The sequence below is a fragment of the Neorhizobium tunisiense genome (genome assembly GCF_039631515.1).
Lineage (GTDB): Bacteria > Pseudomonadota > Alphaproteobacteria > Rhizobiales > Rhizobiaceae > Neorhizobium.
This window is the reverse complement of record NZ_JBDIUU010000008.1, coordinates 226202-283051: the sequence shown is the minus strand read 5'-3', so window position 1 is coordinate 283051 and position 56850 is coordinate 226202. Positions and strand designations below refer to the sequence as shown.

The window sequence follows — 56850 nt, the reverse complement described above, 5'->3', positions numbered from 1 at the left end:
ACGTCTCGGATGGCAGGCAGGGCTACGGCATTCTCTGCGACGGGCGGCTCGGCCGCGAGACGCTTTACAAGGCGACGGGCACGGGATTGTGGATCGGCCGGCCGGTGGAATGGCCGGGTTCGCGCCCGCTGACGCTGGAGCCCGAGCTTGGTCCCGATTTCGGCGGCATCACCGAATGGCCGGTCGAGAATGTCGCCAAGGTTCTCTGCTTCTACCATCCCGATGATCCGGCCGAGATGCGGGAGAAACAGGAAGAGGTGATCCAGCGCCTGTTCGCCGCCACCCGCCGCAACCGGCTGGAAATGCTGCTGGAGGTGATCCCCTCCAAGGTCGGACCGGTCAACGATCGAACCGTTGCCGATATCATCGAGCGCTTTTACGAGATCGGCGTCTATCCCGACTGGTGGAAGCTCGAGCCGATGAAGAGCGAGGCCGCCTGGGCGAATGCCTGCGCCGCGATCGAAAAGCACGATCCCTATGTGCGCGGCATCGTCGTGCTCGGGCTCGATGCGCCGATGGCGGAGCTGGAGGAAAGCTTTGCCACTGCGGCACGCTTCGACCTTGTGAAGGGTTTTGCCGTCGGTCGGACGATTTTTGGCGATGCCGCGCGGCGCTGGTTTGCCGGCGCGATCGGCGACGAAGAGGCGATCGCCGACATGGTGCGTAAATACCGCGAGCTCTGCACGGCCTGGGACACGGCGCGCGCAAGAGCCGGCAGCGGAGGAGGAAACGGCCGATGAAAACAGTGAGACTGACCGCCGCGCAGGCGATGGTGCGCTATCTTGCCAACCAGATGACGGAGGAGGGGGTACCCTTCATCGCTGGCGTCTGGGCTATCTTCGGCCATGGCAATGTCGCCGGCATGGGCGAGGCGCTGGCGGGCATCCGCCACGACCTGCCCACCTATCGCGGCCAGAACGAGCAGTCGATGGCCCACTCGGCAATCGCCTATTCGAAACAGCTGCGCCGCAGCCGAGCGATGGCGGTGACCTCCTCTATCGGACCGGGCGCTCTCAACATGGTGACGGCAGCGGCGTTGGCGCATGTCAATCGCCTGCCGGTGCTTTTCATTCCTGGCGACGTCTTCGCCAATCGCGGTCCGGATCCGGTCCTGCAGCAGATCGAGAATTTCGGCGACGGTCTTGCCAGCGTCAACGACTGCTTCCGGCCGGTCAGCCGCTATTTCGACCGCATCAGCCGGCCGGAACACCTTCTGACTGCGCTGCCGCGCGCCATGCGGACGTTGACGGACCCGGCCGATTGCGGCCCGGTGACATTGGCCTTCTGCCAGGACACGCAGGCCGAGGCCTATGATTATCCGGAGAGCTTCTTCGACAGGAAAATCTGGCATTGGCGCCGGCCGCGGCCGGATGAGAACGAGCTTGAACGTGCGGTCGAGGCGATCAGGGCCGCAAAAAACCCGGTCATCGTCGCCGGCGGCGGCGTGCATTTTTCCGCCGCGACCGGGACGCTCGCGGCGTTTGCGAGCCGGCACAATATCCCGGTCGTCGAGACGCAGGCCGGCAAGTCGGCGCTGTCCTGGGACCATGCATCGAATTTCGGTCCGGTCGGCGTGACCGGCGCTTCGAGCGCCAATGCCGTTTGCGAAAATGCCGACCTGGTGATTGGCGTCGGTACCCGGTTCCAGGATTTCACCACCGGCTCCTGGGCGCTCTTTAAAAACCCCACGCGCCGTATCCTGTCGCTCAATGTCCAGCCCTATGACAGCGCCAAACACGAGGCGATCCCGCTCGTCTCGGACGCCAAGGTCGGGCTGGAGCTGATCAGTGCGGCGCTCGGCGATCATCGTTTCCAGGCATTGGATGCGAGCCTGAAGGAAGACTGGTTCGCCAAGGCGGATGCGGTCACCGCTGCTCCCAAGGACGGCAATCTTCTGCCGACCGACATGCAGGTGATCGGCGCAGTGCAGCGCGCCTCGCGCGACAACACGGTCGTCATGTGTGCGGCCGGCACCATGCCGGGCGAGCTGCACCAGCTCTGGAAGGCGGGCAGGCCGCTCTCCTATCACATGGAATACGGTTTCTCCTGCATGGGCTACGAGATTGCCGGCGGGCTTGGCATCAAGATGGCGGAGCCGGATCGCGACGTGATCGTCATGGTCGGCGACGGCTCCTACATGATGATGAACTCGGAGCTTGCGACGGCCGTTGCCATGGGCGTCAAGATCACCGTCGTGATCACCGACAACCGCGGCTACGGCTGCATCAACCGGCTGCAGATGGCGACCGGCGGCGAAGAGTTCAACAATCTCTATGCACACACCAACCAGGCGAACCCGATGCAGATCGATTTCGCCGCCCATGCCGCCGCGATGGGCGCCGATGCCCGCAAGGTCTCCTCGATCGCGGATCTGGAAGCGGCATTGAACGGTGCGCGGGAAGCGAAGGTCGCAACCGTGATTGTCATCGACACCGATCCCTATCCGACGCCTGAAGGCGGGGGATACTGGTGGGACGTCGCGGTGCCGCAGGTCTCGACCCGCGCTGAAGTCACGCAAGCTCGCGCCGCCTATGAAGCGGCACTCAAGGAAAGACGCTGACATGATCCTCTACGGTACCAATCCCATCGCCTGGTCGAACGATGACGACCGTTCGCTCGGCGCCCATATCAGCCTCGACCAATGCCTCGACGAGACCGCGAAGATCGGGTTCGACGGCATCGAGAAGGGCCACAAGTTCCCGCAGGAGCCGGCCGCGCTCAAGGCCGTGCTGGAGCCGCGCGGGCTGCGCTATGTTTCCGGCTGGCATTCGCTGAACCTGCTCGTCAACTCGGTCGAGGACGAGAAACGAGCGATGCAGCCGGCGCTCGATCTCCTCAAGGCAATGGGTTCGAAGGTCATCATCGTTTGCGAGACGTCGAATGCCATCCACGGCGACAACGGCAAGGCCGTCAACGACCGTCCGAAACTCGCTGACGGCGAGTGGAAATCCTTCGGTGCCGGCGTCGAGGCGCTGGCGGAGTTTGCAGCCGGGCAGGGCATCACGCTCGTCTACCATCACCACATGGGCACGATCGTCGAAAGCGAAGACGAGATCGACAGGCTGATGGCCCATACCGGCCCGCACGCGAAGCTTCTGCTCGATACCGGCCATTGCCTGTTCGGCGGCGGCGACCCGGAGCGCGCCGCGAAAAACCACATGGCCCGCGTCGGGCATATCCATGCCAAGAACGTGCGGCCCGATATCGCCGCGCAGGTGCGGAGCGAAGGCCTTTCCTTTCTCGAAGGTGTGCGCCGCGGCGTCTTCACCGTCCCGGGCGACAAGGAAGGCGGCGTGAGTTTCCCGCCGGTGCTGAAAATCGCCGCCGACCATGGTTATGAGGGCTGGCTGGTGATCGAGGCGGAACAGGACCCGGACGTGCGCAATCCCTTCGAATACCAGAGCATGGGTCTTTCCTCGCTGAAGGCGATGGCCCAGGCCGTCGGCCTCGACAAGGGGAGGGGCAACGCATGACCAACCTGCTGCGCAAGCCGAAAGGCGCATCCGGCAAGGTGCATGACGTGACGCCGAGGGATGCCGGCTGGGGTTATGTCGGATTTGGCCTCTACCGCCTGAAGCCCGGCGAAAGCGCTGCGGAACCGACGGGAGATACGGAAGTCATCCTCGTGCTGGTCGAGGGCAAGGCGGATATCTCCGGAGGAGGCAAGGCTTTCGGCGAGCTCGGCGACCGGATGAACGTCTTCGAGCGCAAGCCGCCGCACTGCGTCTATGTGCCTGCCGGTTCCGACTGGAGCGCGAAGGCGACCACCGAATGCACGCTCGCTGTCTGCACCGCGCCGGCCAAGCCCGGACGCGAAGCGGCGGTGATCGGACCGGAAGGGCTTTCCCTCAACACCCGCGGCAGGCAAGCCAACACCCGTTACATCTACCCGATCGCCATGGAGGAAAGGGACGTCGCCGACAGCCTTCTGGTCACGGAGGTGTTCACGCCGGCCGGCAATTGGTCATCCTATCCGCCGCACCGGCATGACGAGGACAATTTCCCCGACATGACCTATCTGGAAGAGACCTATTACCACCGGCTGAACCCGGCGCAGGGGTTCGGCTTCCAGCGGGTCTTCACCGAAGACGGTTCGCTTGACGAGACCATGGCCGTCTCCGACCACGATCTCGTGCTGGTGCCGAAGGGCCATCACCCCTGCGGCGCGCCTTATGGCTACGAGATGTATTATCTGAACGTCATGGCCGGCCCTATCCGCAAATGGCGGTTCAAGAACCACCCGGACCATGACTGGATCTTCAGAAGGGACAATCCCTAAGCCGGTTCCCTAAATCAGTTCCTTGGGATGCTCGGCAATGTCGCCGATCTCGGCCATATAGGTGTCGAGCTTGTCGAGCATTTCGCGGAAAATTCCCGCATAGGCCGGATCGTCGGCGACGTTCCGCAGCTCGTGCGGATCTTCCAGGCAGTCGAATAACTCCCATTCCGGCGGCGCACCGTTCGGTCGAGCGCCTGGCTGTCCCAGGTCGTCGTTGTACCAGTAGATGAGCTTGTAGCGGGCGTCGCGCACCCCGTAATGCGCCCAGGCGCCGTGGATGGCATCGTTGTGCATCCAATAGCGATGGTACACCAATTGCTGCCAGTCGTCTGGGGTCCGCCCGTCAAGCACCGGTCGCATCGACCGCCCCTGCATGAAGGAAGGCGTCCGCACCCCCGCATAGTCCAGGAAGGTCGGCGCAAAATCGACGTTGCAGGCGAGATCACGACTGGTCGTGCCGGCCGGGATCGCCGCCGGGTAACGCGCCAGGAACGGCATCTGCAGACTTTCCTCGTACATGAAACGCTTGTCGAACCAGCCGTGCTCACCAAGGAAGAAGCCCTGGTCGGAGGTGTAGATCACCAGCGTGTTCTCGGTCAGGCCTTTTTCGTCGAGGTAGTCGAGCAGGCGGCCGACATTATCGTCGATCGATTGAACCGTCCGGAGGTAGCGCTTCATATAACGCTGGTATTTGAATTCCGCGAAAGCCTGTGGATCGGTGAAGGTGTAGTTCCGGCCGGTCGAGGCGCACACCACGGTGATGCTCTCCCCGCCTTTGAGTTCCGGCACGCGGCGAACCGGGATTTGATCCAGCATCAACTCTCCGGCGACGGTCGCCGGCCCCTCCGGCTGCACGAGCCCGAGATCCTCCCAGTTGAGGTCGGAACGAATGCGCATGCGGGCGGCGGCGGCCGCTGCCGCGCGGTCGGAATAATCGTCGTTGAACGTCGACGGCAGCGGAAGATCCTCTTCCGCCCAGAGATGATTGTATCTGGGGTCGGGAACGAACTGACGATGGGGGGCCTTGTGATGACACATCAGAAAGAACGGGCGACCATCGCCTTGCTCGATGAAATCGATCGACTTGTCGGTGATGATATCGGTGACATAGCCCGGAATTCGCCGCCGGCCTTCGCGATCGATGAAGGCCGGGTCCCAGTAATCCCCCTGCCCAGGAACGACGGCCCAGTCATCGAACCCCTTCGGCTCGTGGAGAGGACCTTCTCCGAGATGCCATTTGCCGAAGATGCCGGTGCGATAGCCTGCGGCTTTCAAAAACTTGGCGACGTTGGGAATACGATTGTTCATGTGCGTCACGAGCGTCGTGACGCCATTGACGTGGTTGTGCGTGCCGGTCAGGATCGCGGCCCTCGACGGCGTGCAGATCGAATTGGTCACATAGGTCGCATCATGCCTCACACCCTCCCTTGCGAGGCGGTCGAGATTGGGAGTGTGGTTGAGACCTGCGCCATAGGCCGAGATCGCCCGCGCGGCATGGTCGTCCGACATGATGAAAAGGATATTCGGTCGCAAGTCTTCCTCCCTCGCACGCGGCAGGAATACGTATGATCGCAATCATCGCACCCGTCCGCCTTGGGCAAGGATACAGCCTCAGGCCATGCGGAAATAATGCAATTTCAGATGCAAGCGATGCCGAAAACTGATCGCTGCTGATGGCTTGGCCCGGTCTCCGATGGGTTGTTGCAATCGCGCCTCCCAGGAGGAGCACTTCATCCGTCAGAACCGGCGGTGGAGCCTCGATGGCCGTGCAAGACGTCGCATACTTCTGCAGATCAGGGGCTGCATGCGACAGCGCGGTGGCCGCTGTATCAACGAGAATGGCGAAAAGGGCTTACCGGCGTTGCTGAGAGAGGAATTAAGCGGCAGATGCAGGCGGAACCGTTCCGTCCGGCGTAAGGCCGTCGACCGCGTTGGGGAGGTTCTCTGAGAGGCGTTTCAGGATTTCCTCTTCGGACATGCCGGTTCGCGTAGCGATATCTCGCAGGACGTCTGGTCCCAGCGCAGCAGCGAGTTCGCTGTTATTGATGGGATCGTTCGCCCCGGGCTTCACCCAAGACTCGGCTTTCTTCTCCTGTCCGGCCTGTCGGAATTGGTCGAGGAGGTCGCTCAGTCCGCCGTTAAGTATCGACCCGATGCTGCCACCGCTGACCAAGCTTCCAAGTCCGCCTCTCCGCAACCTGTCAAGAATGTCGTCGATTCCGCCATCCGATCCTGGGGGTGCATTCGCGGCGCTTCCCTGTGTCGCTCCACCCGACGACGTCCGTTGGCGCTCGGCAACGCCTTTCAGGATTTCGGCGATCCGGTCGCGGTTCTGATATCCTGCGACTGCGAGGACGGCGAGAAGTGCTTTGAGTGATCCGCTCGGCATGTCTGGTCTCCCTGATCTCGGCGATAAACGAGCTATCTTGCCTGTGGTTCCGCATGAGGCATCCTGATGAACCAGAAAACATCTCGCTGGAGCTTGAATATCGTTGCCGATCGCCTTGTAGTTGACGTCGAGCATGGTTGTCGCGTCCCTGATCTCCATGGAGCGTCTCTGTCGGGTGTCGGCCTTGGCAGCCTTAGCAGCCGCGCTACCTCTGTCGAAAAACGGGAGAAAGCGATGAAAGTCCAAAAATTCAATATCGCCGACGCGAACCTGGTGAGGTCTCCGGGACAGGATGCCGATATCTTCGTCGGAAACCTGGTCGACGAGAAGAACGGCGGGCCGATCACCATCGGCTACGGCCGGTACGCTCCGGGCCAGTCGCTCACAGAAACCATGGCGGTCGATGACGTCATGATCGTTCTGGAAGGACGGCTTGCAGTTTCGACGGGAGCTGGCACCGTCACGGCGGGTCCGGGCGAGATCGTCTATATGCCCAAGGGTGAGTCGGTGACGATTACGACGGAGGGGGAGGGAGCGATCACAGCTTACGTGACTTATCCCCACTGGGCGGAAGTTCACGACTAGCATCCGCGGGACGAGCCTTCCAGCGAACTCGTTTCGGTATCGGCGCGCCGATCGCCAAAAGCCTCGGCATTTCGCCGCATTGCAGGAAGCGCCTTCACGTTTTGAAATAAACGGTCACCGAAAATGAGTTCCCATTCTGTGCCAGTGCGGTCATGTCTTGTGAAAGCTCGTATGAGCATTGCTCGACGACACACGAATCAAAGAGCCGACAGCATGGAAAATCCGGTTGCACTGAATCGTCTTTCCGAGAACACGGTCTTCCGTAAAGGCGATGTTTTCGTCCTCTTCGGCGAACTGTTCGGCCGCGGATACGCCACCGGCTTGCTGGAGGAAGCCAGACGGGCCGGAATGGAGATTGTGGGGATCACCGTCGGGCGCCGCGACGAGAACAACGCGCTGCGGCCGCTCGACCCCGAGGAACTGTCTTCGGCGGAGGCCCGGCTGGGCGGCAGGATCATCAACATACCTCTTATGGCGGGTTTCGATCTCGATGCGCCCGCAGGCGGCCCAACTCCCACCGATCTCCTGGCAAAGATGACGCTTGAGAGCTGGGAACACGAAAAGCTCGACTGGGACTATGTCGGGCAATGCCGCGACATCGCCACTGCGCGCTTTACGGAGTCGCTTTCAAAAGTCATGACCGTTCTCGACGGAATGATCGCCGCTGGACGCAATGTTTTCTTCGCCCACACAATGGCCGGGGGCATCCCGAAGGCTAAGGTATTCTTGGTCGTCGCCAATCGAATCTACAAGGGGACCGGAACCCGTCACATGTCGTCGCAGACCTTGCTCGACAGTGACATGGGAAAACTCATCCTGCAGAATTTTGACGAAGTCTCAGCAAACACCTTTCGGCACCTCATTGATTTCAGCGCGGCGATCCGCGAGCGCGTGGAGGCTTCGGGCGGTCAAATACGATATACGGCCTATGGTTACCACGGATCGGCGGTCCTCATTGACGGAAGCTATCGTTGGCAGACCTACACCAACTACACCCAGGGTTATGCGAAGATGCGGCTCGAGGGCATTGCGAAGGACGCCTGGGCGACAGGGATCAAGGCAACGGTCTATAACTGTCCCGAAATCCGGACCAATTCGTCCGATGTGTTCACGGGTATCGAGCTGCCCCTGATACCGCTACTGCTTGCGTTGAAGAAAGAAAACGGTGGCCAATGGGCAGACGAACAGTGGCAGGCCTGCCAGCAGCTTCTGGCTGACGGCTTAACCATGAAGGATGTGTTCCGGAAGATCACCGACATGCAGGCCAGCGAGGTCATGCGTCCGTTCTATGACTTTTCCGCATGGCCCATGGCAAACAGTCAGGCACAGGCCGATTTGACCATCGGCACGTCCAACGCGATCACCCAGATGCATCGAGATAGCAAGTTGATGATCAGCGACCTCCTGAGCGGTCTCGTTGTGAAGGCAACCGGGCAGCTTATTTTTGGCGAATCTTCCGAACCCTCCGGTCCCGTCCTGTGGCTCAACCACGATATCGTGGCTCGGCGACTTAACGCTTCCCACCCGCATTCGAAGTCTCCCGCGCCGCTTATCGCGCAAGGAGTGGAATCCTCGCACATCGAGATAGCGTGACGGCTTCCCGGCTTAGCTCGGGAAGCTGGGTGTTTTGGCCATGAAGCGACGAATCTTGCGACAGTAACGCGCCTTCACCTCGGTCATGGAGGCAGTCGTTGCAGCTGCCCGAAAGCGGCCATGGCTGGTGACGATACCCGTGCGGCAATACGGGTCATCGACTTCAATTCGGGCAAAGCCGACGCGGAGCTGCGCCCGCCATTGATGACCTCAGAGCCGGCCCTGACACCGATGCTTACTTGAAGTCCGGACGGTCGGCATATAAATTATCCCAATGCTTGATCGTTCATCCCAGTCCCCGACGCAAGTTCCTACGGATGCACTAAGCGAAGTTCTACAGGACTTTCGCCTGAGTGGAGTCAACTACGGCCGCTGCGAGCTACGTCATCCATGGAGCATCGCCTTTGCGCAGCAACAGCTGCTTCGCTTTCATTTCGTCAGTGAGGGGCCATGCTGGATCCATACCGAAGCCCAAGGATGGCAGGAGTTGCAAGACGGCGATTTGGTGTTGTTGCCGCAAGGTGTCGAACACCGACTGGCCAGTAAGCCTGATGTTGTAGGGGACTCGCTTAAGAGCTGCCAGGTCACCAAGTTGGGGGGCAATGTCTGCGAAGTGGTGCAGGAAGGAACAGGAGCGACGAGCACCTTGTTCTGCGGTTCCATGGCTTTGGGTGCGAATGCCCTCAACCCGTTGATCGCTCTGATGCCACCGATCATCAAGGGTTGTGATGTTGCTGGCAATGATCCGATCGTCGGCCCCCTCCTCGCCGCCATGACGGCAGAGGCGTCGCAGCCCCAGATAGGCAGCGCCACGGTCTTGTCACGCATGGCGGACGTACTCGTCGCGCGGCTTATTCGCTGCTGGGTCAATTGCAGCGGAGCCTCGACCAGCGGCTGGCTCGCCGCGATCCGTGATCCTCATATCGGTCGTGCGCTGGCAGCCATGCACCGAGACCCCGGCCATGACTGGACGCTTGAGACCCTTGCCGGCGTGGCAGGTCAATCGCGCTCGATCTTCGCGGAACGCTTCAGCGCCATCCTAGGGGAGGGCGCGGCACGGTATCTCGCCCGTCTGCGCATGCAGCTTGCACGAGAGTTGCTCGGTCAAAACATGTCGGTTGCCGAGGTCGCTTCTCAATTGGGCTATGAATCTGAAGCTTCTTTTGCGCGCGCCTTCAAGCGCATCACCAGCGTTTCACCTGGCGTTGTGCGCCGCACTATTTCCGGACGAACGGACATGGAATTCGGACTTTAAGACACATATCATCCTGGAAGACTCCGCTATTAAGGCCTCCAAACCTTGGAGGTACTTTCAATGACGGACACAACATCACAGCTTGACGGCCCCGCGATTGGCCTCGATTCTACCGTCCCGAGTACATGGAGCCCCACGACCTGGTTTGCCGTTATTTCAATGGCAGCCACAAGCTTTGCGCTGGTATCCGCTGAATTCCTGCCGGCAGGTCTGTTGACACCAATGGCGCGTGACCTTGGCGTTAGCGAGGGAACCGCCGGTCAGGTTGTCACCGCCACCGCGTCTGTTGGCGCGGTGACGGCCTTGTTGAGCAATGTTCTCATCGGCAAACTGAACCGGAAGACTGTCCTGGTTGGCCTAAGTGCCTTGGCTATTGGTTCCAATCTCGTGGCCGCGCTCGCGACCGATTTTTGGTTATTGTTGTTGGGCCGAGCCGGGCTGGGGATCGCGCTCAGTGGTTTCTGGGCGCTTTCAGTTGCCGTCGTGGCCAGATTGGTTGGCACCAATGCGACAGGTCGAGGCATGGCTATAGTCACCCTCGGCGTCTCTCTTGCCACCATAGCTGCACCATCTATGGGTGCTTTGATCAGCGATTGGCTCGGCTGGCGTGCCGCCACGGCCATGACTGCAGGACTCGCAGCGATTGCGATGCTACTGCAGATACTCAGCTTGCCGACACTACCCGCAAGCACGAGCAATAGTCTTTCCGACGTCTTCCGGCTGACGAAACGGCGCACTGTTCAACTGGGAATGCTTGCCATCCTCTTGCTGATGACGGGACATTTTGCCGGCTCGGTCTACGTGCGACCCTTCCTCGAACAAGTGACGCTCCTTGGCACCGGGCCGATTGCCTTGGCGCTCCTCGGGTTTGGCATCGCCGCTGTGATCGGCAATGTCGCCGGCGGCCGACTGGCAGACGCAAATATCCGCATGGCGCTCGCTGTCACCGGCGTATTGATGGCGTTTTCGGCGCTTGCTCTCGTCCTCTGGGGTGCACATAGCGGCATCGCGTTTGCCCTGGTTACAGTTTGGGGTTTCGCTTTTGGGATGGCTCCGGTGGTACTGCCTACCAACTTGTCCCGGGGCGCAGCGGACGCCTTGGAGGCTGCTGGCAGCCTGATGGTCGTTTCGTTCCAAGTCGCCATCAGCATAGGTGCGCTGTTCGGCGGCTATGTGGTCGATCACTATGGTGCCTCAGCGCCATTGACATTTACAGCCGTCTTAGCGGCATCGACTATCGTTCTGGCGTTGCTTCAGCCCCGCAGCTGACTCTTGGAGCTCCGGCCAAGGTGAGCAGAAGAGGCGAGGTCTCAAGTGGCCGGAGTGCCGGGTGACGCTAAATCCGTGACATGGCGGTGCTTTCTCGCTCCGGCGAGGAAGCACCGCCCGATCGCCGATGACCGCGACAACAACAATCTCGATTAAGCGGCGCGTAAGATCGGTGCTCACGACTAGCACGGCAAGTCTGTGCCCCCATTGCGGTCATTCAACCCGATCTTCGATATCCTGAAAGCTGCCGGTCCGATTGGTCAATGAGCCCGATGAACCTCGAAGACGAAGCCGCCAAAGTTCATCACGAATTCTGGCGCCGAAGCATCTGGGCAAGGCATAGTCTCTTTTGTCCGAAATGCCGCTGGGGCGAGCATCGAGGTGGTGTGTCTGGACCAGTTCCGTTGCATCTTTTCAAATTGGGTCGTCACCCATTGCCCGCGCAGCAACGCACCTCCTGCAGAACGGCAGGAAACATGGTAGGATCGCGAACTCGCTTTCCGTACTGATGGAGACCGTGATGGACTTGCTTCGGCGGCTGAGGGATCTGTGCGATGCCTTCAACGCTCATGATCTCGATCTGATCATGACCTACTTTGCTGAAGATTGCATATTGGAGATGCCACGCGGGCGCGATCCATGGGGGTCTCGGTTGGAGGGTAAGACCAAGGTGCGAGAGGCTCTGGCGTCGCGCTTTCAGGGCCTGCCTGACGTTATCTACAACAACGCCGAGCACTTCGTTGATGAAGCATCCGGAACCGGGATATCGAGATGGACCCTCGTGGGTACGTCGGTCAACGGAACAAGGACGGAAGTCCAGGGTTGCGATCTTTATACGTTTCGGAATGGTCAGGTGATCCGCAAAGATTCCTATTGGAAGATCGTCGAGTAGCTATAGGACTGGATGTTGACGCTCTTGAAGTGCGTCAGCTTTGAGCCCTCGGTCAGCTTCCGGCCCCAAATCCACTTTCCATGCTTTGGATTATGCTGAGCTTGTGGGGCGTTGCAGGAACTTTCTGAGTATAAGGAGCGCCCGCACATACAGCGACGGACTTCACCTCGTCTCGGTCGCCATTGGCGTGTCGCGAGTCACCAACGCTAACGAAGGAACCCATCCCGTCCAAACTCATCCCATCCAGAGAGGTTTGAAGCCTCGTCGGAAACCGCCTGCGTAGGCGGCGAGGTTTTTGCGCGCTGCTTCAACGAACGCGTGAGTTTCACCTTGTACGCAGCCCGTCGCCTGTTGTCGGCTGCCGCTGTCGCGTCATGCTCCCGCCATTCCTCAACGACACCCCGGTCGAGAATGTCTTCGACTACCTTGGGATCAAAGACGTGGAACGTGATCTTTTTAGCCCGGCCACGCAACTTGACAGTTCGCGTTCCCGCACTGGGCAGCCGACCGTCTGCGAGCCAGCGGTGTCTCTCGCTCGTTTTAATCGTTAGGATGTCCTGTATCTCGCGCGGGATGACAGGCAACGTTTCGATGTCCTCCAGCGCTCTGGAGACAATGGTCGACGCGGCTTGAAACTCGGTCTTCGCGTTCGCGGACATCGACAGGATCAGCTCATTTCCTTCGAGTATGAGCGATTTCTTCGATGGAACCGGGAGCCGAGCTCGCATCTCGAGAAGTATCCCTTTCGCACGGACCGACGACCCCAGCGTCGCCGCGGGCGTCAGTGTCCATGTCCTGAGGAACTCGATCTCGTTCTTTTCGTGCTTCGGCATGAAGCTTAGATGGGTTTCACATCCGGCCACATCAACGTTCGTTACGTCAGCGAACCATTCGGGGAGCGCTGTAGGGGTCGTCGTAAGCGCGGGGATGTCAATGCGACGTTCAGCACCTCGACTTGGTGACCTGACACGCGCCATCACCTTCGACTTATGATTATTTTCGGACAAAACTAACCGAGCGAACGACCGCACCGACTGGACGGCGACCTGAAAAAGCAAGTGAAATCAGTGCATGGTAAGGTGCCCGGCGACGATTCAAGAGAGCGTAATCAGTTATCGAGATGAAACCGCTCCTTGCAGAGTGCGATCATCTGGCGCACCGGAGCCCAGTCGCCGAGTTCCTCGCGATAGATCACCCCCGTCCGCGTGTGCCTGTAATTGAGGTTGACCGGCACCGGGACGATGCGTGGGCAGGAGGTCGCCAGAACGGCCGCATCGGGCAGCAGGCAGAGGCAATCGCTCCGCTGAAGTATCGACAATGTCGAATGCAGGCTCTCGCAGCTCAGCCGGATGTCGGGCTCTCGCCCCAGCCGCTCGAAAAGACCGTGCTGCGTCGTGGCCTGATAGATCGGAAGCTCGGAATGGACGAGCCAGGGATAGTCGAGCAGGCGCTCTGGCGGAACCGCTCCTGCCGCATCGCGCGCGGCGAAGATCGGATGATCCTCACGTGCCATGACATTGTTGATCACTTTTGTCAGCGGAAGTGCGACGAGGCGGAAGTCTTGCGGATCATCGATCGTCATTCCCGTGAACAGCATGTCGAGGCGCCCCTCCAGGAGATCGGTGAGCGAGTTCGCATAACGGCTGTTCCTGAGCTCGAACACGATCTTGGGGAACCGTTGCTGCATGTCGACGAGTAGTTCCGGCAGGATTGCGGGACGCCACATCGGTCCGGCGCCGATCCGCAGATAGGCCTTGCCTATTGCCCTGTCGGACATCAGTTCCTGCTCGGCCACTTCCCAGTGACGCATCATCCGCAGCGATTCTGACAGGACTCTCTCCCCGAACAGCGTCGGACGGACGCCGCGTGCGTGCCGCTCCAGAAGCGGCCGCCCGAAATGGGCCTCCAACTGGGCGAGAGATCGAGACAGGGCGGGCTGCGTAAGGTTCAGCCGCTCGGCGGCACGACGCAGGCTGCCTTCCTCCACGATCGCCTGCAGTCGGAAGAGGTGGGTGATCTGATCCAGCATGGCAGTGATAAGCTTCGTTTATCGGTCGCGCCGTTAATTGCATTTTTCGTGCATTGCCTCAACTGGTATGACTTTAGAACGCCAAGAATGTGTATTTGGCAGAATCTTATTCGCTACATGCAGCCTGTCTGGCCGGGGAGCGGGCAAGTCAGGCTCTCGGGGAGGAGAGCATGCGAAACCGATTGATTTTGTCCGCCTTGACGGCGGCTTTTTTATCCGTGCCGCCGATTGCCCAGGCAGAGGTCGGGAACAGTCCTGAGACGCTTGCGCTCGCTGGCATTCTGGATAATGACACCTTCGACCGTGCCGGTCTGTCCATCGGCCATCGCGCCCAATACTGGATGCCGGTCTTCGATACGCTGCTCTACACGGCCCCCGACGGCAAGACGATGCCGAACCTGGCCACCGAATGGCGCTTCAACGGCGATGGCACGGAGCTGACGCTCAAGCTGCGCGAAGGCGTCAAGTTCACCGACGGAACACCCTTCAATGCGGAAGCGGTGAAGGCAAACATCGAATATCTGCGCGACGGCGTCGGGCAGAACACCTGGATGGCCGGCGCCGTCAAGAGTGTCGAAATCGTAGGTCCTGCCGAGCTGAAGCTGCACCTCAAGGAGCCAGATCCGGGGATGCTCTTCAATCTGGCGACCGTCGGCGGCGCGATGGCGAGCCCCGCGACGCTCGGCAAGGCCGATTCCAAAATGCTACCGGTCGGCTCCGGGCCTTACATCTACGACACGGCGCGCTCGGTGACCGGGCGCCAATACGTCTACAAGCGCAATCCGGATTATTGGAACGCCGGCGCCTTCCCGTTCGAAACCATGACGATCACGCCGATCAACGATCTCAGCGCGCGCATGAATGCGCTGAAATCCGGCCAGGTGGACGCTGGCGCGGGCGAAGGGCAGGTCGTCACCGAGGCCGAGGCGAGCAAGCTGACGGTCTCTCGATTGCCCGTGGACTGGCTGGGTCTGTTTCTCTCCGACCGCGACGGCAAAATGGTCAAGGCGCTGTCCGATGTCCGCGTCCGTCGCGCGCTCAATATGGCATTCGATGAGAAAGCGATCCTGAAATTCGTCGCCCGGGGTTATGGCGAAGTCACCGACCAGCCTTTCGTGCCGCCAAGCGAGGCATTTGATCCCTCGCTCGACGGGACCTATCAATATGCCCCGAAGGCGGCCCGTGCACTGCTTGCCGAAGCGGGTTATCCAAACGGCTTCAGCGTCACCATGCCGGATATCGGCACGCTTGCTCCCTACACCCCGATCATCACCCAGCAGCTCAAGGATATCGGCGTCACCGTCAACTGGGTGAAAGTTCCGCCGAATGTCACGATCGCCGAGTTGCTGTCCGGCAAATACCCGATGTTCCTCTTCCGTCTTGGCAGCCAGTCGCCCTGGGCCGACTTCAACAAATTCGCCTTTGCAAACTCCCCCTGGAATACTTCCAAGGCAAAGGACGAGAAGCTGGAGGCTCTCCTGAAGAAAGCCCAGTATACGCCTCCAGGCAAGGAGCAGAATGCCGCGATGCAGGCCGCCAATCGATACATGGTCGAGAACGCCTTTTTTGCGCCCTGGTTCCGCATCGACAGCATCTACATCTCCAACGCGCAGGTGAAGGTGCAGATGCAGGCCCAGAACATCGTGCCTTGGCCGCGCAATTATGCGCCTGCAAAGTGAGTTCGGACGCCGATGATACGGTATCTCCTGAAACGGGTCGCTTCCGGCATCGCGCTGCTTTGCCTGGTCTCGACCGTAACTTTCATGATGGTTTTCGGTGCCACAGGCAACGTCGCCCGCAACATCCTCGGTGAGAATGCGACGGCCGAGCAGGTGACGGCACTGAACAGCCGGCTGGGGCTCGACCGACCCCTGATGGTCCAGTTCGGCGATTGGGTGAGTCATGCCATCCGCGGCGACCTCGGCCCGTCATGGACGATGAGCGAGAGCGTGGCGTCTGCACTTGCGAGCCGACTGCCCGTTACCTTGTCGATGGTGACGATCGCCGTGGCAATGATGGCACTGCTGTCGGCGATGCTCGGCATTGCCGCGGCTGTCCGCGGCGGCTGGGCGGACCGTGCCATCCAGATCGTCAGCGTCGCGGGTTTTGCCATGCCGAACTTCTGGCTTGGCCTGCTGCTCGTTCTCACCTTCTCTGTTCAGCTCGGTTGGCTGCCTGCGACGGGCTACGTTTCCTTCGGTGCTTCACCGTCCGCATGGGCGGCCTCCCTGGTGCTTCCCGTAACCGCGCTGGTGCTGTCAGGAATAGCCTCGGCCTCCCAGCAAATCCGGGGCGCGGTCATCGACGCGCTCAAGCAGGATTACGTGCGCACACTCCGCGCCCGCGGCGTCAGCCCGCGTTCGGTGCTCTATCGCCATGCACTGCGCAATGCGATGCCGGCGGCGCTGACCGTCCTTTCGGTACAGTTCATTGCGCTTCTCGGCGGCGCCGCCGTCATCGAGCGCGTATTCGCCATTCCCGGCATGGGCTCGTTGACGGTCTCGGCTGCGCTGATCGGCGACGTGCCCGTGCTCATGGGCGTGGTCGTGACGCTCATCATCGTCGTCGTTCTGGTGAACATCCTGATCGACTTCCTCAACGCATGGGCAAATCCGAAGGTGAGGATGTCATGAGCGATATCAACACCGCCCAGGCGCCAATCCCCGCCGCTTCGCAGCGCCGTCATTTCGTCCGCTCGGTGCTCTCCAATCCGACAGGTCTTGTCGCCTCGCTGGCGCTGCTGGTCGTCATCGCTTCGGCTATCTTCGCGCCTCTGCTTGCACCCAACGATCCGTCCGCCGTCCAGATATTCAAGGTCAATGCTGTCGCCGGCGACGGTTATCTCCTCGGCGGCGACGGTTCGGGGCGCGACATATGGAGCCGTCTCGTCCATGGCGGCCGCAACACATTCCTGGGCGCGCTGATCACGGTGGTCATCGCCGCATCCATCGGGGTGACGGCGGGGCTCTTCGCCGGCTTTTACGGCAGGAAGCTCGATCTGGTGGCCCGCTGGATCTCCGACGGCATCATGGCACTGCCGGCACTGATCGTTTTGCTCGCCTTCTATCAGGCGCTCGGGGCCTCCATCTACCTGTCGATGGCGGTCTTCGGGGTGATGCTGTCGCCGGGCTTTTTCCGGCTGACGCGCAATCTCGTCAATGGTGTCAAGCACGAGCTCTATATCGACGCGGCACGGGTCTCGGGCCTCAGCGATCTCCGGATCATCACCCGGCATATCCTGCTTTCGGTGCGGGCGCCGGTGGTCATCCAGACCTCCATCGTCGCCGGCATTGCCATCGTCGTCCAGTCCGGTCTCGAGTTCCTGGGGTTGGGCGACCCCAGCACGCCGACCTGGGGCGGCATGCTGCAGGACGCCTTCTCCAACATCTATGTCTCGCCGCAGGCGATCCTCTGGCCAGGGCTGGCAATCACGGCAACGGTGGCGTCGCTGGTGCTGCTTGCGAATGCCATTCGCGACCGCATGCAGCAGGGCGGCGTTCAGGTCAGAGCGCCGAAGGTCCTTCCCCTGGCAGCGAGCCAACCGCTGCCGCAAGCAGCACCCGACGTGCTCCTCGACGTGCGGGATCTGGTCGTTGCCTATCCTGCGAACGACGGCTGGCGCGAAGTCGTCAAGGGCGTGAGCCTCAGCCTCAGGCGCGGTGAAGTTCTCGGGCTCGTCGGCGAAAGCGGATCGGGCAAGAGCCAGACGGCCTTTGCCATCCTCGGGCTTTTGTCGCCCGGGGGCCGGGTTGTCTCCGGCTCCATCCTGTTCGACGGTATCGATCTCGGAAAATCTTCCCAGGATGAGGTGCGGGCTCTTCGCGGCAAGCGCATAGCCTATGTTCCCCAGGAGCCGATGGCCAATCTCGACCCGGCGTTCCGGATCGGATACCAGCTCGTCGAGCCGATGATGACGGTGCTCGGGATCTCCCGGGCGGAAGCGACGCGGCGGGCGCTGAAACTGCTTGCCCGCGTGAAGCTGCCGGATCCAGAACGGGTATTTCGCGCCTATCCTCACCAGATCTCGGGGGGCATGGCCCAGCGCGTCCTCATCGCCGGTGCGGTCGCCTGCAGCCCGGACCTTCTGATCGCCGACGAACCAACCACCGCGCTCGACGTAACCGTGCAGGCGGAAGTGCTCGATCTTCTGCGCGACCTGCAAAAGGAGTTCAACATGGCGGTCATGCTGGTGACCCACAATTTCGGTGTCGTGGCGGATAGCTGCGACCGGGTGGCCGTCATGAAGGATGGCAGGATCGTGGAAATCAACTCCGTTGCCGACCTCTTCGCCGCGCCGGCGCACGACTACACTCGCATGCTTCTCGATTCAGTTCTCGAGGATGGCAAGACCCGCACATATCGACCGCCGATGACGGAGGAGATGCGGGCATGAACGATCAGATCCTTGTCGATTGCCGCAACGTCAACGTCCATTTCGGCGCCCACCATGTCCTGAAGCACGTTAATCTCACTATCCGCCCCGGTGAAACCGTAGGTCTCGTGGGCGAGAGCGGATCGGGCAAGACGACGCTCGGGCGGGCCATTCTCGGCATCGGTCCGGTCAGTTCCGGCGAGATATGGTTCGACGGAGAGAATATCGCCGGGGTGCCGCCCCGTGCGCGCAAAGGCCAGGCGGCCATCCAGGCGGTCTTCCAGGATCCCTACAGCTCGCTCAATCCGTCGATGACGATCGACGACATCCTGACGGAGCCGATTGTCGCACGTCGGCTTGCCTCCCGTGCCGATGCCTCCCGCCAGGTCCGCAAGCTGCTCGATCAGGTCGCCCTGCCAAGCGACGCGGCGGAACGGTTTGCCCGCGAGTTTTCCGGCGGCCAGCGCCAGCGGATCGCCATTGCCCGCGCGCTGGCGCTGTCTCCGCGCCTCATCGTCTGTGACGAACCGGTCTCGGCACTCGATCTTTCCACCCAGTCCCGGGTCATGGATCTGTTCATCGAAATCCAGGAACGGACGGGCGTCGCCTATCTCTTCGTTTCCCATGACCTGGCGGCGGTGCGTCACATCTCGCACCGTGTCGCGGTGATGCGTTTCGGCGAGATCGTCGAATTCGGGGAATGCGATCAGGTGACGGCTCGCCCCGCTCACGACTACACGAAGCGCCTGCTTCTCGCCGCGCCCGTCGCCGATCCCGCAAGGCAGGCGGAACGGCGCGCGGCGTTCCGCGCCCTCGCAATGACGGCCTAGATCCATGCGCGCCATCGTCCTGATGTTCGACAGCCTCAACCGCCGCCTTCTGCCGCCCTATGGCGACAGGACTGCCCATGCGCCGAATTTCGGGCGGCTTGCGGAAAAGACGGCCACGTTCGACCGCTGTTATGCCGGTTCCATGCCCTGCATGCCGGCGCGGCGCGAAATGCATACCGGCCGGTACAATTTTCTCCACCGATCCTGGTCGCCGATCGAGCCGTTCGATGACAGCGTGCCGGAATTGCTGAGAAACGCCGGCATCTACACGCATCTGGTCACCGATCATCAGCACTATTGGGAGGATGGCGGAGCCACCTATCACACGCGCTTTTCCTCGCACGAGTTTTTTCGCGGCCAGGAAGGTGACCTTTGGAAAGGCGTCGTCGAAGGTGTCGATCGCAGGCGTCTCGTCGACTTCCTCTACCAGATGAAGCGGCAGGACCCCATCAACAGGACCTATCTCAAGGACGAGCGTGACCATCCGCAAACCCGAACCTTCGATGCCGGGCTTCAATTCATAAAGGACAATGCCGGTCAGGACGACTGGATGCTGCAGATCGAGACATTCGATCCGCACGAGCCGTTTTTCAGTTATGCCGAATATCACGCGCTCTACCCCGATACCGGCGAGGATTTCGACTGGCCGCCCTATGACCGCGTCACCGAGGCAGAAGAAAGGGTCCTCCAGGCGCGGCACCGCTATCTGGCGCTGCTTTCGATGTGCGACCGCAATCTCGGCCAGCTGCTCGACATGATGGACGAGAAAAACATGTGGGACGATACGATGCTGATCGTCTGCACGGATCATGGCTACATGCTCGGTGAAAAGGGCTGGTGGGGCAAGTCTGTCATGCCGTGGTACGACGAGACGATCCACACGCCCTTCTTCGTCTGGGATCCGCGGGCCGGGGTTGCCGGCGAACGGCGTTCCGCGCTCGTCCAGACCATAGACATAGCGCCGACGCTCCTCGACCTCTTCGGCCTCCGGCCAACGCCTGATATGCAAGGGAAACCGCTCCTCGATACGGTCAGAAACGATGCTCCGGTCCGCAAGGCCGGACTATTCGGGAGTTTCGGGGGACATGTATGCGTCACCGACGGCCGTTACGTCTATATGCGGTGCTGCGCCGCCGAGGACAATTCGCCGCTCCATGAATATACGCTGATGCCGACCCACATGCGCGCGCGCTTCTCCCCAAACGAGCTGTCGAAGGCGGAGCTCGCGCAGCCTTTCTCCTTCACCAAAGGGGCGCCAGTCCTGCGCATACCGGGATGGACGATCCGAGGCCCCTGGGTCTTCGGGACCCTGCTCTACGATCTCGAAACGGATCCGGAGCAGAAAAATCCGCTCCGAGATGATAGCGTTGAGTTGCGGATGGCCGAGCTGCTTGTCGGGTTGATGCGCGCCTCCGATGCGCCCCCCGATCAGTTCGAACGACTGGGCCTTCCGGAGACGGGACCGGTGCGCAGCGAACATCTGCTCATCGAAACACAATGGGCACAGGTGGTTTCGGGCCAGCGCAGCGTGGCGCGGGCAAGCGATTTCCCACGAGGGGCTCGGGTGGCGAATATCCCGATCGCGAAGCTCATGGCCGAAGAAACGACGCGCCGCATCTTGATCGCCGCGGTTCCTCGTCTCGCGGACGAGCCGCTGCCCGCTCCACTCGCCGCAAAGACGCTCGTGCAGGCCGCAACGGCCTGGCCGGAACTGGACCGGGAAAAGCTCGAGGCGCTGGAACGCGCGCTCACCGAGCAGGTTTGAACGGAGGGACCGATGCCATCGATGCTGGATCATCTGACGAAATCACCCTTCAACCTCGGTCGCGAAGCCCTCGACTGGGTGACGCAGACGTTTCAGGCTTTGAACGATACCGCCCGCGCGGCCCAGCTTTTCAATCTCAATTCCCGCGGTGACGACCGCGAGACGGAGATCGTCCGCCTCGGCGAGCTGCAGCCGGGGGGCATGACCCGTTATTTCGGTGCCGACGGCACGAGGGAACGCGAGCATATGGCAGCGATCCAGGCCAAGGCCAAAGTCCCTCTGCTCGTTTCGGCCGATCTCGAAGGCTCCCGCATGAGTCTCCCCTTCGGCACGGCTGTCCCCAACCCGCTGGCGCTGGCCGCCGTCGATGATGTCGAGCTGACCGAGGCGATTTCCGACCTGATGGCGCGGGAAGCCCGTTCCGTCGGGATCAACTGGTCCTTTACGCCGGTTCTGGATATCAATGCGGCCTTTCGCAGCCCGATCGTTGCAACCCGGGGGTATGGCTCGGATCCGGCGCTGATAAAACGTCATGCGCTAGCGCAGATGCGCGTCTTCCAGCGGCTTGGCCTTGCCGCGACCGTCAAACATTGGCCGGGCGAAGGCTATGACGAACGCGACCAGCACCTGGTCACCACCATCAATCCGCTATCGATGGAAGAATGGCGCGCCACCTTCGGCGTGCTTTACAAGGCTGCCATCGATCAGGGGGTCAAGTCGGTCATGTCGGCGCATATCGCGCTGCCGGCCTATCTCCTGGAACGCGATCCCGACGCGGGTGAAGAAGCTTATCTTCCAGCTTCGGTCTCTGCGCCGCTCAATACCGCACTCCTGCGGGGCGAACTTGGCTTCAATGGCCTGATCGTCTCCGACGCCAGCGAGATGGCCGGCCTTTCGGGCGTGATGCCGGCGCATGACGCCAAGATCGAGATCATCGCGAGTGGCTGCGACATGGTTCTTTTCTCCTCCAAGCCGGAGGCGGAAATTGCTGCGGTGCGTGACGCCGCCCATTCGGGGCGCATATCAGCCGAGCGTTTCCAAGACGCGGTCACGCGCGTCCTCGCCTTCAAGGCGTCGCTCGGCCTGCATTGCAGCGTCGAGATGCCGATCCATGTGAGGGAACCATCCGTCCAGAACGTGGCCAACGAGGCTTTTGCCCGCGCGCCAACGCTGGTGAAGGACAGGAACGGCACGCTGCCGCTCGATCCCGAAAAACATCGCCGCATCCTTGTCGTTTCGGGTGGGATCGTCGAGCCGATGCCGAATGCGAGGCTGGATTTCAAGCTGCCGGAAATGCTGGCTGCCGAGGGTTTCGAGGTGACCCTCCATCCCTATGGCACGCCACTCGATGCGGAAGGGCACGACCTCGTCCTCTATCTGTTCGGCGAAGAGACGCTTCTGACGCGCGGGCGTATTTTTCTGGATTGGCGGGCACTTCACGGGGATTTCAGGGCCGCCATGAAACGGCCATGGACGAGCCTTCCGACGGTGATGATCTCCTTCGGCTTTCCTTATTATCTCTACGATGCCCCCCGGGTGCCGAGCTATATCAACGCCTATTCCACCCACGAGGCGATGCAGGCCGCCGTTGTCGAGGCGCTGATGGGGCGTAGGCCGTGGAATCGCAACAGTCCCGTCGATCCCTTCGCCGGAGCGCCTGACGCGCGATACTGATGGGCTCCGGAATGCATGCCGGACGAAGCATGCAGGCCCCTCCGATCGACCAGACCGAGACGCCACCTGTGATCAAGGACCATTGTCCTTTCCAGCTGCGGCGTCATAGGCGATCCGGAAGCCTGTATTGCTCGAGGCGCTATCCGGGGAAAGGCCCATTCGCGCTGCGATCCGGTAGCGGTAGCAGTAACTTTTGTGGCAGAGGAACGAGCCGCCCTTCAGCACCTTGTCGGAAAAGCGTCTCGCCTGCTCGTTGCGCGCCTTTGCCTGTTTCGACAGTGAGCGCACCTTGAAAGGGTCGGCGGTCCATTCCCAGACATTGCCGGCGAGATTGTAGAAACCGGCTTCATTCGGGGCAAAGCTGCGCGCCGGCGCGGTACCGAGATATCCGTCCTGCAACGTGTTGGTGTCAGGAAAGCGGCCCTGCCAGATATTGCAGAAGATCGCCTCGTCGGTCGGCTCCTCCTCGCCCCAGGGATACCGCCGGCGGCGGTTGCCGCCACGCGCAGCATGTTCCCACTCCGCTTCCGTCGGCAGGCGGCCGCCGACCCATTGCGCGAACGCGAGCGCATCGTTCCAGGAGACGTGGGTGACCGGATGGTCGAGCCGATCGTCGATGGAGCTGCCGCGACCCTCCGGCTGCCGCCAGGTGGCATCGTCGATGCGCCTCCACCAGGGGGTACCGACAACGCCACCCGTCGCGAGGCTGATGTCACCAAGCAGCGGCGCGAACACGGCGGAAGAGCCGAAGCGTTCCGATTCCGTGACATATCCGGTCGCTTCGACGAATTCGGCAAACCGGCCGATCGTGACCGTCTCGGCTTCGAGGTGAAAATCCTGCAGCGAGACCCTGCGCTCCGGCCCCTCGCCATCGGCGGAAATCACCGGGTCATGGGTTCCGACGAACGTATCGCCGCCCTTGACGGCAATTGTTTCCCCCCGGAGGCCGCGAGAGATCGTGTGTGCCGGTGTGCCGAATATTCCCTGCTCCGTTTCCCGTCTCGATCCTGAACAGCATCCACTCATCGCGTTTTCCTGATATGCCTTTATTCGTTCGCGGCTTTCAGGCCGTCGGCCTCCTGATCGCCCGCAACCCACGACTTCGCCTTGGCAAATGTATAAACGCTCGATCGCGGGAATGCCAAAAGCAATCGGACGATGAAGGCCGGAAACGGGCACAAAGTCACAAGCGGAGCGGATGGAGCCACGCAGTCCGCTAGCGGGTGACGCGGCCCGCCCAATTTCCCGCTCGGGAAATAGTTTAGCTGGATTGCCCTCCGCTCTTTTTTGTTCCCGATCGGGAAATTTTTCTCGACAAGACGGCTGGTATGTTGCTTTTTTTGATCACCGCCATGGTCGCAGGTGATGCTAAAAAGACGATGATGCTAAGAGATGAGGCGGACAAACTCGCATTGCGTCTCGACAATGGCGAGCCGGGCTGGAATAGATGTCGCATTACCTTTAACCTTTTAATGGGTAGCGCGTTGAGTTTGGCAACGCTACCGGTCGTCATTACATATCGTCCCCACTCCTTTATTGTGTGATTTGACGCACATGCGAACTTAAACTCTCCCGAGACCTCACTTCCTACAGCATCAGAGCTTTGATCCGTGAAGATAGAGTTGTCGGTTTCATCTGCAAAATCTCTGCGGCCCCGCCCTTGCCGGATATTTTTCCACCGCTGCAGTGCAGGGCGGAGAGAATGTTTTCCCGCTCCAGCTGTCGCATCTGGCTCTCGGTTATGACCGTGACGGCAGGATCGGGGTGGCGGGGCTGTGCCTTGCGCGGCGCCGGCGTATCGGGCAGGTCGAAATCAAGCTTTCCATGCCGTGAAAGAATGGCTGCACGTTCGATAACATTCTGCAGTTCACGCACATTGCCTGGCCATGCATAGCGCTGCAAGGTTTGAATATTGGCGTTCGACAACGTCAGATCGTGACGTCGAGCAAGACTCTGGCGTCCGAGAAAATGCTGTGCAAGCAGTGGGATGTCTTCGCGGCGATCTCGCAATGGCACGGATTCGATCGGAAAGACCGCCAGCCGGAAATAGAGATCCTCTCGAAACTGCCGGTTCTGCACGGCCCTTTTCAGATCGAGATTAGTGGCGGCGATGATCCGGACATCGACCTTTCGCGTCCGCTCCTCGCCAACGCGCTCAAACTGCCCCTCCTGCAGTATCCGTAAGAGCTTGCCCTGCAGTTCCGGCGGAATTTCGCCGACTTCGTCGAGAAACAGGGTTCCCCCGTCGGCCAGTTCGAAGCGACCGATCCGGTCCCTCAGAGCGCCGGTAAAGGCACCTTTGGCATGGCCGAAAAACTCGCTTTCGAACAGTTCGCGCGGAATGGCGGCGCAGTTGACTCGAATGAGAGGCCGGTCCTTGCGATCGCTTGCCTCGTGGATGGCGCGGGCGATCAGTTCCTTGCCGGTCCCGGATTCGCCGGTGATCAGCACCGTCGCATCCGTCGGCGCAACCAGTGCGATCTGGCGAAGCGTTGCCTGGATGGGCTCCGATCTGCCGACAATCCCGGCCGCATTCGTTTCGATGCGGATTTCTTCCTGCAGATAGGCGTTTTCCAGTTCCAGCCGCTGGCGCAGCTGATCCACCTCCATCAGGGCCGCATGCAGTTTTTCGTCGGACCTCTTGCGCTCGCTGACATCACGAAAGACGACCACGGCGCCGACAACAACATTGCGGTCGCGGATCGGCGTCGACGTGTATTCCACCCATACCGGCGTGCCATCCTTGCGCCAGAAGATCTCGTTGTTCACCCGATGCACGGAGCCGTCGTTGAAGGCAGCGTAGATAGGGCATTCGTCATGCGGGTAATGACTTCCATCCGGGCGGGTGTGGTGGATGATCGTGTGGATGTCGCGGCCTGTCAATTCTTCCGCAGTCCAGCCGAGAAGGCGCTCGGCAACCGGATTAACGAACGTGGTCTTGCCCTCGGCATTCACGCCATAGATGCCTTCACCTGCGGCCCGCAGGATCAGCCTGTTTTCCCGTTCGATATCGCGAAAAACGCGTTCGGCGCGCTGCCATTCGGTCAGGCCGCCACCCATGAAGTCCTCTGCGGCATCGTCAATCGAGCGCCGCTGCCGTTCTGCGAGATCGTTGACGGCAAGCAGGATCAGTCGCCCATCGCTGCCATCATTGATCAGTGATCCCAGATACTCCACACGCAGTTCGCGTCCAAGGGCGTGACGCGGCAGCAAGCGGGTCGTGCGGTACACGCGCTGCGCAAGGACAGCCTGTGTGAAGACGATCAGCGTCGGCAATTGTTCAGCGTGTAGATCGCTGACCTTCGTTTCCAGTAGAAGATGATGATCATAGCCCAGCAGGCGGCACGCTGCCGCGTTCGCATCGACGATTACATCCCTGTCGGCATCGATGACGATCTGGGCCTGCGGTGACTGGTCAAAAATATCCTGTCGGGCAATCGACACACGAAATCTCGTAAAAGAAAATAACGACATTTCGTTTATAACGAGATATTGTAAGTCATCAAGTGATCTGATTGCCCGGATTTGCGGGCGTTTGCGCGTTTCATCCGTTCTGGCACGGCCTTTGCAACACCGTTCTCACAAAAAGGGGAGCGGCTGCCATGTTCGAAAATCCATTTGATCGCAAGACCATTCTTTCATCCTCAGGCTGCAGTTGCGGCCGACATCGGAGCGAGCAGGAGCATGCCTCTGCCTTGCGAGCAATGGAAGTGACTGACGGCGAGGAAAAGCTCTATGAAAATGTCGTCGCCTCAACGGTGCTACGCGCGATGTTTCCCAACGATGTTTCCCGTCGGACGTTTCTGAAGGCCACAGGCACGGCCACTGCCGTGGCTGCCATCTCTCAGTTCTTTCCCCTGGCCACTGCGACGGAAGCCTTCGCGCAGACTGGGCCGCTGGAGAAGGCCAAACTCAATGTGGGCTTCATCCCGATCACCTGCGCCACGCCGATCATCATGGCCGCGCCGATGGGTTTTTATGAAAAACAGGGGCTCGCCGTCCAGGTGATCAAGACGGCCGGCTGGGCTGTCATTCGTGACAAGACGCTGAACAAGGAATATGACGCGGCGCATATGCTGTCGCCCATGCCGCTCGCCATCACCATGGGCCTCGGCTCAAACCCGCAGCCCTATGCGGCGCCGGCCATTGAGAACATCAACGGTCAGGCCATCACCCTTGCGATGAAGCACAAGGATCGGCGCGACCCGAAGGACTGGAAGGGCTTCAAGTTCGCCGTTCCGTTCGATTATTCCATGCACAATTACCTGCTGCGCTACTACCTGGCGGAGCATGGCATCGACCCGGATACGGACGTACAGATTCGCGCCGTGCCGCCGCCGGAAATGGTGGCAAACCTGCGTGCCGAAAATATCGATGGCTTTCTCGGCCCCGACCCGATGAACCAGCGCGCCGTCTACGATGGCGTCGGCTTCATCCATATCCTGACAAAAGACATTTGGGAGGGACACCCGTGCTGCGCCTTTGCCGCGTCGAAAGAATTCATCAGCGAAATGCCGAACACCTACGCGGCGCTGCTGCGGTCGATCATTTCCGCCACGGCTTACGCGCATGATCCAAAAAACCGCAAGGAGATCGCCACCGCGATCGCCCCTGCCAATTACCTGAACCAGCCTGAAACGGTGCTCGAACAGATCCTCACCGGCACGTTTGCGGATGGTCTCGGCAAGGTCGTCAAGCAGCCGGGCCGAATCGATTTCGACCCGTTCCCCTGGCAGTCCTTCGCCGTGTGGATCATGACCCAGATGAAGCGCTGGGGGCAGATCAAGGGCGATGTCGAATACACGGCCATCGCAAACGAAGTTTTTCTCGCCACCGATACTGCCAAGCTGATGGCCGAGGTGGGCATGCCGCCGCCGAAGGAAACCACCAAAACCTTTGTCGTCATGGGCAAGACCTTCGATCCCGCAGAGCCGCAGGCCTATCTCGACAGTTTCCCGATCAAGAAAGCCTCCTAAGTGCAGACATCACTGACGATCAGGGCAGGACTGCTGTCAGTCCTCATCCTCGCGGTCCTCCTGTCGCTCTGGCAGTTCTCCACCATGGGAATGAGCCAAACGGCGGATATGGACCCGGAATATGCCAAACTGATGGGGCTGACGGCGACGACCGGAAAATCGGCGCTGCCGGGGCCGATGGATGTCGGTGCCGCGCTCTGGAACTATCTGAAGGACCCGTTCTATGACAACGGCCCGAACGACAAGGGCCTCGGCATCCAGCTTGCCTATTCGGTCGCCCGCGTCCTGCTCGGCTATCTGCTGGCAGTCGTGGTAGCCATTCCGTTCGGCTTCCTCATCGGCATGTCGCCGCTCGTCAGCCGTGCGGTCGATCCCTTCATCCAGGTGCTGAAGCCGATCTCACCGCTCGCCTGGATGCCGCTCGCGCTCTACACGATCAAGGATTCCGCCATTTCGGCGGTCTTCGTGATCTTCATCTGTGCCATCTGGCCGATGCTGATCAACACGGCCTTCGGTGTGGCGGCCGTGCGCAAGGAATGGATCAATGTCGCCCGCACGCTGGAGGTCGGCACGCTTAGGCGCGCCTTCACCATCATCCTGCCGGCGGCGGCCCCGACCATCCTCACCGGCATGCGGATCTCGATCGGCATCGCCTGGCTGGTCATCGTTGCGGCGGAAATGCTCGTTGGCGGCACCGGCATCGGTTACTTCGTCTGGAACGAGTGGAACAACCTGTCGATCACCAATGTCATCATCGCCATTCTGGTGATCGGTGTCGTCGGCATGCTGTTCGATCAGGTGCTCGGATGCCTGACCCGCCTCGTGACATTTCCGGAGTGATGCAGATGGCAAAGTTTATTTCCATCGAAGGCATTGCCCGTCGCTACCACGGCAAGGGATCGACATCGCCCACGACGATTTTCGAAGATCTCTGGTTATCGCTCGACCGCGGCGAGTTCGGCTGCGTGATCGGCCATTCCGGCTGCGGCAAAACCACTGTTCTCAACATCCTTGCCGGATTGGAAGCGCCGAACGAAGGCACTGTCATCGTCGACGGCCAGGCGGTAACCGGGCCAAGCCTCGATCGTGCGGTGATCTTTCAAAGCCATGCGCTGCTGCCGTGGATGACGGTGATCGGCAATGTCTCTTACGCCGTCTCCTCCCGCCGGCCCAAATGGAGCCGGTCGGAAATTCGTACACACGCGCAAAAATTCGTCGATCTCGTGGGGCTCTCCGGTTCGGAGAACAAAAGGCCTTCAGAACTCTCCGGTGGCATGAAGCAACGTGTCGGCATCGCCAGGGCACTGTCGATCACGCCGAAGATGCTGCTGATGGACGAGCCGTTTTCCGCGCTTGACGCGTTGACCCGCGGCACGCTGCAGGACGAAGTTCGCCGCATCTGCGACGAAACCGGGCAGACCTCGTTCATGATCACCCATGATGTCGACGAGGCGATCTATCTCGCCGACAAGATCTTTCTGATGAGCAATGGGCCAAATGCCGTCGTCGCGGAAGTGGTCGAAAACCCGCTGCCGAAACAGCGGTCGCGCGTCGATCTGCACCGGCATGCCGATTACTACGCCGTCCGCAACCATATCATCGATTTCCTCATCAGCCGCAGCAAAGGGTTTGCCTCATCCGGCGCACCGCATGATCCGCGTCATGTGCCGGTCGTCATCCCGCGTGCAGCCGCCGCGCAAGATGATGCCGCCTTGCTCTCCATTGGCCGCAGCCGCTGACCTACAGACATCTCATATTTTGACAGGAGACTGACATGAAACGTGCCGACCTCACCGAAAAGCTGCTGGATATCAAGCGGGACAATGGCTGGAGCTGGAAACATATCTGCGAAAAGATCGGCGGTTATTCCGAGGTTCTGATCGTCGGCGCCATTCTCGGCCAGATGAAACTGACCAAACCGCAAGCGGAAAATGCCGGCGAGCTTTTCGGCCTTTCGCCGTCTGAAATCCGCATGCTCAACGAGACGCCGATGCGCGGCTCTCAAATGCCGCCGACCGATCCGCTGATCTACCGTTTCTATGAACTGGTCATGGTCAACGGTCCGGCCTGGAAGGCGCTGATCGAGGAAGAATATGGCGACGGCATCATGTCGGCGATCGACTTCGACATGCAGATCGAACGGGTTGCCAACCCGAAGGGGGACCGCGTGCAGTTCACCATGTCGGGAAAATTCCTGCCCTACAAATATTACGGCGCCAGCGGCAACGTGCCGGAATACGGTTATCGTGAGGAATAAGCGGGAAGACGCGCCATGGGCATCATACCGCCCTTCATCCGCGAGACAGCTATCGCCAAGGTGCGCATGGCCGAGGACGGCTGGAACAGCCGCGATCCCGAGCGGGTGTCGCTTGTCTATACGCCCGACAGCCGCTGGCGCAACCGTGCCGAATTCCCGGTCGGGCGCGCCGAGATCATCGCCTTCCTGAAGCGCAAATGGGCGAAGGAACTCGATTACCGGCTGATCAAGGAACTCTGGGCCTTCGAGGGCAACCGCATCGCGGTGCGCTTTGCCTATGAATGGCACGATGACAACGGCCACTGGTATCGCTCCTACGGCAACGAAAACTGGGAGTTTGCCGAGGATGGCCTGATGGCCCGCCGTCTTGCCTCGATCAACGACATGCCGATCAAGGAAGAAGACCGGAAATTCTTCTGGCCGCTCGGGAGGCGGCCGGACGACCACCCCGGCCTGTCCAATCTCGACCTCTGAAAGAGAAAGGAACGGACGCACTTCAAGACGCCCGACGATCTGGAACATCATACCTTGTTGCGATCGACAGAACTCACCCGCAACTGGGAGCGCTGGCTCGGACCGCGTGCGCCAAGGATATTCTCAAATACCTGCTTCATCAATCTCGAAAGCTCCGGCCTCGAACTGACGGTCGCCGTCAAGGGACTCGGCATTGCCATTGTCCGCCAAACGCTGGTCAAGCAGGAGCTAGAGGATGGTCAGCTGGTTACTCTGTTTGAGAACGAAACGGTGCATGAGCACTACTTCTGCATGTTCGCCGATCCGAAGCTTCGGCCCGAGAGTTTGCGGTTCTTTCGCACCTGGCTGAGAAACGCGGTGATGGAATAGGGCGGCCGGTGATCCGTTTCGCCTCAGCGCCAATCGGCATCCGGGGGTGCGGCATGCCTCCGGGTTGGCCCGGCACCTGCTCTTTCGCACTTGCGAAGGGCATCACAAAACAAACATCATTTCCGGTCAACTAGATCGTCAGCGGTCTCCAGCCCTGATCAAGGCTGCCGGATCGCGCCGCCGGACGAGACGATCGACTCGTTCGGTCACTAGGAATGCGCACTAGGCTACCAGGGGAAATTGCATGGAGAGATCGATGACCGAAGTGTCCAGCAGATAGGCCCACCCATTTTAATGCAGCAAGGAGATCTCACGCATCATGGGCGCGGAACCTGCGGCTTGAAAAGGAGCCGGAACTCCGCGGAAAAGGGTAGCTACGGAATGATGTCGCTCACGTACGATCGGTATTTGTCGCGAAGAGGTCGGTCATGAGCATCGCCGATCGCCTAGTCACCGGAAGTCTCTGGGTCTCCCTCTCGAGGGTCATCGTCAATGGGTTGTCGACCCTCAGTACCATCATCCTGGCCTGGTATCTGCTGCCGTCGGATTTTGGTCTCGTCGCGCTTGCGACGACCATGCTCGCCATCGTGACAACGATCACCGAGCTTTCGTTGAACGAAGCGCTTATCCGTCACGAAGCCCCGGAAGAATCCCATTTCAGTGCCGCATGGACATTGGCTGCGACCCGCGGCCTGATATTATGCGCCTTGTTTGCCGCGTTCGCCTATCCGGCGGCCCTCATCTACGACGAGCCGCGCCTTTTCGGCGTCCTCCTTGTCCTGAGCCTCAGCCTCCTCATCAACGGGTTCGCCAATCCGCGAAGGATCATGCTCCAGCGGGAACTGATTTTCCGGCAGGAGTTCGTGCTGAACGTTGTCCAGAAGATTGCCGGATTTGTGGCGACCGTCGCCATCGCCGTCATCTATCAAACCTATTGGGCGCTGGTGGTCGGCACATTGGTGATGCAGATCACCAATGTCGTGGCGTCCTATTTCATCCTGCCGTTCCGCCCCCGGATCACCTTCTCCCATATGCGCGAATTCTTTTCGTTTTCGATCTGGATTACCGCCGGGCAGATCGTCAACACGCTCAATTGGCGTTTCGACTACCTGCTTATCGGCAAGCTGCTGACCGGCTCCGCCCTGGGATATTATTCGCTTGGCGGACAGCTGGCGATGACGCCGACGCGCGAGGCGACCGCGCCGCTGACCGCCACCATCTATCCCGCTTTTGCCAATGTCCGCCACGATCCCGCGCGTCTCGCCGCAGCCTATCAGCGAGCGCAGGCATTGCTGACGGCGGTTGCGTTACCCGCCGGGATCGGAATGGCGGTCATCGCAGATCCCCTGGTCAGGCTCGTGCTGGGTGAAAAGTGGCTTCCGGTGATTTTCATCATCCAGGCGCTGGCGTCCGTTTATGCGCTGCAGACATTGGGATCCCTCAATCAGCCTCTCGGCATGGCGCTGGGGCAAACCCGGACCCTGTTCATTCGCGACGCGCAAATGCTTCTCGTCCGGATCCCGGTGATCACGATCGGCCTGGTGTTCTGGGGGCTTCCGGGGCTGATATTCAGCCGCGTGCTCACCGGCCTCTTCAGCGCTTTCGTAAACATGATCATCGTCAAGCGCTTCATAGATGTTTCGGTCTCCGCACAGCTATGGGCAAATTTCAGAGCGCTTGCCAGTTCGGCCGTCATGGCTGTCGGCGTCTCGCTTGCTGACCGCTACATGGGAGTTGAGACCACACATACCGGGCTGGTTATACAACTTGCCGCCCTTATCTGCCTTGGAGGCGTTCTCTATTGCGGCTCCAGTCTCTTTCTTTGGCTGGTCATGGATCGTCCAAACGGTCCGGAGACTGAAGTCAGAAAGATCGCCGCCAAGGTCTTGTCCAAAGTCAGTCACGCCTGATCGCGGGGCTTGTTCTTCTAAACTTTTGAAAGAGAGGCATAATGTCAGGTGCTCAGCAATCCGAACTTATCACCAAGCTTCAGGACAGGACCCACGATTGCCTTAAAGAGTTCATCCGGCCCGATGAACCGATAGCGATACTGGACTTTCCTGATATCAGGAATTGCGGAGATTCCGCGATCTGGCTGGGAGAGATGGCCTATTTGCAGCAGCGCTACGCAAAGCGGCCCTCCTACGTCTGCACGACCGACGACTTTTCACCGGATGAACTGAAGAGCTCCGCCCCGAATGGCCCGATCTTCATCCATGGGGGCGGCAATTTCGGCGATATATGGGTGTTTCACCAGGATTTCCGGGAGCGCGTGATGGAGCTGTTTCCCGACCGGCAGATCGTCCAGTTTCCGCAATCGATTCATTACAAGTCCGCAGAACGGCTGGAGCAGAGCAAGCGCGCGATCGGCAGGCACAAGAACTTCGTGCTCCTGGTGCGAGACGAGGAGTCGTTTCAGTTCGCGAAGGAAAATTTCGATTGCCAGGTCTATCTGTGCCCGGACATGGCCTTCTGCATCGGCAAGATAGAGCCCGCCGCACCGCAGTTTCCGGTCCTTGCGATGCTCCGCCAGGACAAGGAGCAGGTCGGAACTGTCGACTTTTCCGCCTATCCGGACATCCCCAAGGAGGACTGGATTACCGAGAGCCGATCGAAGGTGCGCGTTGCAAAAGCGCTTGGGGCTGCCTCCGCACTGCTGCATCTCACCCCCTCCGAAATGCGGCTGCGGAAGCTGGATGCGGCGGCCAACAACCGCTTTCAGCGCGGCATACGGCAGATTTCCCGCGGAAAGGCGATCGTGACGGATCGTCTGCATGTGCATATCTGCTCGCTTCTCATCGGACGCAGCCATGCTGTGCTCGACAACAACTACGGAAAAATCCGCCGGTTCATGAACGCCTTTTCCGGAGGCACCGATCTCTCCTACAAGGCGACTTCGCTCGACGACGGCATCAGGTGGGCAAAAGAACAGGCAGGTGTCGCGGCATGACGCTGCCTGAGATCAACGACCGGAGGCTGTTATGAGTGTTGTGACCTTCATCATCCCCGTACGGCACCAGGACAACGCGCGCGACTGGGGCATCCTGAAGCGAAACCTGACGCAGACCGTGGCATCCATCGCGAACCAGACCAACCCCGACTGGCGGGGGGTCATCGTCGCCAACAGGGGTGCCGATCTTCCCGTCCTGCCGGAGAAGTTCTCGGTGGCATGGGTGGACTTTCCGCCGAACGACATCCACGAGCGGGGCGATGCGACGGAAGAGGATTTTCTCGATTCATTCCGCGCCGACAAAGGCCGCCGCGTGCTTGCGGGCATGCTCACGGCCCGCGATTGCCGCTTCTTCATGATCGTCGACGACGACGATTTTGTCAGCGCCCGAATTACCGAATATGCTGCCCGGCACCAGAACGAGAACGGCTGGACGATCGACAAGGGCTATATCTGGGACGACGGCGGCAGCATTCTGCTGTGCCGCGACCAGTTCAACCACTATTGCGGAACGTCGCTGATCATTCGTTCGGACCTCTACGGACTGCCGTCAAAGGCGGAAGACGTTTCCCTTCCATGGATCAAGGACATGCTTGGCAGCCATGTCCGCATAGAATCGATTCTGGCCGAACGCGGTACGCCCTTGAATGCCCTCCCGTTCCGGGGTGCGGTCTACCGTGTCGCCCACAAGGGATCGCACAGCAAGGCGCCCAGCCTGATCCATATGTATTTCCTGAACAGGAACGTTCTCAGGCGGCCTGTCCGGGTTCTCAAGAATCTGACGAAGCTCCGACCGCTGTCGGCGGGATACAGAAAAGAGTTTTTCGGGCTTGCCGCCGGAAAGACGGAGTAGATATCGCGGCGTCCGGTCGACATGCACCGATCACACTACCACTTCACGCTGAGGAGTTGTCACATTATCGAGCGGCGAACGAACGACCGCGCTGTTGCCTGAGATCAGGCAATGGCACCCGTCACTATTTTCCAATGCGCCATGGCGCGGGCACGATGAATGTGAGTGGCAGGAGCAGAGCGGCTGCGATGCGGTGCGAGGCATCGTCAACTTAACGCAGTGACCGTAACCGCTGTGCCGCCCACCGTTTCCCTGCCGAGTTCATAGCTCAGGCTGTGTGGCTCTGTTTCCGTTTTCCTCTCAGCTTGCGGATGGTCGAGGACATGCTGGCGGCACGAGGGATTATTGTCTCACACCAGACGGTCCGGCTGTGGGCAGAGAAATTCGGACGGACCTTTGCCGACGAGATCCGCCGCCGCTCAGCCGGTCGGCTGGGTGACAAGTGGCATCTCGACGAGGCCGTCGTTTCGATCCGCGGCAAGAAGCACTGGTTCTGGCGTGCTGTCGATCAGGACGGTTTCGTCATGGAGGTTCTGGTGCAAAATCATCGCAATGCCAAGGGCGGCCAAGCGTCTGATGCGCAAACTATTGAAGGGCCAAGGCCACACGGCGCGAGTGATGATCACCGACAAGCTCCGATCCCGACGACGCTGCAAATCGCGAGATTATGCCAAGTGTCGAACACCGCTCGCATAAAGGCTTGAACAGTCGGGCGGAAAACTCTCATCAGCCATTCCGGCGACGGGAACGGATCATGAAACGCTTCAAGTCGCAGCGCCATTTGCAGCGTTTCGCCTCCATCCATGATCTTATCGCCAACATCCCCGCCACGACATTTCCTCAAGCCTTCATCGCGAACTGCGTTCAGAGGCAATGAACCTCTGGGCAAAAATCGCTCGCGCCTGAACCGCCATGGTGCAAGCGGCCTACGATTGCCTCTTGAATGTTAAGTTTACAATGCCCTCTCATGTTTAACTGCGAAACGACCTCACCTCACTACACCTTGAATATCAGCATAGATGGCCTCGATGCGTGCCGCCTCTGCGTCGGTGAGCGCCGAAAACTCCCTTTCACGAGCCCGCTTCGACAGTCGCCCGTCGTTCTGGCGCAGGAAGCGGAACAGGAGGTCCAGCAGGCGATCGGGCATATCGATCATCTGCTGGACCTCGATCTTAAACGCGTCATAAATGCGTAGGAATGCTGTCTCGGCTGGCAGGTCCACATCAATTGTTCGGGCTACACACTCGAACAGGAATTCGGCCTGAGGCGTCGCATCGAAGTAGCGGTAGAAGTCGGCTGTGTCGTTCAGCACCGTGACATTACCACGATCGGTCGACTGCCAATGAACAACCGGCAACAGGCGGCGTGAATAGCTTTCCAGCACGGTTCGATAGGCATCGATGCGGTCCAGGATGACTGACGAGACCGGAAAGACGAGTCCGGGAGGATTGAACCCGTGCTCGGCGAGAACATGATGGACTAGATAGCGGTGCAGTCGGCCATTTCCATCCTCGAAAGGGTGGATGTAGACGAAGCCGAAGGCGAGAGCCGCGGCGGCGAGAACAGGATCGAGTTGCTGTGCCGCGCCTCGGTCGAAAGAAGTCAGGCCGTCGATCAGAGAGGGCAGATCTTCATGTCGGGCGCTGACATGATCGGGGATTGGCGCGCCCGTCAGGCGATCATGCTCGCCGATGAAGCCACCCTCAACGCGCAAGCCAAGATGAACGAAGCGCGCGTCGCCGATGACGATGCGCTGCAGCCGCTCCAATTCGGCGCGGTCTATCGGTCGACGCCCGGCTTCACCGATAACCTGGGCCCAGCGCTGGATGCGATCTTGCGGCGGATCTTCTCCCTCGATCTGAAAGCTTGAGCGCGAATCCTTGAGCAGCAGGAATGCAGCGGTGCGTGCAAGCAGGTCCGCCGGCACCTCATCGATCAACTGGCGCGCTTCGTTGCCAAGTCCGCGTGCAACGAATGCTTCGAGTGCGGGCGTGCGGAAGATCATCGGGCAGAAAGCTGGTGTGCCGGGCAAGTTATTCTTCACGCGATGTCTTGTTGAACTCGTTCCACCCACCGAGAATTGCCGGTCTGGATCGACGACAACGGCGTAGGTGCCCTGTGCCGCGTCGGGCAGATCAAGCCGTGTATTCAGCAGCCATTCGTAGAGAAACCACAGCCGTCGAGCATAGGCGCCAGTAGGCGCCGCGCGCACCATGTTGGTGATCGGCTCAGGACCTGTTGCCCGGAACAGGGTTTTCAGAACGGCAAGATCCAGTCCTTCGTAGCGTAGGGCAAAGGTTAGGTGTCCGGTAAGATTGTCGTCCGGTTGGTGGCGCGGTGTGTAAACGTTCCATCCTTCGGCCTGATAGACTTTGTGGCGAGGACCGATCGCTGAGAGGATGATTGGCACAGGTACGGGTAATTCAAAGGCATCGATCAGGGCTGCATAGCCGACCGGGAGGGCGGCTTCCGGCATCGAGCGGTCGTGAAAAATACTGACAGCTTCTGAAAATGGCTTTCTCTGGCCCTGTTCCATGATTCCTGATACTCGTCTCTGAAAAACGGTTCCAGATCAAGGCTCTCATGAAATTCGATGATAAGCAATGAATTTCAATGACAGAGAAGCCTCCTTCGCGAATATTGATTCCAACATGGCATTGGTGGAGTGTCGTTTGGCAGAAGTTAATCGGGTCTTCCTCACTTTGTGTGGTGCCCCTGTCAATTGAGCGGTAGCATGCGTTCTGCTACCATCCTCCGGGTCAATTCTGCCATAGAGCGCCCATTTGATCGTCTTCAATCAGCTGATCTGATCTCTGCGGGCCGCTACTTCACCGGAATTCTCCTCGGCCCGTACGGCGCCCAGCATTTCACCCACAGCAAATTCCACCATCACACAAAGTGAGGAAGACCCGTTCTTTGGGCTTTCCGCCGGAAAGACGGAGTAGATATCGCGGCGTCCGGTCTAGCTCGGCGCCGCTGACGAGTATCGCAAGGCTACGGCGTGGCGATGCGGATTGCCGGGGAAAGCGGCCGGACCTGACGGCCGGCCGCTTCGGAATTCGTCGCGGTGATTAAACGGCGCCGCGGGTTTCCACGTAGATCGCGTAGACCGAGTGGCTGCTCGCCATATAGAGGCGGTTCTTCTTCGGGCCGCCGAAGACAAGGTTCGGGCACCGCTCCGGAAGCTTGATGAAACCGATCGCCTTGCCGGCCGGGTTGAATATCTTGACGCCGTTCAGATCGTCGGGCCTGGCCCCTGCAGCGCCGTTCGATCCCCAGCCGCACCAGAGATTGCCATCGATATCGATCTTGAAGCCATCGAGACCGCCGTTGTCGTCGGCCGTCACCAATGCCGTCTTGTTCGACAGCTTCACGCCGTCTGCGCCGACATCGTAGCTCCAGATCATGCGGAATGGCGATGCGCGGCCTTCGACGATGTAGAGCTTCTTTTCATCCGGCGAAAATGCGAGGCCGTTCGGGCCTTTCAGCTCGTCGGTGACGAGGCCAAGCTTGCCGTCTGGCGATATGCGATAGACGGAGTGCGGCAGCTCCGCCGTGGCCTTCTCGCCCTCCCACTCACCGGCGATGCCGAAGGGCGGGTCGGTGAACCAGATGGAGCCGTCCGATTTGCAGACGATATCATTCGGGGAGTTGAGCTTCTTGCCGTTGTAGTTGTCTGCGAGCACAGTGATCGACCCGTCATATTCGGTGCGGGTGACCCGGCGTGTCAGATGTTCGCAGGAAAGCAATCGGCCCTGGCGGTCGCGGGCGTGGCCGTTGGCATAGTTGGAGTTGGCGTTGTAGACGCTCCAGCTCTCGTTGGCCTCGTCATAGCGCATGACCCGATTGTTCGGAATGTCGCTGACGAGCAGATAGCGCCCGTCGCCGAACCAGACCGGACCTTCCAGCCAGCGAGCACCAGTTGCGACCTGTTCGAGCGAGCTACTGGCGACGCGATATTTCGCAAAGCTCGGATCGAGGATTTGGATCGCCGGATCGGGATAGATGGGGCTCGGCGTAAAGCCGATCGCTTGCGCGGACGCCATTTTCGGGAAGGTGGTAGCCAGGGCGGCCGCTGAAAGCGTCATGATGTTGCGGCGTGAAAAATTCACGTTGAAGTCCTTTGATTATGGATAGTTGATTTCATATCAATTTTGCCCGGTTTAACGGGGAACCAAGACCATGGTCCGCCTCCCAATTAAAGGCAGTCCATTGTGCGCCGCAACAAACAAGATTGCCTTCTGCCGCCGTTGGTTAAGCAGTGGTGAAAACCACCGGGAGGTCCGTATTCGCATTTGATGCGCTGCGGCAAGGGTAAGATTTTATTATGAAAAAGCGCCTATGACGAACGGAGGATCAAGTTCGATCACCATGCGCATGATGTGCACCGTCCGGCACGGCTCCGGCATTTTTCACTTTTCAATGCACTGTCGTCCTTTCAGCGTTTTTTGAGGTATCTGATGCTCAAGAATTTAAAGATTAAAACAAAATTTCTGATGGCGATTGCCATTCTCGCGGTTATTTCGCTGGCAGGCCTGATGTATGTCACCAGCAGGTTCAGCGCCGCCAACGAGGCCTATTCCGGTTTTCTGCAGAAGGAAAGCAACGCAGCGACCTTCGGACCCCGCGGCGCTGCCGGCATGTGGACCGCAACGACATGGCTCAGCCGCGCGCTGGCCCAGGACCCAGCAAGCGCGGCTTTCCAGGATCTGTCCGGCCGGTTTTCCAAGGAATTTGCCGGCGCCCGTGACCGGTTGACCCAGATCCCGGCGCTGGTGCCGAGCCGCAAGGCTGCGATCGACGAACTGCTTGCCGGCGCCGACGCGCTGAAGGTAGTCGGCGACGATCTTCTCAAGGCCCATACCGCAGGCGACCAGGAAAAGGTTCGTACGCTTTCCGCCAAGCTCGACCAGGCGATCGTCGATCTCTCGCCGAAATTCGGTGCCAATAACGGCGCCATGGCCGAAATTCTCAACAACGGCGCCAAGACGCTGAGCCAATCGGTCTCCAGCACGATCACCTATGCGATCTGCGGCATGCTTCTAGGCATCGCGATCGCCGCCGTCCTGTCCATGACCATCGCCCACCGAGGCATCACCGCTCCGATGGCCCGCCTGCGTGAGCGCATGGCTTCGCTGGCTGCCGGTCAGACGCAAGCTGCCATCGATGGTCTCGACCGCAGGGACGAAATCGGCGAAATGGCCAAGGCCGTCGCCATCTTCCGCGACAACGCTCTGGAGCGTGCTCGCCTGGAGCGGGAAGCCGAAGACAATCGCGGCCTGTCCGAGCGCGAGCGCAGGGAGCGCGAAGCCCAGAAGACCCGCGAAGCCGCCGAGATCAAGTTTGCCGTCGACAATCTGGCGGAAGGCCTTAGCCATCTGTCGGACGGCAATGTGTCCTATCGCATCGAAAAGCAGTTCACCTCGACGCTGGACGGTGTCCGCAACGACTTCAACGCTTCGGCCACAAAGCTGCAGACGGCCCTGGAGCAGGTGGCGGAGAATGCCCGCAGCATCCAGGCCGGTTCGGCGGAGATCAAGGCAGCCGCCGACGATCTGGCCAAGCGCACCGAGCAGCAGGCAGCTTCCGTCGAGGAAACCGCCGCGGCTCTCGAAGAAATCACGACCACCGTGAAGGACGCCACCAAGCGCGCTCAGGAGGCCGGCGCGCTGGTTGCCCGCACCCGCAGCGGCGCCGAGAACTCCGGCGACGTCGTCCAGCGTGCCGTCAAGGCGATGGAACAGATCGAGAAATCCTCGGGCGAGATTTCCAACATCATTGGTGTCATCGACGATATCGCCTTCCAGACCAATCTTCTGGCATTGAACGCCGGCGTTGAAGCGGCCCGCGCGGGCGATGCCGGCAAGGGCTTTGCCGTGGTCGCCCAGGAGGTGCGCGAACTCGCCCAGCGCTCCGCCAAGGCCGCCAAGGAGATCAAGGCGCTGATCACGACATCGAACGAGCAGGTCAATGCCGGGGTGCAGCTGGTGGGCCAGACCGGACAGGCGCTGGTAACGATCGTCGCGGAAGTGCAGGAAATCAACCGGCACGTCAACGCGATCGTGGAGTCAGCCCAGGAACAGTCTTCGGGCCTTCAGCAGATCAATACGGCCGTCAACCAGATGGACCAGGATACCCAGAAGAATGCCGCCATGGTCGAGGAATCGACCGCCGCAAGCCATGGTCTCGCCCGGGATGCGGCATCGCTCAACGAACTGCTGGCCCAGTTCAAGCTGCCCGGTCAGCGCCACGTACCGCGTCCGGCCGATCACCGCGACACGCCGGCTGCCTCGCCGGCCCGCAATCTGGCCCGCAGGGTTGCCACGGCCTTCTCCGGCGGCTCCGCGGCCGCTGCGGTCAGCAACGATTGGCAGGAGTTCTAGGCGCGTCTTTGACCGGCAATCTGCGTCCGGGCGCTACCTGTACCCACGCCTTAGCGCCTGCGGCGGCTGTCCCAGGCTTCTCAGGAACGCCCGCCGCATTCGCCCGGCGTCGCCGAAACCGGCGGCCTCGGCAATATGTTCGAGCGGCGCGTGGCTGGTCTCGACCGCGATGCGCGCCGTTTCGAGCCGCAGGCGTTCGACAGCCTTGGCGGGCGTCGTGCCGGTTTCGGCTGCAAACGCCCTGGCAAAGTTGCGCGGGCTCATCGCCGCCTGGTCGGCGAGGCGCTCGACGGTCAGCCGCTCGGCCAGATGCTCGCGCATCCAGCCGATCAGTGGCAAGAACCTGCCCGTGTGTCCCCCGAGATCGACAAGCGCTGAAAACTGCGACTGGCCACCGGGCCGGCGCTGATGAACGACGAGCTGTTGTGCCGTTCTGCGCGCAATGTCCGCGCCCAAGTCATCTTCTATGAGAGCAAGCGCCAGGTCGATACCGGCGGAAATGCCGGCCGAGGTCCAGACATGACCGTCCTGGACATAGATGCGGTCGGCGTGCATTTCTATCTTGGGGTAGCGGCGGGAAAAGTCATGCGAGCTGCCCCAATGGGTGGTGGCACTGCGCCCATCAAGCAGCCCGGCTTCGGCGAGCAGATAGGCCCCGGAACAAACGCTCGTCACGCGCCTTGCGCTCGTGCGTTTCAGCCATTCGAGAATTTCGTGCACCGCCGCCATGGAGCGGATGATCTCGCCGCCCGAGATCATCACGGTGTCGAACGGCCCATCCGCAAGCGGGGCAGCCGACAGTTTGAGGCCTGACGAGCTCTCGATCTCGCCGCCGCCCGGCGCCATCAGCACCAGTTCATAACTCCCCGGCCGGAATCGCTCCGCCATTTCGAAAGCCGACGTCGGCCCGGCCGCATCGAGAAGCTGAAAACCCGGATGCACCACGAGAGCGATTGTGCGAGCCATGGCGGTTTTTGCCCGATTAATGTCATTTCAGTCAGACGATAGCAGCGGTAACTTTGCCTGCAAACAGATGCAACCGATCGATCGGGCGAAACTAATCATGACGTGGCGGTTTGTTCTTACAGGCGGACTGGGGCTTGTGGTGGTCTTCCTGGTAGTCGCTGCGGCCTGGATAATCTCTCTGCCGTCTGCTTCTTCAGCCGGGACCGTCAAACCTATTCCCGGCGAGGAGACACGCGCTACGGTCGAGGCCTTGAAGCCGCCCAAACGCGTCCGTCCCCTGATCGCCATCGTCGGCATCAACGACGGTACGGAGGTCACCGACTATCTGATGCCCTACGGCATCCTGCGCCGCGCCGATATAGCGGATGTCGTAGCACTGGCGACGCAGCCCGGGCCGATGGCGCTCTATCCAGCACTGAAGGTCGAGCCGCAGGCGACGATCGAGGATTTCGACAGGCAGCATCCGGAAGGTGCCGATTACGTCATCGTCCCGGCCATGGTGCGCGAGGATGATCCGGCAGCGTTGGGCTGGATCAGGAACCAGGCGGAAAAAGGTGCGATGATCGTCGGCGTCTGCGTCGGCGCCAAGGTGGTTGCTGCCGCCGGCCTTCTCGACGGCCGAAAAGCCACGACCCACTGGTATTCGCTGGACGCCATGCTGCGGGAACATCCCAGCATCCGCCATGTCGCGGACCGCCGCTTCCTCGTCGACGGTCGCGTTGCGACGACGACAGGCATCAGCGCCTCCATGCCGATGTCGCTGACGCTGATCGAGGCGATTGCCGGGCGTCAGAAAGCCGAGGCTGTCGCGGCCGATCTCGGCGTCGCGAATTGGGATGCGCAACACGACAGCGGCGCCTTCAGATTCACGCGGCCCTTCGCATTGACGGCAATCGGCAACTCGCTGGCCTTCTGGGGCCGGGAAACGCTCGGCATCGAGCTGTCTCAAGGCGTGGATGAAGTTTCGCTCGCTCTCGTCGCGGATGCCTGGTCGCGCACCTACCGCTCGCGCGTGATGACCTTCGCAGCCGGCGCGGATGCGGTGGAGAGCCGCAGCGGCATCCGCATCATTCCCGACGAGATGACCGCATCGACAACGCGCGTGCCCGGCGCGCCGCTTGCCCGCAAACCGGCGGAAGCGCTGGATGAGACGCTCACCGCCATCGCCGAGCGCTATCGGGAGAACACGGCCAATTTCGTCGCCATGCAGCTTGAATACAGGAGACGAGTGACGCCGCAGTAGATGCTCGCGGCCTGCAGTTTCGTGCGTCTCGAAACGAGAGGAAGGAACCAGTCATGAAGGCAGTCATTGCAGGCGCCGGCATCGGCGGATTGACGACCGCGCTTCACCTCCACGAGGCCGGGATAGAGGTCGAGATCTTCGAACGTGCCGACGAAGTTCGCGAACTGGGAGTCGGCATCAACATGCTGCCGCATGCCGTGGCCGTGCTGGCCGATCTCGGGCTGCTGCCTGGCCTCGACGCTGCGGGGATAAGGACGCGGGAGCTGATTTACACCAACCGTTTCGGCCAGGTCGTGTGGCAGGAACTGCGCGGCCTGGATGCCGGCCAGGAGGCGCCGCAGATCAGCATCCATCGCGGCAAGCTGCTCGGCGTGATCCACAGGGCGGTCACCACGCGTCTCGGACCCGATGTGATCAGAACCGGCTGCCGGGTGGACGGTTTCGAGCAGACGAAAGACGGGGTCGTTGTTCATCTCGGCGGACACGACGGATGGCGCGGCACGGCGCATGGGGACCTGCTGATCGGTGCCGATGGCATCCATTCCACGGTCCGCGCGCTGCTTTATCCCGATGAAGGGGCGCCGATCTGGAGCGGGATCATGCTGTGGCGCGGCGCCACGCGCTGGCCGATCTGGCGCGACGGCCGGACGATGGCGATATCAGGCGGCAATTTCGCGAAATTCGTCTATTATCCGATCGAAGCCGATCCGACGGAGCCTGGCATGCGGCTGACGAACTGGGCCGTGATGGCCAAGGTGGGGGAGGCGGGCGCTACGCCGCTGCGCCGCGAGGATTGGAGCCGGTCCGGTATCCCGGGCGAGGTGCTGCCCTTCGTGCGCGATCGTTTTCACCTCGATTTCGCCGATCCCGCCTCCATCATCCAGTCAACCGAGAATTTCTACGAATATCCGAATTGCGATCGGGAGCCTTTGCCCCGCTGGTCGCTCGAGCGGGTCACCCTGCTCGGGGATGCGGCCCATCCCATGTATCCGGTCGGCTCCAACGGCGCGAGCCAGTCGATCCTCGACGCCCGATGCCTTGCCGGGCATCTTCGGACGCAAGACGAAATCGAGGCGGCTCTTTTTTGCTACGACGCCGAGCGCCGGCCTGCCACGTCGGAAATCGTGCTGGCGAACCGCCGGGGCGGACCCGAAGGCGTCATCGACATGGTCGAGGCCCGAGCGCCCGACGGTTTCGACGATGTCGACGCGGTGGCCTCGTTCGAAGAACGCCAGGCGGTGGTCCGCGGCTATGCTTCGCTCGCTCGTGGGCGGAACCGGTGAGCAGGGTGGCGGATCACTCAGAACAGATCCGGCCTGATCCCGGCAGCATCCAGCAGGAAGTCGCGGCTTGCCTCCAGTTCCGACCTCAGCCTGGCGATGTCATGACCCAGCAGCGTGCCCTGCCATTTGCGGATCTTGCCGGCGCAAAGCACCGTCGAGACGTTCGACCGTTCCATCAGCGTGACGACGGCGCCGGGGACGTGGTTGAGCGGGGCGACATTGATGGCATTCGCATCGAGCAGGATGATGTCGGCTTCCTTGCCCGGCGTCAGCGTGCCGGTCTTGTGGTCGAGCTTGAGGCCCCGCGCGCCTTCGATCGTCGCGAAGCGGATCACGTCGATCGCCGACAGCAGCTTCGGATATTCCTCGCCGCGCAACGCCTTGTCGTTCGCCAGCATCCGCTGCAGCGTGATCGCCGAGCGCATCTGCGTGAACATGTCGGCGGTCATGGTGCATTCCACGTCCGTCGACAGGGACGGTTGAAGACCGAGGTCGAGCGCCTGTTGCAGCGGCGGATTGCCGTGGCGCATCTGCATCTCGATAGGCACCGAAAGCGATATATGCGAGCCCGCATCGGCGGCGCACTTCCAGGCCGTGCCGCTCATGCCGGTCATGTGGATGAAGATATTGTCCGGCCCGAATTTTCCGGCCTCCGCCAGCTGGTCGAAGATCGGCTGCATGCCGAAGGTGCCGACCACGTGCAGCGCGATCGGAATGCCGAGCTCGCGGCCGAGCGCCCAGGCCTCCTCATGGAACGGCAGATAGATTTCGCCGCCCATGACCATGGTCAGCAGCTGGTCGTCGCTCGCAAAATGCTCGGCCTTGATGCGTCGCGCATCGCCCGGATATTTTGCCGCGTCGCCCCAGCCTTCGAAATATCCGAAAACGCCGCGCCGCCCGGCATCGCGCAGGGCAGAAACGGCGGCATCCGAATGCTCCGGCGAATGATGGATCTGGCTGACATCCATGACGGTCGTCACCCCGGCGTCGATCTGGGAAAGCCCACCGAACAATTCGGAAATGTAGACATCCTGCGGCCGGTAGAGCACGGAGAACTTCTGGAGCATCCATTCGTAATAGTTGGCAGCACTTTCCGGCCGCCCGTCATTGATCAGGATCGCGTCGGCAAGCAGGCTTCGGAGCGCCGTCTCGAACTGGTGGTGGTGGGTGTCGATGAAGCCTGGCATGACGACCATGCCCGAAGCATCGATAACTGCGGCCTCCGGCGCGTTGATCGAGGCGGCGACCTCGACGATCCGCGAGCCGCGGATGAGCACGTCGCCCCTGGCAAAATTGCCGACCGCGCCGTCCATCGAAAGCACCGCACCGCCGCGGATCAGAGTAAGGCGATCGGGATCGCCGACGCCCACGGGCATATTTGCCGGCGCGGCGACGACCTTGCCGGAGCCGCTACCGAGTTCCGCCGGCGCATGCGCCCGGTTGTTGCAGAATCTGCACATGGTCTTCCCCTCCCAGCCTGAAATGATGATGCCCTCCGTTGCCGGTGCGGCGGCGGAGAGCTTCGCTACGACCCGTCTCTCAGCGTGCGGCTGCCTGCCACAGCGCTATCGATGGGTAATCCTTGCCGTTCCAGTGCTTGAGCTTTTCCGCGAATTCGCGCTGGAAGGAGAGGGGACCGTGCTTCGCCATGTAATCCTCATCGTAGATGGCGATGAAGATCGTCAGCGAAAGGAAGAAATGTGCGCCCATCTCGAACAGCGCCACATAGTCGTGGTTGATGAGCGCTTCGCGTTCCGCATCGGTGAGGGAGTTGACGGTCGAGAGCTCAGCATCGTTCAGCTTCGGGCCGATCGACTGTTCCCAGCTGGCGACGAGCGAGCGCGGGTCTTCCTTGTAGCGACGCAACAGGTCCGGGTCCCGGTCGACGGTGAAGAGGAACTTGTTCACATAATACTTGCTCATGCGTCTGCTCCTTCCGGATACCAGGTGAAATAGGCCTCCATCGTGTGGAAGAGGTCGAGATTGTCATGATAGGCGGTCGGGATCGGCCCTGCGATGCCCATCATCAGGATCAGGTCCATGAAGCCATGGGTCGCGTTGCCGCTTTTCGTCATGCTGTCATGTGTCACATTGGCGAGGATTTCCTCGATATTGCCGGTCGACAGCCATTCGATCGCCTTGCGGTCGAATTCCGGGTCCGGCCCCGTTTCCTTGAACTGGCGCGGACCGCCAAGCTCCAGCGACAAGTGCCCGCTGCCGACGGCGGCGATGCGCTTGTCGGAGGGGAATTCGTCGATGATCTCGCGGATGGCGCGGCCGAGATCCCAGAAGCGCTTTGGCGAAGGCAGCGGCGGCGCGAAGATGTTGGTGTAGATCGGCACGACCGGCAGGTCGGCATCGGGGCGTGTGGTGATGATCGGGCAGATGATCGAGTGGTCGAGCTTCAGCTCGTGGCTGAAGGCGAAGTCGAAACCGCGGTCCATCAGGCCCTGATGCATGAAGTTCGACAGTTCCTCATGGCCTTCCAGCACATATTTCGGGATGCCGAATTCGCGCTCTTCATTGTAGAAGGTTGCATCGTAGCGCGGCGCCTTGCCGATCAGGAAAGTCGGATAGTTGTCGAGGAAGAACTGGTGGAAATGGTCGGCGCCGACCATGACCAGGATGTCCGGCTTGGCGCGGGTCAGCGTTTCGCGATAGGCCTCGACCTTGCGCTTCCATTCCGCCGCCTGCGGCATCTGCTGTTCCGGCGGCATGGTCGTCGCCTTCAGGTAAAAAGGGTGGTGGGTGGTCGCAAGGACCGCTGCCAGGGTTGCCATCTTCTCCTCCGAATCTGTCCCGTCTATTAGACTGAATTTTTACTGCGCCGCAGCCGCCGTCTGCGTTTCCAGGGCCGGCCAGGCTGCCGGATCGCTTTGCAGTGCCGAGCGGATCTCGTCTCCGTGCTGGTTGACGACAGGCGCGGCCCTCACGGTCCTTGCGTGTTCCCCATCGAAGGAATAGGCGGGCCGAACCGTCTGCTCGGCACCTTCGATACGGCCGGCGACCGGCACGAACATTTCCAGATGCTGCGCCTGGGGATCGTTCAGCACATCGGGGATCGTGTTGATCGGTGCGAAGGGCACGTCGAACTTCGAGAAACGCTCCACCCATTCCGGCCGGGTCCGGGTCGCGAAGATCGCGTTGAGCTCGGCATTCAGCGCGTCGTAGTTGTCGATGCGCTTCAGCCGCTGCGAGAACCGGTCGTCCCTGGCAAGTGCCTCACCCTCGATCGCCTCGACCAGTGCATCCCAGAACTTGTCGAGCGAGGAGAGGTGGAAGGCGAACAGCTTGTCGTCCTTGCAGCGCACGATGAAGGCCTGCGCCAGGCGGGGGCGATCGACGCCGCTCGGCTCTTCGCCAAGCGCGAAATAGCCCATGAACGGTTCGACCGCGAAATGCATCATCGCCTCGATCATGGAAATGTCGATACGCTTGCCCTTGCCGGTGCGGCCGCGTTCGATCAGCGCCGCCGAAATGCCGAGCGAGGCATAGATGCCGGTGATCGCGTCGGCGAGCGCCGGGCCGATGAAGCGCGGCTGTTCAGGATCGATGGAGACGCTGAGGAAGCCGCTGACGGCCTGGGCGACGGAATCGTAGACCGGCCGCTGCGCATAGGGGCCGTCCGGACCAAACCCGCTGATCGAGCAGTAGATCAGCTTCGGATTGATCTTCGACAGCGTCTCGTAATCGGCCCCGATGCGGGCAGCCGCGCCGGGCCGGAAGTTCTGGATATAGACGTCGGCCTGGGCAATCAGCTGGTAGAAGATTTCGCGGTCCGCGTCGCTCTTCAGATCCAGCCCGATCGCCCGCTTGTTGCGGTTATAGGCCTGGAAATGGGCGCTGTAGAAACCGGTCTTGAAGCTGCGATAGGGATCGCCGTTGCCGGCGGATTCGATCTTGATGACGTCAGCCCCGAGATCGGCGAGCATCATCCCGGCGCAGGGACCGGTAATGAACGTGCCCTGCTCGACGATGCGGATTTGGTCCAAAGCTTTCAGCATGTCCGGGTCCTAGTTCTCGTTTGCCACGAAGCCGTCAGGGGCCGGGCCGTCGTATTCGATGGCGCCGGCAGCGGCGGCGGACATGATGAAGCCGATCGGCCTTGTCTGTTCTTCGAGCAGGTGGCCGATCAGTCCGGCGGTGCGGGCAAGAAGCGGCACGCCCTTCAGGGCGAGCAGCGGGTAACCGGCATCGAGCAGCACACAGGGAATGGCGCTCGACACGTTCATGACCAGCCGCTTGCCGATGATCTCGGGGATGAGCCTTTCGACCGTCTTGGCGATCTCGCAATGAACGCCGGCGACGCCGAGTTCGCGGGCTATCGCGAGCAGGCGTTCGGCGCGCGGGTCATGCCCCTTGTGAAGGGGATGACCGTAACCGGGCACCGGCTTCTTCTGTTCCTTGCAGGCGCGCAACAGCTTTTCGGCAGCTGCCTCCACCGAACTGCCGCTCGCCTCCGCCTCTTCGCGGATATCGCGGAAGAAGGCACCTGACGTCTCGGAGGCTCCGAGAATGACCGAACCGCAGCCGAGAAGGCCGGCGGCGACAGCGCCCTGAACCGCTTCCGGGGAGGCGGCGAGCGTCATCCGCGCCGCCTGCACGCTCGGCACCAGGCCATGTTCGGCGATCGCCACCAGCGTCGCGTCGAGCATGCGGCGCTGTTTCTCGTTCGGCAGCGATCCGGCGACCAGCAACCAGGTATATTCCGTGAAGGAAATCGAGCCGATGAGATTGTCCACGAGGTCGTGGCCGCGGACGATGATCGTTTCCGGGTTGGATGTGCAGATCGCCTGGTATGGCGCCGATTGCTTGCCGATTTTCATGCTGATATCCTTGAAGAATGGTTAGGCTGCAGCAGTCGCCTTGTCGGCGAAGCGGCTGGCCCATCGATCGAATTGATCCATGAACTGCTGCAGGAAGAGACGGGTTTCCTCATTGGTCACGTCGCCTTCCGGGGTGATCAGCCCAGGCGTGAGATGGATGAAAGCTTCCGGCAGCCCCATCACGGCAACGTCGAGGCAGCCGAGAATGGCGCGCAGGTGCTGCTGTGCCGCCGCGGTGCCGATCCGGCCGTAGGAGGCGCCGGTGATCGCCGCAGGCTTGCCGGCCCAGACGCTGCTATCCCTCGGTCTCGATCCCCAGTCGATGGCGTTCTTCAGCATCGCCGAGATCGAGCGGTTGTGCTCCGGTGTCACGAAAAGCAGCGCATCGGCTCGCCTGATCTCGGCTTTCAGCCGTTCGACCTGCGGGGGAGTGCCTGCATCCAGAATTTCCTGGTCGAAGATCGGCAGATCACGGATCGTCACCCATTCGAATTCCATGTCGGCTTTCGCGAGCTTCGTCAGAGCAAGGGCCAGCAGCCTGTTCAGCGACGCTTGCCGCGCGCTGCCGACGATGACGGCGACTTTCAATCGCGCCATGAAATACCTCCCGTGCCAGTCTCAAAATTATTCGCTTGGCGAATTTATATTCGTATAATGAATTTCGATGACGCGAAGTGTCAAGCCCTGTCGCGGAGGCTCGCGAAAATTTAGGAAGGCAACGTGGATCAGCGGGTGGCGGGGTTCGCCGGCGCCAGTGAATGCACGAGGGCGGGGAAACGGCTGAACAGCTGCGAGAGCCGGTTGGCCGCAAGCCGCAGTTCCGGAAGGCGCTGCTCGACCAGTTCCTCCGGCGTCAGCCGTGGCGTGTAGCCAGAGCTGTTGATCGCACAGACGACCCGTCCGGTATTGTCCTTGACCGGGACGGCGAGCGCCGTGATGCCGTAATCGAGCTGGTCGACGGTGATCGAATAGCCCTTGGCGCGGGTCTCAACCAGGATTTCGCGGAGTTCGGCCTCGTCGGTCACCGTGTAGTCCGTCAGCTTCACCGGCGTATAGGCCTCAAAAAACCGGTCCATCTCCTCTTCCGCAAGAGCTGCCATCAACACCCGGCCCATCGAGGTCGCGTAGGCCGGATAGGTGACGCCGAGGCTGGCATTGCGCCTTACGCCGCGGCTTTCGGAAAGATGGGCAATGTAGAGCACGTTCGTGCCGTCGAGCACGGCCATGTTGGCGGCATCGCCGAAAAGCGAGGTGATCCGGTGCAGTTCGGGAGTGACCGCTTCTTCGACATTGAAGGCGTTCAGGTAGGCGGAACCGAGGGTGAGGATGCGGGGAGCGAGGAGAAAATGCTTGTTGTGCCGGCGGATGAAACCGAGCGCCTCGAGCGTCAGGACATTGCGCCGGACGGTGGCGATCGACATGCCGACCTTGCGGGAAAGCTCGGCCAGCGTCATTTCCGGGTCCTTGGCGTCAAAAGCCTCCAGAACCGACAATCCTCGTGCCAACGCCTCGACGAACTCGGGCGAATTGCTGTCAATCATCGGAAATTCTCCTGCTGTACGGCATTTCGTTCGCACACGGGATTGACAAGCGCAAGACCTGCTGCCTATCGTTATGCGAATATTTATTCTGCTAGCGAATTTTCTTGGGAGGGAAAAGCTATGAAGACAAGGCGTCAGTTTCACAAGCTCATGGCGGTAACGGCTGCGGGTCTTGCCGCGCCTGCAATCCTGGGCAGCAAGGTATTCGCGCAGGACAAGCCGATCCGGGTTGGCGCCAGCGTGTCGCTCACCGGTCCGCTTGCGAGCACCAAGAACGGCCAGATCGGTTACGAGCTCTGGCGAGACGATGTCAATGCGGCAGGCGGCCTTCTCGGCCGCAAGGTCGAACTGGTCATCTACGACGACCAGAGCAGTGCCGCCAACGTGCCGGCGATCTATTCGAAGCTCGTCGATGTGGACGCCTGCGACGTGTTGTTCTCGCCCTACGGCGCCAATCTTTCCGCGCCGGTCATGCCCTTCATCAAGCAGCGCGACCTGTTCATGATCGGCATGTTCGGCCTTGCCGGCAACGATGTCGCCAAGCACGACAAGTTCTTCCACAGCGGCCCATGGGGACCGAACTCCGGCCGAGATTGGGCCCGCGGCTTCTTCGACCTTGCCAAGGCGCAAGGGGTCAAGAAGATCGCCATCATCAATGCCGATCTGGAATTTTCGAAAAACGCCGCCAAGGGCGGCGCGGAAGTCGCCAAGGAATACGGCATGGAGATCGTGTTCAATCAGAGCTACCCGCCGAACACGTCCGACTTCTCCTCGATGATCCGCAATATCAATGCGGGGGATCCGGAGGCGATCTTCATTGCCTCCTATCCCGCCGACAGCACGGCGATCATCCGCGGCGTCAAGGAAATCGGCATTTCCGACAAGGTGAAACTCTTCGGCGGCGCCATGATCGGCCCGCAATACGGGGCGCTGCTCGGTTCGCTCGGTCCCGAACTCAACGGGCTCGTGAACTCGCATACCTTCGTTCCGGAGCCGACCATGCAGACACCGGCGATCAAGAGCTTTTTCGACCGGTACACGCCGATTGCCGTCAAGCAGGGTGTCGATCCGCTCGGTTTTTACATTCCGCCCTTCTATTATGTCGCCGGCCAGCTGGCGGCGGCCGCGATCACCGGTTCGAAGTCGGTCGATCCGGCCAAGATGGCGGCCTTCCTGCATGCCAACAGCGTCGATACGATCGCCGGCAAGATCGCCTTCAACGAGATCGGCGACTGGAAGGAACGCCGCGTCCTGATGGTGCAGTTGCGCGGCATCAAGGGCAACGATCTCGAACAGTTCCGCAATCCGGGCCATCAGGTCATTCTCGACCCGCCGTCCCTGAAGACAGGCGATCTCGCCGGACCCTACAACAAGGCGCGCGCCAGCTAATCCCTCAACCGATCCAGAGAGCCGGCGAGATGCCGGCTCAAGGACCCTGTACATGCTATCGATCGACATTCTGCTGAACGCCATCGTGACGGGCATTCTGCTGGGCAGCGTTTATGCATCGCTCGCCCTCGGGCTCGGGATCACCTTCGGCATTCTCCACATCCCCAATATCGCCCACCCGACGCTTGTCGTCGCCGGCGCCTTCTTCGTCTACACGCTTGCCCAATGGGGCCTCGATCCGATCGTTGCGGCGGTGATCGGCCTCGTCCCCTTCTATCTTCTCGGGGTCGTGCTCTACGCCTTCTACTCGGCTGTCTTCGAACGCAAGGGCGGCGCCAATGTGCTGCAGAGCCTGACGCTGTTCTTCGGCCTGTCGCTGGTGATCGAGATCCTGTTGTCGCTCGGCTTCGGTTCCGAGCTCAAGTCGGTCAGCGTTTCCTATATCGGCTCGAGCCTCAAGCTCGGCGTCCTCACCGTTCCCTACCGGCTGCTGATCCCCGCGCTTCTCGCCCCCGTGACGATCGCAGCCGTCTGGTTTTATCTCAGCCGCACCAATTCCGGCACGGCGATCCGCGCGGTGGCCCATGAGGAGCGGGCACTTTCGATCGCGGGCCTCAATCCGGCCTCCGTCAAGCGGCACGCTTTCGGCATCGCCACCGCGACCGCCGTCATCGCGGGAGCCGCCCTGATCATGGTCGGCCCGATCGAGCCCTTTGCCGGGCGCTACCAGATCGGCCGGGTCTTTGCGATCGTGGTTCTCGCCGGCATGGGGTCCATTCCCGGCAGCCTGGTGATCGCCATCATTATCGGCATCGCGGAGGCGCTGGTCTCCAGCTACCTCAATCCCTCCTGGTCCCCCGGCGTCGCCTTTGCGATCCTGCTGCTGGGCCTCGCCCTGCGCCCGCAGGGCCTGTTCGGAGCTGCGCGATGAGAAAGAACTCCCTCGTCTTTCTCGCGGGTATCGTCATAGTCCTGGCGCTCGGCTTCCTGATGCCGTGGCTGCTCAGGAACCCGTTCTATTTCTTTGCTGGCTATGTCGTCCTTCAATATGTGACGATCGCCACCGGCTGGAACATTCTCGGCGGTTACGCGGGCTATATCAATTTTGGCGCGGCCGGTTTCTTCGGCGCCGGCGTCTATCTTTCGGCATTCCTGTTCACCACGTTCGGCCTGCCGCTGCCGCTCTGCATCCTGGCTGCCGCGATTGTCGGCGCCATTCTCGGCGTGCTGATGGGCTACCTGACATTGCGTATCCAGGGCGTCTATTTCGCCATCGCCACGCTCGGCCTCGTCGTTGTCCTCGAAACCATCGTGCACAACATCTCCGGTCTCGGCGGGGCGAGCGGCATGGCCGTCTACGGCCCGCGGCCGCCTGCCTGGAGCCCCGGGCCGTCGCAATACAATTTCACCGTCATGCTGGTGATCGCGGTCGTCAGCGTCGCACTCGCCCGCTGGGTGGAGATTTCCTGGATCGGCCGCGGCCTGAGGGCCGTGCGGGCAAGCGAGGACGCGGCGGAATGCTCGGGCGTGCCGACGCTTCGCCTCAAGCTGGTCGCCTGTGCCCTGAGCGGTGCGGTGCTTGCCGCGGCCGGTGCGCCATATCCGTTCTACACGTCCTTCGTCGAGCCGGTCACCGCCTTCAGCCTGATCATCGGTCTGAACGCCATCGCCATGCCGCTGATCGGCGGCACCCGAACCTGGGTCGGTCCGGTGATCGGCGCTCTTCTGCTCGCCTCGGTGCAGCAGATCGCCACGGTCACCATATCCTCCGAACTCAACATTCTTTTCGTCGGCGCGGTGCTGATCGCCTTCGTGGCTTTTGCTCCGGGCGGGATTTCCGATCTCTTCGGCCGCAATAAAGGGAGGGCCAGATCGTGACGGAACCGGTTCTCTCCCTCAAGGGCGTCGAAAAACTGTTCGGATCGTTCCGCGCGCTCGGTCCCGTCGATCTTGTTGTCGGCGCCGGCGAACGGCTCGGCATCATCGGTCCGAACGGTTCCGGCAAGACGACGCTCATCAACTGCATCACCGGCGTCTACCAGCCTGACAAGGGGTCGGTATATTTCGAAGGCCGGGATATCTCGCATCTTCAAGCCCACAAGCGAGCCCGGATGGGCATCGCCCGCAGTTTTCAAATCCCGCGGCCGTTCACTGGCATGACCGTGTTTGAAAACCTCCTCGTCCCCCTCGATTACTGCCATGTCGAGGGCAGCAAGCAGGAGCGGGCAAGAGCGGTGCTTGCGAGCGTCGGGCTGTCGGGCCGCAGCTCTGATCCGTCCGAGAAGCTCACCCAACTCGAATTGCGCAAGCTGGAACTGGCCCGCGCGCTTGTCGGCAACCCGAAGGTCCTTATCGCCGACGAGGCGATGGCGGGCTTGTCGGAGGAAGAGATCGACGAAGTGCTGGCGATTTTGCTTGCGCTCAACCGGTCAGGAGTCGCGGTGATCATGATCGAGCATATCATGCATGCAGTGATGCGCTTCTCGCAACGGGTCGTCTGCTTCGAGACCGGCCGCCTGATCGCTGCCGGAACCTCGTCCGAGATCGCCGAAAATCCGCTCGTTCAGAAGGTGTATTTCGGTGAATAGGCTGATTATCGAAAACCTGTCGGCCGGTTACGGCGCCGTCTCGGTCCTGCGAAAGGTCTCGCTGGAACTGAACGAGAGCGAGATGGTGGCGCTGCTTGGCATGAACGGCAACGGCAAGAGCACGCTGCTCAACTGCATCCTTGGTTTCGTGCGGGCAAGCGCGGGGCGGATCGTGCTCGAATGGAACGGCAAGAACACGGACCTCACGAAACTCCAGCCGCACGAGATCGTCCGGCTCGGCCTGTCGATCGTCCCGGAAGGACGCCGCCTCGTGCCGAACATTTCGGTCGAAGACAATCTCAAGCTCGCGGGCAGCAATCCGCTGGTCCGCGACCGGATGAAGCAGAACCTCGCCTATTGTTTCGAGACTTTTCCGCTGCTTCTGGAGCGGCGCCGCCAAATCGCTTCGACCATGAGCGGCGGGCAGCAGCAGCTGCTGGCGATCGCCCGTTCGCTGATGACGGCGCCGAAGATCATCATCATCGACGAACCCTCGGTGGGCCTGGCGCCGATCGTCGTGCGCGACGTGCTGAATGCCATCACCCAGCTGCGCGAAAAGAGCAACATGACGATCCTGATGGCGGAGCAGAGTTTCTTCCAGGCGATCGACGTGTCGTCGCGGGCCTATGTGCTGGCCCATGGCAGCATTCAACGGGAGTTCAAGCGCTCGGACGGCGAGATCGCCCATGACGAGATCCGCCGCGCCATGCTGGGCGCGTATTGAGGGAAACACAATGACGATGCCAGGATCATGGTGGATGGCGGAATTCAGGTAGGCGCGCGCTCGAGATTTCGTCGGACGATCGCCTTTGCGACCTCGGGTCCGCCGAGCATGAAGCTTCTGACGCCATCGCGGACGATGTCGTCCAGCGGTTCCGGGGTGGCCGTCGCATATACGAACCGGCGGATCGCCAGATAGAAGATGCGGCCGTGGAGACCCCAGAACAATTCGGTCTCCCGTTCGGAAAGCGGTGCCTCGTCCGGGCCGGGCAGGCCCAGTTCGTGGCGGAGTTCCAGGCAGGCAGGTTCGACGATCTGCCGGCGCACGATGTCGAGATAGCGCGTCGTGATGTCGAAGGTCTTCAGGCCGGAAAAGACGAAGATCCGGACCCAGTCGTAGTGGAAGACGCGCTCCACATATCGCAGATAGAATTCCGTCAGCCGGCTTTCCAGTGATCGGCCGCGGTCGATGATGAGATCGGCCCAGCTATCGTCCCAGCGGCTGAGATAGACATGTTCGTAGACCCGCTCGATCAAGGCTTCCTTGCTGGGAAAATGCCGGTAGATCGCTGAATGGGTGATGCCGATGCGCTTGGCGAGTTCGCGGGTCTGGCCCTCGAAGCCGTGCTCGGCGAAGAAGCGGACAGCCTCTTCCAGGATGAACTGTTCGCGCTCGTTCGCCCGCATGTATTGCTTGGGACGCCGCGGTTTTTCTCCGCCACCTTTGCGCTCGAGGCTCTTTTGCTGATCCGTCATGCCTGCCCCGATCTGCCACGCCCGTCACCGAGTCACCGGTAACTCGTTTCGCATAGCGATACCGCGCCCGACGTTTAAGACCAAGTGGTAATTTTATTTGAGACCAGTTGGTTATTTTTCTTGACCGGCGGGTCGGCCTGCGAGATATTGTAACCAGATGGTCACAAATCCGGAGGGCCACGTGGGAGGAGCCGGTGAAGGCGAGAGCTTTCGATTACATGCGTCCGAAATGCGTGCAGGAAGCATTGGAAGCTTTCGTCGGTGCGGATGGCGATGCGAGCTATATTGCGGGAGGGCAGAGCCTCGTCCCGGCGATCGCGCTTCGGCTGCAAGCCCCCGGCCTT

Annotated in this window: 51 protein-coding genes and 2 pseudogenes (2 of these 53 only partly in view); 35 read left to right on the top strand and 18 right to left on the bottom strand. The window is 60.9% G+C overall.

The window, feature by feature from the left end; translation table 11 throughout:
* The 4 genes in view from ABCW43_RS22795 to iolB are tightly spaced (at most 1 nt apart) and all read left to right on the top strand, a layout consistent with a single transcriptional unit that may run on beyond the window.
* Positions 1 to 740 carry the 3' end of a bifunctional 5-dehydro-2-deoxygluconokinase/5-dehydro-2-deoxyphosphogluconate aldolase gene (locus tag ABCW43_RS22795; RefSeq protein WP_345928667.1) on the top strand. 1189 nt of this gene lie to the left of the window's left edge, so only the last 740 of its 1929 coding nucleotides appear in the window; its start codon lies beyond the left edge, outside the window; it ends in the stop codon at positions 738 to 740.
* A complete protein-coding gene (gene iolD, locus ABCW43_RS22790; protein ID WP_345928665.1) occupies positions 737 to 2560 on the top strand; it encodes a 3D-(3,5/4)-trihydroxycyclohexane-1,2-dione acylhydrolase (decyclizing) in 1824 nt (607 codons plus the stop codon). The genes ABCW43_RS22795 and iolD overlap by 4 nt, the downstream gene beginning before the upstream one ends.
* 1 nt (position 2561) lies before the next feature.
* Positions 2562 to 3473 carry a myo-inosose-2 dehydratase gene (gene iolE, locus ABCW43_RS22785; RefSeq protein WP_345928663.1) on the top strand — a complete coding sequence of 304 codons (912 nt, stop codon included), beginning with the start codon at positions 2562 to 2564 and terminating at the stop codon, positions 3471 to 3473.
* Positions 3470 to 4279 carry a 5-deoxy-glucuronate isomerase gene (gene iolB, locus ABCW43_RS22780; protein ID WP_345928661.1) on the top strand — a complete coding sequence of 270 codons (810 nt, stop codon included), beginning with the start codon at positions 3470 to 3472 and terminating at the stop codon, positions 4277 to 4279. Before iolE ends, iolB begins: the two co-directional genes overlap by 4 nt.
* Positions 4280 to 4288: 9 nt before the next feature.
* Here the strand turns inward: iolB and ABCW43_RS22775 are convergent, their stop codons facing one another.
* Positions 4289 to 5812, bottom strand: coding sequence for a sulfatase family protein (locus ABCW43_RS22775; protein ID WP_345928659.1), 1524 nt, complete (start codon positions 5810 to 5812; stop codon positions 4289 to 4291).
* Positions 5813 to 6155: 343 nt separating this feature from the next.
* Entirely contained in the window at positions 6156 to 6827 is a 672-nt protein-coding gene (locus ABCW43_RS22770; RefSeq protein ID WP_345928657.1) for a YidB family protein, read from the bottom strand.
* Positions 6828 to 6902: 75 nt separating this feature from the next.
* Here ABCW43_RS22770 and ABCW43_RS22765 point away from each other — a divergent pair, with 75 nt between their 5' ends.
* From ABCW43_RS22765 to ABCW43_RS22745, 5 genes are all read left to right on the top strand, one after another.
* Entirely contained in the window at positions 6903 to 7253 is a 351-nt protein-coding gene (locus ABCW43_RS22765) for a EutQ-related cupin domain-containing protein (RefSeq protein ID WP_345928655.1), read from the top strand.
* A 213-nt stretch (positions 7254 to 7466) separates the two neighbouring features.
* The gene (locus ABCW43_RS22760; RefSeq protein WP_345928653.1) at positions 7467 to 8846 is read left to right on the top strand and encodes an enoyl ACP reductase FabMG family protein; all 1380 of its coding nucleotides are present in this window, start codon (positions 7467 to 7469) and stop codon (positions 8844 to 8846) included.
* Between the two features lie 274 nt (positions 8847 to 9120).
* Positions 9121 to 10101 (top strand): AraC family transcriptional regulator, encoded by a 981-nt coding sequence (locus ABCW43_RS22755; protein ID WP_037078424.1) that lies wholly within the window; start codon positions 9121 to 9123, stop codon positions 10099 to 10101.
* A gap of 60 nt (positions 10102 to 10161) precedes the next feature.
* The gene (locus tag ABCW43_RS22750) at positions 10162 to 11370 is read left to right on the top strand and encodes an MFS transporter (protein ID WP_037078425.1); all 1209 of its coding nucleotides are present in this window, start codon (positions 10162 to 10164) and stop codon (positions 11368 to 11370) included.
* A gap of 520 nt (positions 11371 to 11890) precedes the next feature.
* Positions 11891 to 12262, top strand: coding sequence for a nuclear transport factor 2 family protein (locus tag ABCW43_RS22745; protein ID WP_345928650.1), 372 nt, complete (start codon positions 11891 to 11893; stop codon positions 12260 to 12262).
* A 206-nt stretch (positions 12263 to 12468) separates the two neighbouring features.
* On the opposite strand, the gene ABCW43_RS22740 is transcribed toward ABCW43_RS22745, so the two are convergent.
* Positions 12469 to 13095, bottom strand: a complete 627-nt coding sequence (locus tag ABCW43_RS22740) for a hypothetical protein (protein WP_345928648.1) — start codon at positions 13093 to 13095, stop codon at positions 12469 to 12471.
* Positions 13096 to 13370: 275 nt separating this feature from the next.
* Positions 13371 to 14291, bottom strand: coding sequence for a LysR family transcriptional regulator (locus ABCW43_RS22735; protein ID WP_037078462.1), 921 nt, complete (start codon positions 14289 to 14291; stop codon positions 13371 to 13373).
* Between the two features lie 170 nt (positions 14292 to 14461).
* Between ABCW43_RS22735 and ABCW43_RS22730 the strand changes: the two genes are divergently transcribed.
* The 6 genes from ABCW43_RS22730 to ABCW43_RS22705 are packed head-to-tail and all read left to right on the top strand — an operon-like array spanning position 14462 to position 22932.
* Positions 14462 to 15970, top strand: a complete 1509-nt coding sequence (locus tag ABCW43_RS22730) for an ABC transporter substrate-binding protein (RefSeq protein WP_345928646.1) — start codon at positions 14462 to 14464, stop codon at positions 15968 to 15970.
* Positions 15971 to 15982: 12 nt separating this feature from the next.
* On the top strand, positions 15983 to 16924 hold the full coding sequence (locus tag ABCW43_RS22725; RefSeq protein ID WP_345928644.1) for an ABC transporter permease: 942 nt from the start codon (positions 15983 to 15985) through the stop codon (positions 16922 to 16924).
* Positions 16921 to 18684 (top strand): dipeptide/oligopeptide/nickel ABC transporter permease/ATP-binding protein, encoded by a 1764-nt coding sequence (locus ABCW43_RS22720; RefSeq protein WP_345928642.1) that lies wholly within the window; start codon positions 16921 to 16923, stop codon positions 18682 to 18684. Before ABCW43_RS22725 ends, ABCW43_RS22720 begins: the two co-directional genes overlap by 4 nt.
* The gene (locus ABCW43_RS22715; RefSeq protein ID WP_345928640.1) at positions 18681 to 19493 is read left to right on the top strand and encodes an ATP-binding cassette domain-containing protein; all 813 of its coding nucleotides are present in this window, start codon (positions 18681 to 18683) and stop codon (positions 19491 to 19493) included. The genes ABCW43_RS22720 and ABCW43_RS22715 overlap by 4 nt, the downstream gene beginning before the upstream one ends.
* A 4-nt stretch (positions 19494 to 19497) precedes the next feature.
* Positions 19498 to 21258, top strand: a complete 1761-nt coding sequence (locus ABCW43_RS22710) for a sulfatase family protein (protein ID WP_345928638.1) — start codon at positions 19498 to 19500, stop codon at positions 21256 to 21258.
* Positions 21259 to 21270: 12 nt separating this feature from the next.
* Positions 21271 to 22932 carry a glycoside hydrolase family 3 protein gene (locus ABCW43_RS22705; protein ID WP_345928636.1) on the top strand — a complete coding sequence of 554 codons (1662 nt, stop codon included), beginning with the start codon at positions 21271 to 21273 and terminating at the stop codon, positions 22930 to 22932.
* 72 nt (positions 22933 to 23004) lie between these two features.
* Here the strand turns inward: ABCW43_RS22705 and ABCW43_RS22700 are convergent, their stop codons facing one another.
* Positions 23005 to 23958 carry a formylglycine-generating enzyme family protein gene (locus tag ABCW43_RS22700; protein ID WP_345928634.1) on the bottom strand — a complete coding sequence of 318 codons (954 nt, stop codon included), beginning with the start codon at positions 23956 to 23958 and terminating at the stop codon, positions 23005 to 23007.
* Positions 23959 to 24260: 302 nt separating this feature from the next.
* On the opposite strand from ABCW43_RS22700, the gene ABCW43_RS22695 reads away from it, so the two are divergent.
* Entirely contained in the window at positions 24261 to 24476 is a 216-nt protein-coding gene (locus tag ABCW43_RS22695; protein WP_345928632.1) for a hypothetical protein, read from the top strand.
* 43 nt (positions 24477 to 24519) lie between these two features.
* Here the strand turns inward: ABCW43_RS22695 and ABCW43_RS22690 are convergent, their stop codons facing one another.
* Positions 24520 to 26406 (bottom strand): sigma-54 interaction domain-containing protein, encoded by a 1887-nt coding sequence (locus ABCW43_RS22690; protein ID WP_445738990.1) that lies wholly within the window; start codon positions 26404 to 26406, stop codon positions 24520 to 24522.
* Between the two features lie 128 nt (positions 26407 to 26534).
* Between ABCW43_RS22690 and ABCW43_RS22685 the strand changes: the two genes are divergently transcribed.
* The 9 genes from ABCW43_RS22685 to ABCW43_RS22645 all read left to right on the top strand — a co-directional run bounded on the left by ABCW43_RS22685 (position 26535) and on the right by ABCW43_RS22645 (position 34811).
* Positions 26535 to 27908: a CmpA/NrtA family ABC transporter substrate-binding protein gene (locus tag ABCW43_RS22685; RefSeq protein WP_345928628.1), complete on the top strand. Its 1374-nt coding sequence runs from the start codon at positions 26535 to 26537 to the stop codon at positions 27906 to 27908.
* Positions 27909 to 28748 carry a nitrate ABC transporter permease gene (gene ntrB, locus ABCW43_RS22680; RefSeq protein ID WP_345928626.1) on the top strand — a complete coding sequence of 280 codons (840 nt, stop codon included), beginning with the start codon at positions 27909 to 27911 and terminating at the stop codon, positions 28746 to 28748. It abuts the gene before it with no gap.
* Positions 28748 to 29647: an ABC transporter ATP-binding protein gene (locus ABCW43_RS22675; RefSeq protein ID WP_345928770.1), complete on the top strand. Its 900-nt coding sequence runs from the start codon at positions 28748 to 28750 to the stop codon at positions 29645 to 29647. Before ntrB ends, ABCW43_RS22675 begins: the two co-directional genes overlap by 1 nt.
* Before the next feature lie 35 nt (positions 29648 to 29682).
* Positions 29683 to 30165, top strand: a complete 483-nt coding sequence (gene cynS / locus ABCW43_RS22670; protein ID WP_255736968.1) for a cyanase — start codon at positions 29683 to 29685, stop codon at positions 30163 to 30165.
* 15 nt (positions 30166 to 30180) lie between these two features.
* Complete coding sequence (locus ABCW43_RS22665; protein WP_345928623.1) at positions 30181 to 30639, top strand: nuclear transport factor 2 family protein; 459 nt, start codon at positions 30181 to 30183, stop codon at positions 30637 to 30639.
* 39 nt (positions 30640 to 30678) lie between these two features.
* Entirely contained in the window at positions 30679 to 31008 is a 330-nt protein-coding gene (locus ABCW43_RS22660) for a LysR substrate-binding domain-containing protein (protein ID WP_345928768.1), read from the top strand.
* 428 nt (positions 31009 to 31436) lie between these two features.
* On the top strand, positions 31437 to 32918 hold the full coding sequence (locus ABCW43_RS22655) for a lipopolysaccharide biosynthesis protein (protein ID WP_345928622.1): 1482 nt from the start codon (positions 31437 to 31439) through the stop codon (positions 32916 to 32918).
* Between the two features lie 41 nt (positions 32919 to 32959).
* Entirely contained in the window at positions 32960 to 33958 is a 999-nt protein-coding gene (locus tag ABCW43_RS22650; protein ID WP_345928620.1) for a polysaccharide pyruvyl transferase family protein, read from the top strand.
* A gap of 31 nt (positions 33959 to 33989) precedes the next feature.
* The gene (locus ABCW43_RS22645; RefSeq protein ID WP_345928619.1) at positions 33990 to 34811 is read left to right on the top strand and encodes a galactosyl transferase; all 822 of its coding nucleotides are present in this window, start codon (positions 33990 to 33992) and stop codon (positions 34809 to 34811) included.
* Positions 34812 to 34915: 104 nt separating this feature from the next.
* Here ABCW43_RS22645 and ABCW43_RS22640 read toward each other — a convergent pair.
* Positions 34916 to 35005, bottom strand: a pseudogene (locus tag ABCW43_RS22640) (IS6 family transposase); the annotation flags it as partial.
* Positions 35006 to 35074: 69 nt separating this feature from the next.
* Between ABCW43_RS22640 and ABCW43_RS22635 the strand changes: the two are divergent.
* Positions 35075 to 35717, top strand: a pseudogene (locus ABCW43_RS22635) (IS6 family transposase).
* Positions 35718 to 35799: 82 nt separating this feature from the next.
* Here the strand turns inward: ABCW43_RS22635 and ABCW43_RS22630 are convergent.
* Positions 35800 to 37347: a Fic family protein gene (locus ABCW43_RS22630; protein ID WP_345928618.1), complete on the bottom strand. Its 1548-nt coding sequence runs from the start codon at positions 37345 to 37347 to the stop codon at positions 35800 to 35802.
* A gap of 535 nt (positions 37348 to 37882) precedes the next feature.
* A complete protein-coding gene (locus tag ABCW43_RS22625; RefSeq protein WP_345928617.1) occupies positions 37883 to 38923 on the bottom strand; it encodes an SMP-30/gluconolactonase/LRE family protein in 1041 nt (346 codons plus the stop codon).
* 348 nt (positions 38924 to 39271) lie between these two features.
* Between ABCW43_RS22625 and ABCW43_RS22620 the strand changes: the two genes are divergently transcribed.
* Positions 39272 to 41194 carry a methyl-accepting chemotaxis protein gene (locus ABCW43_RS22620; protein ID WP_345928616.1) on the top strand — a complete coding sequence of 641 codons (1923 nt, stop codon included), beginning with the start codon at positions 39272 to 39274 and terminating at the stop codon, positions 41192 to 41194.
* 33 nt (positions 41195 to 41227) lie between these two features.
* On the opposite strand, the gene ABCW43_RS22615 is transcribed toward ABCW43_RS22620, so the two are convergent.
* Entirely contained in the window at positions 41228 to 42160 is a 933-nt protein-coding gene (locus tag ABCW43_RS22615) for a GlxA family transcriptional regulator (RefSeq protein ID WP_345928615.1), read from the bottom strand.
* Positions 42161 to 42257: 97 nt separating this feature from the next.
* Between ABCW43_RS22615 and ABCW43_RS22610 the strand changes: the two genes are divergently transcribed.
* Both ABCW43_RS22610 and ABCW43_RS22605 read left to right on the top strand, forming a co-directional pair.
* Positions 42258 to 43403, top strand: coding sequence for a DJ-1/PfpI family protein (locus ABCW43_RS22610; protein WP_345928614.1), 1146 nt, complete (start codon positions 42258 to 42260; stop codon positions 43401 to 43403).
* Positions 43404 to 43456: 53 nt separating this feature from the next.
* A complete protein-coding gene (locus tag ABCW43_RS22605; protein WP_345928612.1) occupies positions 43457 to 44686 on the top strand; it encodes a flavin-dependent oxidoreductase in 1230 nt (409 codons plus the stop codon).
* 17 nt (positions 44687 to 44703) lie between these two features.
* Here the strand turns inward: ABCW43_RS22605 and ABCW43_RS22600 are convergent, their stop codons facing one another.
* The 7 genes from ABCW43_RS22600 to ABCW43_RS22570 all read right to left on the bottom strand — a co-directional run bounded on the left by ABCW43_RS22600 (position 44704) and on the right by ABCW43_RS22570 (position 51053).
* Positions 44704 to 46146 carry an amidohydrolase family protein gene (locus tag ABCW43_RS22600; RefSeq protein ID WP_345928610.1) on the bottom strand — a complete coding sequence of 481 codons (1443 nt, stop codon included), beginning with the start codon at positions 46144 to 46146 and terminating at the stop codon, positions 44704 to 44706.
* 79 nt (positions 46147 to 46225) lie between these two features.
* Positions 46226 to 46609 carry a hypothetical protein gene (locus ABCW43_RS22595; RefSeq protein ID WP_345928608.1) on the bottom strand — a complete coding sequence of 128 codons (384 nt, stop codon included), beginning with the start codon at positions 46607 to 46609 and terminating at the stop codon, positions 46226 to 46228.
* Positions 46606 to 47466 (bottom strand): DODA-type extradiol aromatic ring-opening family dioxygenase, encoded by an 861-nt coding sequence (locus tag ABCW43_RS22590; protein ID WP_345928606.1) that lies wholly within the window; start codon positions 47464 to 47466, stop codon positions 46606 to 46608. The genes ABCW43_RS22595 and ABCW43_RS22590 overlap by 4 nt, the downstream gene beginning before the upstream one ends.
* A 39-nt stretch (positions 47467 to 47505) precedes the next feature.
* Complete coding sequence (locus ABCW43_RS22585) at positions 47506 to 48690, bottom strand: CaiB/BaiF CoA transferase family protein (protein WP_345928605.1); 1185 nt, start codon at positions 48688 to 48690, stop codon at positions 47506 to 47508.
* A 9-nt stretch (positions 48691 to 48699) separates the two neighbouring features.
* The gene (locus ABCW43_RS22580) at positions 48700 to 49512 is read right to left on the bottom strand and encodes a citryl-CoA lyase (protein ID WP_345928603.1); all 813 of its coding nucleotides are present in this window, start codon (positions 49510 to 49512) and stop codon (positions 48700 to 48702) included.
* 21 nt (positions 49513 to 49533) lie between these two features.
* Positions 49534 to 50109, bottom strand: a complete 576-nt coding sequence (locus tag ABCW43_RS22575; protein WP_345928601.1) for an NADPH-dependent FMN reductase — start codon at positions 50107 to 50109, stop codon at positions 49534 to 49536.
* A gap of 128 nt (positions 50110 to 50237) precedes the next feature.
* Entirely contained in the window at positions 50238 to 51053 is an 816-nt protein-coding gene (locus ABCW43_RS22570) for an IclR family transcriptional regulator domain-containing protein (protein WP_345928599.1), read from the bottom strand.
* 120 nt (positions 51054 to 51173) lie between these two features.
* Between ABCW43_RS22570 and ABCW43_RS22565 the strand changes: the two genes are divergently transcribed.
* The 5 genes from ABCW43_RS22565 to ABCW43_RS22545 are packed head-to-tail and all read left to right on the top strand — an operon-like array spanning position 51174 to position 55754.
* The gene (locus ABCW43_RS22565) at positions 51174 to 52442 is read left to right on the top strand and encodes an amino acid ABC transporter substrate-binding protein (RefSeq protein ID WP_345928597.1); all 1269 of its coding nucleotides are present in this window, start codon (positions 51174 to 51176) and stop codon (positions 52440 to 52442) included.
* Between the two features lie 52 nt (positions 52443 to 52494).
* Positions 52495 to 53373 carry a branched-chain amino acid ABC transporter permease gene (locus tag ABCW43_RS22560; RefSeq protein WP_345928595.1) on the top strand — a complete coding sequence of 293 codons (879 nt, stop codon included), beginning with the start codon at positions 52495 to 52497 and terminating at the stop codon, positions 53371 to 53373.
* A complete protein-coding gene (locus ABCW43_RS22555; RefSeq protein WP_345928593.1) occupies positions 53370 to 54320 on the top strand; it encodes a branched-chain amino acid ABC transporter permease in 951 nt (316 codons plus the stop codon). Before ABCW43_RS22560 ends, ABCW43_RS22555 begins: the two co-directional genes overlap by 4 nt.
* A complete protein-coding gene (locus tag ABCW43_RS22550; RefSeq protein ID WP_345928591.1) occupies positions 54317 to 55030 on the top strand; it encodes an ABC transporter ATP-binding protein in 714 nt (237 codons plus the stop codon). Before ABCW43_RS22555 ends, ABCW43_RS22550 begins: the two co-directional genes overlap by 4 nt.
* Positions 55023 to 55754, top strand: a complete 732-nt coding sequence (locus ABCW43_RS22545; protein ID WP_345928589.1) for an ABC transporter ATP-binding protein — start codon at positions 55023 to 55025, stop codon at positions 55752 to 55754. Before ABCW43_RS22550 ends, ABCW43_RS22545 begins: the two co-directional genes overlap by 8 nt.
* A gap of 44 nt (positions 55755 to 55798) precedes the next feature.
* On the opposite strand, the gene ABCW43_RS22540 is transcribed toward ABCW43_RS22545, so the two are convergent.
* The gene (locus ABCW43_RS22540; RefSeq protein WP_345928766.1) at positions 55799 to 56437 is read right to left on the bottom strand and encodes a TetR/AcrR family transcriptional regulator; all 639 of its coding nucleotides are present in this window, start codon (positions 56435 to 56437) and stop codon (positions 55799 to 55801) included.
* A gap of 263 nt (positions 56438 to 56700) precedes the next feature.
* Between ABCW43_RS22540 and ABCW43_RS22535 the strand changes: the two genes are divergently transcribed.
* Positions 56701 to 56850 carry the start of an FAD binding domain-containing protein gene (locus ABCW43_RS22535; protein ID WP_345928587.1) on the top strand. Its footprint extends 711 nt past the window's final position, so the window shows 150 of its 861 coding nt (coding positions 1-150); it begins with the start codon at positions 56701 to 56703; its stop codon lies beyond the right edge, outside the window.

Excerpts from the sequence above, each read along its gene's own strand:
- iolE (WP_345928663.1), top strand. The coding sequence starts at position 2,562 with ATGATCCTCTACGGTACCAATCCCATCGCCTGGTCGAACGATGACGAC.
- ABCW43_RS22705 (WP_345928636.1), top strand. The coding sequence starts at position 21,271 with ATGCCATCGATGCTGGATCATCTGACGAAATCACCCTTCAACCTCGGT.
- ABCW43_RS22710 (WP_345928638.1), top strand. The coding sequence starts at position 19,498 with ATGCGCGCCATCGTCCTGATGTTCGACAGCCTCAACCGCCGCCTTCTG.
- ABCW43_RS22570 (WP_345928599.1), bottom strand. The coding sequence starts at position 51,053 with ATGATTGACAGCAATTCGCCCGAGTTCGTCGAGGCGTTGGCACGAGGA.
- ABCW43_RS22760 (WP_345928653.1), top strand. The coding sequence starts at position 7,467 with ATGGAAAATCCGGTTGCACTGAATCGTCTTTCCGAGAACACGGTCTTC.
- cynS (WP_255736968.1), top strand. The coding sequence starts at position 29,683 with ATGAAACGTGCCGACCTCACCGAAAAGCTGCTGGATATCAAGCGGGAC.
- ABCW43_RS22555 (WP_345928593.1), top strand. The coding sequence starts at position 53,370 with ATGAGAAAGAACTCCCTCGTCTTTCTCGCGGGTATCGTCATAGTCCTG.
- ABCW43_RS22650 (WP_345928620.1), top strand. The coding sequence starts at position 32,960 with ATGTCAGGTGCTCAGCAATCCGAACTTATCACCAAGCTTCAGGACAGG.
- ABCW43_RS22595 (WP_345928608.1), bottom strand. The coding sequence starts at position 46,609 with ATGAGCAAGTATTATGTGAACAAGTTCCTCTTCACCGTCGACCGGGAC.
- ABCW43_RS22715 (WP_345928640.1), top strand. The coding sequence starts at position 18,681 with ATGAACGATCAGATCCTTGTCGATTGCCGCAACGTCAACGTCCATTTC.
- ABCW43_RS22730 (WP_345928646.1), top strand. The coding sequence starts at position 14,462 with ATGCGAAACCGATTGATTTTGTCCGCCTTGACGGCGGCTTTTTTATCC.
- ABCW43_RS22565 (WP_345928597.1), top strand. The coding sequence starts at position 51,174 with ATGAAGACAAGGCGTCAGTTTCACAAGCTCATGGCGGTAACGGCTGCG.
- ABCW43_RS22585 (WP_345928605.1), bottom strand. The coding sequence starts at position 48,690 with ATGCTGAAAGCTTTGGACCAAATCCGCATCGTCGAGCAGGGCACGTTC.
- ABCW43_RS22615 (WP_345928615.1), bottom strand. The coding sequence starts at position 42,160 with ATGGCTCGCACAATCGCTCTCGTGGTGCATCCGGGTTTTCAGCTTCTC.
- iolD (WP_345928665.1), top strand. The coding sequence starts at position 737 with ATGAAAACAGTGAGACTGACCGCCGCGCAGGCGATGGTGCGCTATCTT.
- ABCW43_RS22740 (WP_345928648.1), bottom strand. The coding sequence starts at position 13,095 with ATGCCGAAGCACGAAAAGAACGAGATCGAGTTCCTCAGGACATGGACA.
- ABCW43_RS22645 (WP_345928619.1), top strand. The coding sequence starts at position 33,990 with ATGAGTGTTGTGACCTTCATCATCCCCGTACGGCACCAGGACAACGCG.
- ABCW43_RS22655 (WP_345928622.1), top strand. The coding sequence starts at position 31,437 with ATGAGCATCGCCGATCGCCTAGTCACCGGAAGTCTCTGGGTCTCCCTC.
- ABCW43_RS22755 (WP_037078424.1), top strand. The coding sequence starts at position 9,121 with ATGCTTGATCGTTCATCCCAGTCCCCGACGCAAGTTCCTACGGATGCA.
- ABCW43_RS22675 (WP_345928770.1), top strand. The coding sequence starts at position 28,748 with ATGCAGATGGCAAAGTTTATTTCCATCGAAGGCATTGCCCGTCGCTAC.
- ABCW43_RS22575 (WP_345928601.1), bottom strand. The coding sequence starts at position 50,109 with ATGGCGCGATTGAAAGTCGCCGTCATCGTCGGCAGCGCGCGGCAAGCG.
- ABCW43_RS22725 (WP_345928644.1), top strand. The coding sequence starts at position 15,983 with ATGATACGGTATCTCCTGAAACGGGTCGCTTCCGGCATCGCGCTGCTT.
- ABCW43_RS22580 (WP_345928603.1), bottom strand. The coding sequence starts at position 49,512 with ATGAAAATCGGCAAGCAATCGGCGCCATACCAGGCGATCTGCACATCC.
- ABCW43_RS22700 (WP_345928634.1), bottom strand. The coding sequence starts at position 23,958 with ATGAGTGGATGCTGTTCAGGATCGAGACGGGAAACGGAGCAGGGAATA.
- ABCW43_RS22590 (WP_345928606.1), bottom strand. The coding sequence starts at position 47,466 with ATGGCAACCCTGGCAGCGGTCCTTGCGACCACCCACCACCCTTTTTAC.
- ABCW43_RS22630 (WP_345928618.1), bottom strand. The coding sequence starts at position 37,347 with ATGGAACAGGGCCAGAGAAAGCCATTTTCAGAAGCTGTCAGTATTTTT.
- ABCW43_RS22600 (WP_345928610.1), bottom strand. The coding sequence starts at position 46,146 with ATGTGCAGATTCTGCAACAACCGGGCGCATGCGCCGGCGGAACTCGGT.
- ABCW43_RS22745 (WP_345928650.1), top strand. The coding sequence starts at position 11,891 with ATGGACTTGCTTCGGCGGCTGAGGGATCTGTGCGATGCCTTCAACGCT.
- ABCW43_RS22540 (WP_345928766.1), bottom strand. The coding sequence starts at position 56,437 with ATGCGGGCGAACGAGCGCGAACAGTTCATCCTGGAAGAGGCTGTCCGC.
- ABCW43_RS22665 (WP_345928623.1), top strand. The coding sequence starts at position 30,181 with ATGGGCATCATACCGCCCTTCATCCGCGAGACAGCTATCGCCAAGGTG.
- ABCW43_RS22610 (WP_345928614.1), top strand. The coding sequence starts at position 42,258 with ATGACGTGGCGGTTTGTTCTTACAGGCGGACTGGGGCTTGTGGTGGTC.
- ABCW43_RS22720 (WP_345928642.1), top strand. The coding sequence starts at position 16,921 with ATGAGCGATATCAACACCGCCCAGGCGCCAATCCCCGCCGCTTCGCAG.
- ABCW43_RS22750 (WP_037078425.1), top strand. The coding sequence starts at position 10,162 with ATGACGGACACAACATCACAGCTTGACGGCCCCGCGATTGGCCTCGAT.
- ABCW43_RS22690 (WP_445738990.1), bottom strand. The coding sequence starts at position 26,406 with ATGTCGTTATTTTCTTTTACGAGATTTCGTGTGTCGATTGCCCGACAG.
- ABCW43_RS22770 (WP_345928657.1), bottom strand. The coding sequence starts at position 6,827 with ATGGAGATCAGGGACGCGACAACCATGCTCGACGTCAACTACAAGGCG.
- ABCW43_RS22695 (WP_345928632.1), top strand. The coding sequence starts at position 24,261 with ATGTTGCTTTTTTTGATCACCGCCATGGTCGCAGGTGATGCTAAAAAG.
- ABCW43_RS22735 (WP_037078462.1), bottom strand. The coding sequence starts at position 14,291 with ATGCTGGATCAGATCACCCACCTCTTCCGACTGCAGGCGATCGTGGAG.
- ABCW43_RS22765 (WP_345928655.1), top strand. The coding sequence starts at position 6,903 with ATGAAAGTCCAAAAATTCAATATCGCCGACGCGAACCTGGTGAGGTCT.
- iolB (WP_345928661.1), top strand. The coding sequence starts at position 3,470 with ATGACCAACCTGCTGCGCAAGCCGAAAGGCGCATCCGGCAAGGTGCAT.
- ABCW43_RS22605 (WP_345928612.1), top strand. The coding sequence starts at position 43,457 with ATGAAGGCAGTCATTGCAGGCGCCGGCATCGGCGGATTGACGACCGCG.
- ABCW43_RS22560 (WP_345928595.1), top strand. The coding sequence starts at position 52,495 with ATGCTATCGATCGACATTCTGCTGAACGCCATCGTGACGGGCATTCTG.
- ABCW43_RS22620 (WP_345928616.1), top strand. The coding sequence starts at position 39,272 with ATGCTCAAGAATTTAAAGATTAAAACAAAATTTCTGATGGCGATTGCC.
- ABCW43_RS22685 (WP_345928628.1), top strand. The coding sequence starts at position 26,535 with ATGTTCGAAAATCCATTTGATCGCAAGACCATTCTTTCATCCTCAGGC.